Origin of the sequence: Lutibacter flavus (assembly GCF_900188355.1) — a bacterium.
Taxonomy (GTDB): domain Bacteria; phylum Bacteroidota; class Bacteroidia; order Flavobacteriales; family Flavobacteriaceae; genus Lutibacter; species Lutibacter flavus.
Window position 1 is genome coordinate 122,843 of record NZ_FZNX01000003.1, and the last position, 57,671, is coordinate 180,513.

At 29.7% G+C, this 57,671-nt stretch carries 45 protein-coding genes, 5 tRNA genes and 1 pseudogene (2 of these 51 running past the window's edge); 11 read left to right on the forward strand and 40 right to left on the reverse strand.

The window, feature by feature from the left end:
- A protein-coding gene (locus tag CHB63_RS09475; protein ID WP_089378231.1) for a response regulator crosses the window boundary here: on the reverse strand, positions 1-628 show its 5' portion. It extends 509 nt beyond the left edge of the window; the window shows 628 of its 1,137 coding nt (coding positions 1-628); it begins with the start codon at positions 626-628; its stop codon lies off the left edge, out of view.
- 178 nt (positions 629-806) lie between these two features.
- On the opposite strand from CHB63_RS09475, the gene CHB63_RS09480 reads away from it, so the two are divergent.
- From CHB63_RS09480 to CHB63_RS09490, 3 genes are read left to right on the forward strand one after another with little or no spacing between them, the layout of a single operon-like run.
- Complete coding sequence (locus CHB63_RS09480) at positions 807-3,899, forward strand: hypothetical protein (protein WP_089378232.1); 3,093 nt, start codon at positions 807-809, stop codon at positions 3,897-3,899.
- Positions 3,899-5,137 (forward strand): hypothetical protein, encoded by a 1,239-nt coding sequence (locus CHB63_RS09485; RefSeq protein WP_089378233.1) that lies wholly within the window; start codon positions 3,899-3,901, stop codon positions 5,135-5,137. The genes CHB63_RS09480 and CHB63_RS09485 overlap by 1 nt, the downstream gene beginning before the upstream one ends.
- Entirely contained in the window at positions 5,118-6,671 is a 1,554-nt protein-coding gene (locus CHB63_RS09490) for a glycoside hydrolase family 2 TIM barrel-domain containing protein (protein WP_089378548.1), read from the forward strand. The genes CHB63_RS09485 and CHB63_RS09490 overlap by 20 nt, the downstream gene beginning before the upstream one ends.
- Here CHB63_RS09490 and CHB63_RS09495 read toward each other — a convergent pair.
- The 3 genes from CHB63_RS09495 to CHB63_RS09505 form a co-directional block, all read right to left on the reverse strand.
- The gene (locus CHB63_RS09495) at positions 6,654-7,859 is read right to left on the reverse strand and encodes a glycosyltransferase (protein WP_089378234.1); all 1,206 of its coding nucleotides are present in this window, start codon (positions 7,857-7,859) and stop codon (positions 6,654-6,656) included. The two genes, CHB63_RS09490 and CHB63_RS09495, sit on opposite strands and share 18 nt — an antisense overlap.
- Positions 7,860-8,241: 382 nt before the next feature.
- Complete coding sequence (locus tag CHB63_RS09500; protein WP_089378235.1) at positions 8,242-9,504, reverse strand: MATE family efflux transporter; 1,263 nt, start codon at positions 9,502-9,504, stop codon at positions 8,242-8,244.
- Between the two features lie 25 nt (positions 9,505-9,529).
- Positions 9,530-9,814 carry an STAS domain-containing protein gene (locus CHB63_RS09505; RefSeq protein WP_089378236.1) on the reverse strand — a complete coding sequence of 95 codons (285 nt, stop codon included), beginning with the start codon at positions 9,812-9,814 and terminating at the stop codon, positions 9,530-9,532.
- Positions 9,815-9,965: 151 nt separating this feature from the next.
- Between CHB63_RS09505 and CHB63_RS09510 the strand changes: the two genes are divergently transcribed.
- Positions 9,966-12,026 (forward strand): tetratricopeptide repeat protein, encoded by a 2,061-nt coding sequence (locus tag CHB63_RS09510; RefSeq protein ID WP_245856888.1) that lies wholly within the window; start codon positions 9,966-9,968, stop codon positions 12,024-12,026.
- Between the two features lie 170 nt (positions 12,027-12,196).
- On the opposite strand, the gene CHB63_RS09515 is transcribed toward CHB63_RS09510, so the two are convergent.
- The 9 genes from CHB63_RS09515 to CHB63_RS09555 form a co-directional block, all read right to left on the reverse strand.
- Positions 12,197-12,892: a hypothetical protein gene (locus CHB63_RS09515; protein ID WP_089378237.1), complete on the reverse strand. Its 696-nt coding sequence runs from the start codon at positions 12,890-12,892 to the stop codon at positions 12,197-12,199.
- Positions 12,893-12,895: 3 nt separating this feature from the next.
- Positions 12,896-16,189, reverse strand: coding sequence for a T9SS type A sorting domain-containing protein (locus CHB63_RS09520; RefSeq protein WP_089378238.1), 3,294 nt, complete (start codon positions 16,187-16,189; stop codon positions 12,896-12,898).
- A 115-nt stretch (positions 16,190-16,304) separates the two neighbouring features.
- A complete protein-coding gene (locus CHB63_RS09525) occupies positions 16,305-17,009 on the reverse strand; it encodes a LytR/AlgR family response regulator transcription factor (RefSeq protein WP_089378239.1) in 705 nt (234 codons plus the stop codon).
- Positions 17,010-17,019: 10 nt separating this feature from the next.
- Positions 17,020-17,343: an Hpt domain-containing protein gene (locus CHB63_RS09530; RefSeq protein WP_089378240.1), complete on the reverse strand. Its 324-nt coding sequence runs from the start codon at positions 17,341-17,343 to the stop codon at positions 17,020-17,022.
- A gap of 2 nt (positions 17,344-17,345) precedes the next feature.
- Positions 17,346-18,383, reverse strand: coding sequence for a sensor histidine kinase (locus tag CHB63_RS09535; RefSeq protein ID WP_089378241.1), 1,038 nt, complete (start codon positions 18,381-18,383; stop codon positions 17,346-17,348).
- Entirely contained in the window at positions 18,383-19,516 is a 1,134-nt protein-coding gene (locus tag CHB63_RS09540) for an FIST signal transduction protein (protein ID WP_089378550.1), read from the reverse strand. The genes CHB63_RS09535 and CHB63_RS09540 overlap by 1 nt, the downstream gene beginning before the upstream one ends.
- Positions 19,517-19,520: 4 nt before the next feature.
- The gene (locus CHB63_RS09545; protein WP_089378242.1) at positions 19,521-21,884 is read right to left on the reverse strand and encodes a PAS domain-containing sensor histidine kinase; all 2,364 of its coding nucleotides are present in this window, start codon (positions 21,882-21,884) and stop codon (positions 19,521-19,523) included.
- On the reverse strand, positions 21,874-22,422 hold the full coding sequence (locus tag CHB63_RS09550) for a heme NO-binding domain-containing protein (protein WP_089378243.1): 549 nt from the start codon (positions 22,420-22,422) through the stop codon (positions 21,874-21,876). Before CHB63_RS09550 ends, CHB63_RS09545 begins: the two co-directional genes overlap by 11 nt.
- Before the next feature lie 3 nt (positions 22,423-22,425).
- A complete protein-coding gene (locus CHB63_RS09555) occupies positions 22,426-22,839 on the reverse strand; it encodes a response regulator (RefSeq protein ID WP_089378244.1) in 414 nt (137 codons plus the stop codon).
- Between the two features lie 205 nt (positions 22,840-23,044).
- On the opposite strand from CHB63_RS09555, the gene tgt reads away from it, so the two are divergent.
- The 5 genes from tgt to CHB63_RS09580 are packed head-to-tail and all read left to right on the forward strand — an operon-like array spanning position 23,045 to position 28,791.
- Positions 23,045-24,175: a tRNA guanosine(34) transglycosylase Tgt gene (tgt, locus tag CHB63_RS09560; protein ID WP_089378245.1), complete on the forward strand. Its 1,131-nt coding sequence runs from the start codon at positions 23,045-23,047 to the stop codon at positions 24,173-24,175.
- A 40-nt stretch (positions 24,176-24,215) separates the two neighbouring features.
- A complete protein-coding gene (locus CHB63_RS09565; RefSeq protein ID WP_089378246.1) occupies positions 24,216-25,304 on the forward strand; it encodes an LptF/LptG family permease in 1,089 nt (362 codons plus the stop codon).
- Positions 25,291-26,169 (forward strand): DMT family transporter, encoded by an 879-nt coding sequence (locus CHB63_RS09570; protein WP_089378247.1) that lies wholly within the window; start codon positions 25,291-25,293, stop codon positions 26,167-26,169. The genes CHB63_RS09565 and CHB63_RS09570 overlap by 14 nt, the downstream gene beginning before the upstream one ends.
- Positions 26,170-26,227: 58 nt before the next feature.
- A complete protein-coding gene (locus CHB63_RS09575; RefSeq protein WP_089378248.1) occupies positions 26,228-27,181 on the forward strand; it encodes an acetyl-CoA carboxylase carboxyltransferase subunit alpha in 954 nt (317 codons plus the stop codon).
- 53 nt (positions 27,182-27,234) lie between these two features.
- Positions 27,235-28,791, forward strand: a complete 1,557-nt coding sequence (locus CHB63_RS09580; protein ID WP_089378249.1) for an NAD(P)H-hydrate dehydratase — start codon at positions 27,235-27,237, stop codon at positions 28,789-28,791.
- A 69-nt stretch (positions 28,792-28,860) separates the two neighbouring features.
- Here CHB63_RS09580 and CHB63_RS09585 read toward each other — a convergent pair whose 3' ends face one another.
- Both CHB63_RS09585 and CHB63_RS09590 read right to left on the reverse strand, forming a co-directional pair.
- Positions 28,861-29,871: a TlpA family protein disulfide reductase gene (locus tag CHB63_RS09585; RefSeq protein ID WP_089378250.1), complete on the reverse strand. Its 1,011-nt coding sequence runs from the start codon at positions 29,869-29,871 to the stop codon at positions 28,861-28,863.
- Between the two features lie 21 nt (positions 29,872-29,892).
- Positions 29,893-31,269, reverse strand: coding sequence for a redoxin domain-containing protein (locus CHB63_RS09590; protein ID WP_089378251.1), 1,377 nt, complete (start codon positions 31,267-31,269; stop codon positions 29,893-29,895).
- Positions 31,270-31,403: 134 nt separating this feature from the next.
- Here CHB63_RS09590 and hutH point away from each other — a divergent pair, with 134 nt between their 5' ends.
- A complete protein-coding gene (gene hutH / locus CHB63_RS09595) occupies positions 31,404-32,912 on the forward strand; it encodes a histidine ammonia-lyase (protein WP_089378252.1) in 1,509 nt (502 codons plus the stop codon).
- A 71-nt stretch (positions 32,913-32,983) separates the two neighbouring features.
- Here hutH and CHB63_RS09600 read toward each other — a convergent pair whose 3' ends face one another.
- The 4 genes and pseudogenes from CHB63_RS09600 to CHB63_RS09615 all read right to left on the reverse strand — a co-directional run bounded on the left by CHB63_RS09600 (position 32,984) and on the right by CHB63_RS09615 (position 38,663).
- The gene (locus CHB63_RS09600) at positions 32,984-35,143 is read right to left on the reverse strand and encodes a S9 family peptidase (RefSeq protein WP_089378253.1); all 2,160 of its coding nucleotides are present in this window, start codon (positions 35,141-35,143) and stop codon (positions 32,984-32,986) included.
- Between the two features lie 444 nt (positions 35,144-35,587).
- Positions 35,588-35,980 (reverse strand): annotated as a pseudogene (locus CHB63_RS17160) (redoxin domain-containing protein); the annotation flags it as partial.
- Positions 35,981-36,240: 260 nt separating this feature from the next.
- The gene (locus CHB63_RS09610; protein WP_089378255.1) at positions 36,241-36,561 is read right to left on the reverse strand and encodes a DUF962 domain-containing protein; all 321 of its coding nucleotides are present in this window, start codon (positions 36,559-36,561) and stop codon (positions 36,241-36,243) included.
- 272 nt (positions 36,562-36,833) lie between these two features.
- The gene (locus CHB63_RS09615; protein ID WP_089378256.1) at positions 36,834-38,663 is read right to left on the reverse strand and encodes a TonB-dependent receptor plug domain-containing protein; all 1,830 of its coding nucleotides are present in this window, start codon (positions 38,661-38,663) and stop codon (positions 36,834-36,836) included.
- A gap of 67 nt (positions 38,664-38,730) precedes the next feature.
- On the opposite strand from CHB63_RS09615, the gene CHB63_RS09620 reads away from it, so the two are divergent.
- Positions 38,731-40,230 carry an aminotransferase-like domain-containing protein gene (locus CHB63_RS09620; RefSeq protein WP_089378257.1) on the forward strand — a complete coding sequence of 500 codons (1,500 nt, stop codon included), beginning with the start codon at positions 38,731-38,733 and terminating at the stop codon, positions 40,228-40,230.
- Positions 40,231-40,263: 33 nt separating this feature from the next.
- Here the strand turns inward: CHB63_RS09620 and CHB63_RS09625 are convergent, their stop codons facing one another.
- The 21 genes from CHB63_RS09625 to CHB63_RS09725 form a co-directional block, all read right to left on the reverse strand.
- Positions 40,264-40,578 carry a DUF3467 domain-containing protein gene (locus tag CHB63_RS09625; protein ID WP_089378258.1) on the reverse strand — a complete coding sequence of 105 codons (315 nt, stop codon included), beginning with the start codon at positions 40,576-40,578 and terminating at the stop codon, positions 40,264-40,266.
- Between the two features lie 2 nt (positions 40,579-40,580).
- Entirely contained in the window at positions 40,581-44,855 is a 4,275-nt protein-coding gene (gene rpoC, locus CHB63_RS09630; protein ID WP_089378259.1) for a DNA-directed RNA polymerase subunit beta', read from the reverse strand.
- A gap of 84 nt (positions 44,856-44,939) precedes the next feature.
- Entirely contained in the window at positions 44,940-48,755 is a 3,816-nt protein-coding gene (rpoB, locus tag CHB63_RS09635; RefSeq protein WP_089378260.1) for a DNA-directed RNA polymerase subunit beta, read from the reverse strand.
- Positions 48,756-48,874: 119 nt separating this feature from the next.
- On the reverse strand, positions 48,875-49,249 hold the full coding sequence (rplL, locus tag CHB63_RS09640; RefSeq protein ID WP_089378261.1) for a 50S ribosomal protein L7/L12: 375 nt from the start codon (positions 49,247-49,249) through the stop codon (positions 48,875-48,877).
- A gap of 46 nt (positions 49,250-49,295) precedes the next feature.
- The gene (gene rplJ, locus CHB63_RS09645; protein ID WP_089378262.1) at positions 49,296-49,811 is read right to left on the reverse strand and encodes a 50S ribosomal protein L10; all 516 of its coding nucleotides are present in this window, start codon (positions 49,809-49,811) and stop codon (positions 49,296-49,298) included.
- A gap of 19 nt (positions 49,812-49,830) precedes the next feature.
- Positions 49,831-50,520, reverse strand: a complete 690-nt coding sequence (gene rplA, locus CHB63_RS09650) for a 50S ribosomal protein L1 (protein WP_089378263.1) — start codon at positions 50,518-50,520, stop codon at positions 49,831-49,833.
- Between the two features lie 14 nt (positions 50,521-50,534).
- A complete protein-coding gene (gene rplK / locus CHB63_RS09655) occupies positions 50,535-50,978 on the reverse strand; it encodes a 50S ribosomal protein L11 (RefSeq protein WP_089378264.1) in 444 nt (147 codons plus the stop codon).
- Between the two features lie 70 nt (positions 50,979-51,048).
- Complete coding sequence (gene nusG / locus CHB63_RS09660; protein ID WP_089378265.1) at positions 51,049-51,600, reverse strand: transcription termination/antitermination protein NusG; 552 nt, start codon at positions 51,598-51,600, stop codon at positions 51,049-51,051.
- Positions 51,601-51,615: 15 nt separating this feature from the next.
- On the reverse strand, positions 51,616-51,804 hold the full coding sequence (secE, locus tag CHB63_RS09665) for a preprotein translocase subunit SecE (protein WP_089378266.1): 189 nt from the start codon (positions 51,802-51,804) through the stop codon (positions 51,616-51,618).
- A 14-nt stretch (positions 51,805-51,818) separates the two neighbouring features.
- A tRNA-Trp gene (locus CHB63_RS09670) sits at positions 51,819-51,891 on the reverse strand.
- 59 nt (positions 51,892-51,950) lie between these two features.
- Positions 51,951-53,138 (reverse strand): elongation factor Tu, encoded by a 1,188-nt coding sequence (gene tuf, locus CHB63_RS09675; RefSeq protein WP_089378267.1) that lies wholly within the window; start codon positions 53,136-53,138, stop codon positions 51,951-51,953.
- A gap of 57 nt (positions 53,139-53,195) precedes the next feature.
- A tRNA-Thr gene (locus CHB63_RS09680) sits at positions 53,196-53,267 on the reverse strand.
- An 11-nt stretch (positions 53,268-53,278) separates the two neighbouring features.
- Positions 53,279-53,351 (reverse strand) — tRNA-Gly (locus tag CHB63_RS09685).
- Between the two features lie 58 nt (positions 53,352-53,409).
- Positions 53,410-53,490 (reverse strand) — tRNA-Tyr (locus CHB63_RS09690).
- A 100-nt stretch (positions 53,491-53,590) separates the two neighbouring features.
- Positions 53,591-53,664: transfer RNA gene (locus tag CHB63_RS09695), tRNA-Thr, on the reverse strand.
- Positions 53,665-53,761: 97 nt separating this feature from the next.
- The gene (locus tag CHB63_RS09700) at positions 53,762-54,061 is read right to left on the reverse strand and encodes an HPF/RaiA family ribosome-associated protein (RefSeq protein ID WP_089378268.1); all 300 of its coding nucleotides are present in this window, start codon (positions 54,059-54,061) and stop codon (positions 53,762-53,764) included.
- Entirely contained in the window at positions 54,058-54,954 is an 897-nt protein-coding gene (locus tag CHB63_RS09705) for a tyrosine-type recombinase/integrase (RefSeq protein ID WP_089378269.1), read from the reverse strand. The genes CHB63_RS09700 and CHB63_RS09705 overlap by 4 nt, the downstream gene beginning before the upstream one ends.
- Positions 54,955-55,030: 76 nt before the next feature.
- A complete protein-coding gene (gene rpsU / locus CHB63_RS09710) occupies positions 55,031-55,228 on the reverse strand; it encodes a 30S ribosomal protein S21 (protein WP_089378270.1) in 198 nt (65 codons plus the stop codon).
- A 134-nt stretch (positions 55,229-55,362) separates the two neighbouring features.
- Positions 55,363-56,529, reverse strand: coding sequence for an acyl-CoA dehydrogenase family protein (locus CHB63_RS09715; protein ID WP_089378271.1), 1,167 nt, complete (start codon positions 56,527-56,529; stop codon positions 55,363-55,365).
- Positions 56,530-56,560: 31 nt separating this feature from the next.
- A complete protein-coding gene (locus tag CHB63_RS09720; protein WP_089378272.1) occupies positions 56,561-57,433 on the reverse strand; it encodes a ComEA family DNA-binding protein in 873 nt (290 codons plus the stop codon).
- Positions 57,434-57,468: 35 nt separating this feature from the next.
- A protein-coding gene (locus CHB63_RS09725) for an alanine/glycine:cation symporter family protein (RefSeq protein ID WP_089378551.1) crosses the window boundary here: on the reverse strand, positions 57,469-57,671 show its 3' end. It continues 1,423 nt past the right edge of the window; only the last 203 of its 1,626 coding nucleotides appear in the window; the start codon falls outside the window, past its right edge; it ends in the stop codon at positions 57,469-57,471.

Genomic DNA, 57,671 nt, shown 5'->3' on the forward strand with positions numbered 1-57,671 from the left:
CAGCTTCTGCTTTACCACCATTCTTTTCACAATCATAGACAGAAATAAAACTTTCTCTTCCTTTTCTTAAATTATTTAAAACTTCTAAAGTTTTATCTTTACTTCCATCATTTACAAAACATAGGTGATAGCCCGAATGTTTATCCACAAAATCTAAAAACTCTGAGCTTAACAACCTTTCCTCTTCATTGTAACAGGGTATTACTACTCCAACACATCTTTGTTCTATAATAATATTATCATTATTTTCAACCAAGTTATTTGTTTCTGGTGCACCAATAAGCCTTTTTACTCTTGCACTAATTTCATTTAAACTTAAAGGTTTTTTCATGTAATCATTAATACCCAAGTCAAATCCTTCAGTTATAACAGCATCATCTGTATTTCCTGAAAGTACCATAATTGGAGTTGTTGATTTTTCTTCAACTCTAATGAATTTAACAACATCAATTCCAGACACTTCTGGCATATTAATATCAACAATAACTAAATCTGGTTGAAATGATTTATAGGTTTCAATTCCAGTTTCTGCATTAACTTCGATTTTTACTTCATAACCTAATGCTGTTAATCTTTTTTCAAGTGGCAACAAAACTAATTGTTGATCGTCAATGGCTAATATTTTCATAATTACTTGTTTTTTAAATGATTTATACCCCAAAAGTAATTTTGTAAGTCGTATGTTTTTTAAAAATTAGATGAATCAAACTCTAATTTAGTTGAATGGTAGTTTTATGTAGATAAATAAAATTGAACAAGTAATCAAATTCTTTATATTTACATAATAGAAGAAATTTTTATTCTTAATGCAGGAAAAGACAAATAAATATTTAATTGTTGCTTTATTAATTGGTGTAATCTTTCACGGCACTTCTATATTTTTCACTTTAGAAAACACTTACGACGCATTAATTCATTTATTTTTTGCAGAACATTATTCAACCAGTTGGTTTGAACCTTGGAATTACAAATGGTATACTGGTTTTACAGTAATGGGGTATCCGCCTTTAGTGCACCAAACTATTGGCTTATTATCATTAATTGGAGGTTTAAAATTTGGAATGTTCACAGTAGCAATTATTGCTGTAATACTTTTTATTACTGGATCTTATCGATTTTCATTATTAATAACAGCAGATAGAAAAGCCGCTGGTTATGCCGCTATATTGGCGACAATATCTTCTTCATTTGTAGAAACGCTGCATATTTTTGGACAATTACCGAGTATTATAGGTATTTCAATTTTAATGCATTCCCTCCCTGAAATATATCTATGGATTAAAACTGGTAAGTACCGCTATTTAATAACATCCATTTCTTTAATAGCAGTTACCGTAACATCTCATCACGTTACGCCTATTTTTGGAATGATCTTCTTTATTTTTCCGTTGATTGGAATGGTAATAATGGACCATTCAAGAGACAACGTAAACTCTATAAAAGAGGTAACATTTAAAGTGTTTTTACAATCATTTTTTAGGTTATTTAAAAGAATTGTAGGTTTTGGTGGCCTCTCTCTTCTAACAATTGTGTTTTGTATTTTACCGTATTGGATAAACTCTAAAGCAAATCCAATTACACAAGTTCCAATTCCACACGGAAGTAGAGATAATTTTTTAGAAATAACCTCTTCGGGATTGGTCTTTTTTCTAATTCCTTGGGGAATTTTATTGTTTATTTTACCTTATATTTATTATAGATATTACTCAAAACGTTATTTATTTTTTGGCCTTTCATTTACAATACTTTCAATTTTAGGCACCGGTGGAACCACTCCAATACCTTTAAAACTATTAGGGGAAACGGCTTTCAATATTTTAACCTTAGACAGGTTTACATTATGGGCTTCAATTATGGCAATACCAATGTTTGGAGAATTTGCTTATCGCTTTGTTGAAGGTGACTTAAAAGAAAAAATTCAACAAAAATTTGGTGCTGTTTACCATAGAATTTTAGGAGGTGCTTTTATGGGCCTATTCTTATTTTTTACAGCTTTTACAATTACTTTAGGTTATTTTAGACCAACGCAACCACAACAAATTAAAATGCTGCCAATTTTAAATTTCCTAAATCAAGATCAACACGATCATTGGAGATTTTTACCATTAGGTTTTGGTGATCAAATTGCCTGGCTTTCGGCTCAAACAAACGCAATGACTGTTGATGGAAATTACCACTCAGCCAGAAGGTTGCCAGAGCTTACAACAAGAGCGGTTGAGAGACTGGAAAATTCAAAATTTAGAGGTGTTGAAGGAATTGGAAGTTTACAACAGTTTCTTACAGTTCCCGAAAAGTATAATTTAAAATACGTGTTTTCTAATGATAAGTTCTATGATCCGATTTTGTATTTCTGTGGTTGGCAAAGATTAAGGCAATTAGAAAATGGCATTATGGTTTGGGAAAAATTAAACGTTCCTCCACTTTCTAAAATACTTCCTAAAGATGAAGTTCCTACATTTTTAAAATTAATGTGGGGAATCATTCCTTTGTTAACGGTTCTAATTGCATTTATTTTAAACATTCAAATGGTTTGGTATCAAACCCTGAAAATAAAGATTAAAGAATCTCCTTCATTTTTAAAATTTAAAAATAATTACACCAACTTTCCTAGTAAATTAATCCTAATCAGTCATATTTGGGCTGTTATTTTAACTGGTATTTTCGTTTTTGGTATCTATTTATTTTATGTTAAAAATACGGCACAAATAAGCCCTAAAAATGTAGTTAAAGCTTATTACGACGCTCTTGATTTCAAAGAATTTGAAAGAGCACATTCTTATATAAATCCGGATAGCGATATTGATATATCACAATATATGTTAGAAGTTTCGGTAACCGATGGTATTTTAAGTTCGTATGCAAAATTAGATGCTATTGATGTAGAAATTGTATCAAAAACCAAATCAAACGCAAAAATAATTGCTAATACTAAATGGATTACACCTCTAGAAATCATTAGTAAAACTTATAATCACGAATTGATTAAAAAGAATAATAAATGGTATGTTATCCCAAATTCGTACGATTTAGATATTCCACCTGACCAGTTATTTTCAGATAATATCCCCGAATATTATAACCATGGTAGAAGGAGAATTACAACTCAACAAACAAACCATGAAGATGTTCTTAAACAACCAGTATTAGAAATTTTATCCGCTTCATTGGTGAAATATAAAAATCAATATGCTATTGTTGGTGAACTTCAAAATATAGATAATGTACCTGCAGATGTGGTTTTAAAAGGAACTTTATATTCTGACAACAATAAAGAATTAGCTAGTTACAATGCGAAATATGTAATTAAGCATAAATTATTACCTAAAGAAATTACAAGCTTCAGAATAGATTTTGAAGGAATTGCCTGGTTAAATCCAAATGAAAAAATTCCAGCAACTTTTAATCCCGATGAATTTACTCCAATAGAATTAGAGGAGCAACCAACTAAATTCAATTTACAAGCCGCAGGAAATGTTGCAACAACAGATTTATATAAAAATGTTGCAATTACAAATTTGGAAATTGATAATAAACATATTGACGGAACCTTATTTAACTATGGAATACAAGAAGTTACTATTCCACAAATTTTGGTTTCCTATTACAACAATAAAAAAGAAATAATTTGGGTTGAACATCAATTTTTAAGAGAAGGTGTTAGAGTACAACGAAAACAATATTTCAATTATCCACTTCAACAAAATGACAGTATTGAAGTTTTAAATAACAGTATAGAAAATTGTTTTGTCAATGGTTTACCAAATAAATCAATTGCGCAAAAAGTAGTTCCAAGCAGAAACGAAAAACATTTAAAAGAACAATTACAACCTATTAATAACGTATCCGATTTTAAATTTATTAAAATTGAAATTAATAATTATATAGGGAATCCAAAATAATGAGAAAAAGTAGCTACATATCGTTTTTTATAGTAATTGCTATGCTAATTTCTGCATTCTCCATTAAAACGGTGAATCCTAAAACTATATTTTTTAAACTTGAAACAATTGAAAAAACGTTTTTAGCTGGTACAGAAGTAGCCTTAACTTTTTCTACTGAAGATGGTAAATCACCGCTTCTTTTTATTAATAATTCATACGGTAGTACATTAATAAGTCCTAAAAAGAAAGAAACAAAACTAATTTTTATAATACCATCTGTTTTTTCTAAAAAGGCTGGAATATTAAATTGGTCTTTAATTTATGAGGGAAAAACTCAACTAAAAAATAGCATTGAAATCCTTCCAAATATTGCTACTAAAACAATTATTGAAAGCTATTTGGGGCCAAGAAGCATTCAGGCTGGAAAAAGAGATTATTCAATGTTTGTTATAATCCCTACCGATATTTATGACAATCCACTTCCAGCAAATACTTCAGTAAAAATAAATGAACAATTTTTAGACAATATTACCTCAACAGAAGAAAAAACTAAAAATTTAATTGCTTGGAATACTATTATGGCAAAAGAAAAAACTGGATCTATTTTAGTTTCGTCATCTTGTAAAACAACAAATTCAAATGAAGTAACAACAGTTATTTATCCTTCAAACCCAACAAATTTTTTTATAAGCTTCAACAGAAATCACAATTTTGCTGATGGCAACCAAATTACTGAAATTACAACTTCTAAAATATTAGATGAGTTTGGCAATACAATTAGCGATGGAACTATTGTTGAATTTAATATTGAAAATACTGAAAATAATATTTTAAAAACCAGAGCAACAACTATAAATGGATTTGCAAAAGCTAAAATTTTACATCCTGATTCTAAAGATAATTGGAAAGTAAAAGGTTATGTTAATGGCTTAGCCGAAAGCAATACAATAACCATAAATTATGAACCAATAACAACTAATTTTAATGTTCATTTTTCTGAAAATAACAGAGAAATAAAAGTGGGTCCAATTCAAAGTTTTATGAACCAACTAATCCCAGACGGTGCATTGGTTAAACTTAAAATTTTTAACAACAGTAATTTAATAGAAACAAAAACAGAAACATCTTTTAAAGGTTTTGTAACATTTGAAATTTCTGCTGAATTTTACACAGAAAAAAGTTATTCATTTATTGTAGATGTTTTAGGTAATTCAAAAATGATTGAAACAAAAAATTATGCAACAAAAACTGAATAAAAATATTTATAGAGGAATTTTAATTCTGTCATTTATTGCTATAAATATTCTTATTATTTATGGTGTAAGTTCTGTTTTAGCTTATTTAAAAACTGGAGCTGACAGAGCAAATATGTTGCATATTGATGTTAAAAGTGAAACCGTTTATTCCCCTGAAATAAATTGGATAAGCCTAGATAATCCTGGAAGAGAAATATCAAAACAAGAACTAAAAAGTATTGAAGATCATTATTTAAAATCTTGGTATATAAAAAATATTGCCTTTAAAAATAATAGTCCCTATGGCATTGAAGATTTTTATACGGATAGTGCACGTGTACATATATTTAATACACTTAAGTTAAATAAAAAACAAAAAATTTCTATTGAAGCTACAACTATTAGTCATTCCCCTAAATTAGAATTTTACAGTGAAGATGGAAAACTAGCTGTTTTAACCGATAAAAATGTGGTTGAATTTCAAAAAGTATTTCAAAATAACAAGTTGGTTTTAAGTACAACCGACACAAGTTCTTATAAAGTTATTCTGCTATTAGAAGATGGTTTTTGGAGAATTAGACACAAGGTTAAAATTGAAAATGAACCAGAAAAAGATACTCTTAAAACAACACAAATTAATCAAATTAGAGATTCAGAAATTTTAGTTGAAGGAAAACCATTTACAATAAAAGGAATTAACTATTATCCCAAGGAAACGCCCTGGGATATGTTTGGAGAAAATTTTGATTTAGAAATAATTGAAAAAGACTTTAAGCTTATTAAAAACTCCGGACTAAATAGTATTCGGATTTTTATTCAATATGAAGATTTTGGGAAGGAAAAAGTACCACCAGCAAAATTAGAAAAATTAAAAGAAGTTTTAAATACTGCCGAAAATACAGGTTTAAAAGTTGTTGTTACTTTATTTGATTTTTACGGAGATTATTCGGTATTAAACTGGACACTTACGCATAGACATGCTTCTCAAATTGTTTCAACCTTTAAAAACCACAAAGCTATTTTAGCTTGGGATCTTAAAAATGAACCTGATTTAGATTTTGAAAGCAGAGATAAAAAAACAGTTTTGGCTTGGTTATCTCAAATGATTAAAGAAATTAAAAAGTTTGATCCAAATCATTTAGTTACTATTGGTTGGTCTTCTCCAGAAGCTGCTATTCATTTATTAGATGAAGTAGATTTTGTTTCATACCACTATTATAAAAGTATAGATAATTTTGAAAACGATTTTAAAATCTTAAAAGAGCAATCTTTAAACAAGCCAATTGTTTTACAAGAATTTGGACTTTCATCTTACACGGGTATTTGGAATTTATATAGTAGTAGCGAAACTAAACAAGCAGAATATCATAAAGAAATGCAAGCAATCTTTAAAAAAGAATCACTTGCATTTATGTCCTGGGGTCTTTATGATTTTAAAGAGGTACCAACTTCTGTAGCTGGACGCCTACCCTGGCGAAATACTAAACAAAAATATTTTGGTTTTATGAATGAAAACGGAGATAAAAAACCTTCCTTTTTATATATTACCAACTAACTCCATACCCGCATTTCTAGCTGCAATCGTATTGAAGTGCTCAATATACATATCAGTAATAGTTTCCATTGGTAATGAACACGCTGCTTTATAGTTATTTTTTCCTAATGCCATTCTATAATCTTCTTTAGTAATAATTTCTTGAATAGCATCTGCTAAAGAAGCTGTACTTGTAGGGTTAAAAAATTCACCTCTGTAGCCTTCATCTTTAACTAATAAACTTAAATCTCCTAAATCTGGTAATACTACTGCTTTTCCGTAACTACCTGCTTGGTGCAAAACTCCTGAGCTTCCAGTTGTTGAAGTGTATGGAAATACCACTACTGCACTTTCATCAAATATTACGGGTACATCACTTTCTTCTACATAACCAGTAAATGTTATATTTGGAACGTGCGCATATTGCTTTTTAACATTTTCTAAATAACCTGGGGTATTTGGGCTATCAGTTCCTGCAATAACAATTTCAATATCTTCACTTGTTCTTTTTCTTATTTCCTGAACAGCTTCTATCATTATTTCAACTTTTTTATAAGTTCCAAATTTTCCAAAAGTCATTACTTTTTTTGGTCCTTTTGGTAATTCAAAGCTTGGCTCTGGTGGAGTTTCAAAAGCTCCGTGAGGAATTAAAACAACATTATCAGCTTTATATTTTTCGTTAAGAATTTCAACATATTTACCAATTGTTACAGCAACTAAATCTGCTTTCAATAAAAATCTAGTTAATGTAGTTCCAATAAAGTTATAGGCTTTTTGCAACAATTTATTACTTGCAAAACCAGCACTATTTAAATCTACTTGCTCTAAAATATTATGTAATAAAACAATAGAAGGAATTCTTTTTAATTTAAAAATCATTGGTAATAATAACCCTAAAGCTGCAGGTATTTTTTTATCACCAAACTTCATAAATTGAAGGTTGAATAACACCGCATCTGGCTTTTCTTCATTTATAGCTTTGTAAATATTTACAACATTTTTATAGCTGTTAAATTTCCAAGAATCTTTAACTGTAATTTTACAATTATTAGTTTTAAAATCAATTTGTTTTTCTTCTTCTGTATGATCTGTAATTAAAACTATTTCACTTATTTCATCTTTTTGAGCGAAGTGTTTTACTAAATGGTAACCGTACTCTGTTAAGGTTACTTTACTAGGTGGGAACGCTGTTACTATTGCTATTTTCATAATTAAATATTTTAAGTTTTTGTTTAATTTCTATTCAAAAGTAGCGGAACAAAACAGCTTAAAAATTAATCTTCGATAGCTCGAAAGTAAGTGTCGACGAATGGAAAAAAGGTGTTGATAAAAGAATTTCAACTATACTAAAAATTAGTTCTCTTTGAAGATTATTAGGTTAAAAAACAATGCCCATTTCATTTTAAAATGCACTGTTTATTATATCAAAATTGAGGTCTAATAAAATTGAAGAAGTAAAAAAAATATCTAAAAATAACAGCTACTATTCTATCTATTGAATACAATCTAAAAAGATCAAGAAACTACAAATTTTGTAGCCGCTTAATCTCAATTAAAAATCAAAAAAAACAATTATGAAAATTCTCCTGTGCTACTCTTTTATTTCTCTACTATTATGATAGAAGAAATAACCCAACTGAAAAATTAATAATATTATCATTGTTAAAACCTGCATTAAAACAACTTGTTCTAATGAATTGTGGTATAACATTATTAATCCTATTTGAGTTAGACCTAAAAATGCAGAAACTATTACTGGGATGTATTTGCCAATTGATAAAAAATAGTAGGCAAATATATTGGCAATTGCAAAAATTGAAGTTGCTAAAGCGTATTTCCAAAGTAAAGGAGAAATTGAAATATATTGTTCTCCAAACATTAATCTCACAACAAATTCTGGAAATAACCAAGTAAAAGATACAATTAAAGTAGATAAAATAATTATATAACCCACGTATTTTAATAAAATTGGCAAGGTGTTTTCACCGTCTTTTTTTAGTTGAATAACCTTTGGTAATAATAACATTACAAACATCCATGATACAAAATAAACAACTCTACCAATTAAAGCTAAAGAAGCATATAACCCTGCTTGTTCATTATCAAAATAATGTTTTACTAAAATAATATCGCTGTTATTAATAATAATTTGAGTTAACTCATAAAAAGCGGTTAATCCAAAAAAGATGATAATACTTTTTGTTTCAACTAATTTTTCGGTTACAACCCTGCTAGATTTAACAATTCTTTTTTGAAAAGGAAACAATCCAAAAATAAATGAAATTACAATTCCTATTGCAATTGCAATTGAAGATGGAATAGCTGGAATTAATAATACAATTCCAATTGTTAAAACCAATCTACTAATCATTTCAGATTGATAGGTAACAGATAATTTATTTAATAAATCTTTTCCCTGATACAAACCTCTGTTAACACTCATTAAAAAATAAAGAGGAAGACCTAAAGCAAAAATCCAAAACATAGACGATGTTTGGGTATGAAAAATTTGTTGTAATTCTTTGTGAAAGAAAAATATTAGAGCTCCAAATAGGAGCCCAAAAAAAGTTGCATATTTTGTAATTAACTTTAAAAAAGTAGTTAGTTTTTCTTTTTTAAATAAAACTGCATATTTAGCTGTTACAATTTGAAATGTCATCCCTACAAAAGATAACACCAATAAAAATGTAATTAAAATGGCTGCATCAGCAAATTCTGAAGGACCTAAAATTCTACCTAAAAGTAAATTATAAATATAATTACCCCCGTTCACTAACAAAATAGACAACATGAAAATTTGCTCTGTACTAATTTGCTTTGGAAATATTGAATTTTTAAATGCTAATGTTTTCATAATTGAGGTTATAAATTGGTGTTTATTAATAAGTTGTTATTTCTTCTTTTTTAAATAACTGAACAACCTCTTTATTATTTAAGCCAACAATAAAAAACACTTTGTTTTTTGCAACTGCTTTTCTATATAAAGAAGCAATAAATTGAACTCCGTTTATATCTAAATCAATAATTTTATTTAAAGACATTTTAATATATGTTGATTGCTCAATTAATAATTCAAAATAATTTTTAATAGAACTCATGTTTTGAGGGTCCAACGCTCCATTTATTTCATAAATACCCGATTTTTTTGTAATTGCAAGTGCCATAATTAATTGTTTTTATTGTTTATTTCTGATACAAATATCATCAACATCTACTTGAAAGGGTTTTGTTATTCGATGAAATGCGCCTTTTTATCGATGAATTATTAGTTCTTTATACTTAAATTGCAATACTTAATAACTTAAAAAAATGAGAATGAAATTTCTTGAAAAAATATGCTTTTCAATAGCTCTAATTATTACGGCTGCGTGTTTTAGTCAAAACATGCAAGAAGGTTTTCAATACTTAGAAACAGGAAAATTTGATAAAGCTGAAGTCTTTTTTCAAAAAATACTAGTTGATTATCCCGAAAACAAAACCGCAAATCTATGTTATGGAAGAGCAGTTGGTTTAAATGGTAATGCTCAGAAAGCTGTTGGAATATTTACCGAATTATTAAAAGAATACCCTAAAGATCTTGAAATTGAATTAAACTATGCCGAATCTCTTTTATGGGGAAGCCAGTTTGAAAAAGCAAAAGGTTACTACACAACACTTGTTGAAGAAAACCCAACTAACTTCGCTGCTTTACTTGGATTTGCAAATACCTTTTCAAATTTAAAAGAATACGAAAACGCACTTATTTATGTAAATAAAGCGCTAGAAGTTTCAGTTAAAAACCCAAACGCTATGGTTTCTAAAAAATACATTCGTTTAGGTTATGCAAATGAGTTTGTTCAAAAACAAAATTATAACAAAGCTCTTTCTCTTTTAAATGAAAATTTAATAGATTTTCCAAATGATAAAGAAACCTTATTAAATAAGGTAAATATTTATTTAATGACAAAAGAAACAGCTAATGCTACTAAAATTTATGAACAAATAGCAACCAACGCTAAAGACAGTTTACTTGCCCTAAACGGATTGGCTTTAGTTGCACATATTGATGAAAATGATAAAAATGCTTTGGAAATCTCTAAAACTGCTTTATTAAAATCGGAAATTGTAAAAGACACTACTTTAACAAAACAAACTTTTGAACGGTACACACAAGCACTTATTTGGAATAGAAAATTTAAAGAGGCAGAAACCAACATCCATAATTTATTAACTGATTATGGAACTGAGAATTGGATATTAGCTCTGCGTGCAACTTTAGGAATGTATAGAAGCGATTTTAAAGAAACCATTGCTGATTATAAACAAATATTAAAAAAAGATTCTCTCTCTTTTGATGGAAATTTAGGAAGTACTAACGCGTATTTTGCAAATGGAGAAATAAATAAAGCATACAAGGGAGTATTTAAAACACTGGGTATTTTTAAAAACCAAAAAGATGCTCAGGGATTTTTAGAAAAAATAAACAAAAATTACACTCCTTTTATTGAAGAAAAACTGAGTTATACTTTTGATAACGGAGATAACGTTGCCTATTCAACTTTCACAAAAATTACGTTTCCAATTAATACAAGCTTAAGTTTTTCTGCCAATTACGAATATAGAAAAACCGAGAATACTGTTTCAAAAAATGAAGCAAAATCAAATAATTTTAATTTAGAATTACAATATCAATTTCATCCAAAAATTATATTTAATGCTAAAGCAGGTATTTCTCGAGCAAATTCTTACAGTAACGAATATAATCAACTTTTAGCTGAAGTGTTTTTTAAAATGAAACCTCTTAAGCTTCAAGATTTAGAAATTGGATATAAAAGAGAAGTACAAAATTTTAATGCCGACTTAGTTGACAAAGAAATTGCATCCAATAACCTTATTCTAAATTATAATCTAAGTACAAATTTTAAATTTGGCTGGTATACTCAGTATTTATATACAACACAAACAGATGATAATGAAAGAAATCTTTTATTTACTTCCTTGTATTATAATTTTTTATCAAAACCAGCATTTAAGGGAGGTTTAAATTTTCAACATATAACATTTAAAAACCAGGTGCCAACTGTTTATTTTAGTCCTGAAAAATTTAATGCTGTAGAAGTATTTATTGAAATTTCTAAAAATGATAAAAAACTATTTTATAGTTTAAATGCTGCCACAGGTTATCAATATATTGAAGATCAACCAAAGCAATCTACTTATAGAATACAAGCTAAATTAGGCTATAATGTATCCGACAGATTAATAACAAATGTTTATGGAACTCGAAGTAATATTGCTTCTGCAACAGCAGCTGGTTTTACTTTTACAGAAGTTGGTTTTGTTTTAAAATGGTATTTAACCAGACAACCTAATTTCTTAAAGAAGTTTATAAAATAAAAAAAACCGAAGAAAACTTCGGTTTGAATTGGGGTTGATTGGGGTATTAAATAATTTATTTATCTCATTATTAATTTAACCTAATTAATAAGCGCACTTCAAAATATGTTTTATAATAACTAATTTTATAAATTTCGATTAAGCAATCCATTTTTTCAGACCAATATATTTTAATCCGTTTTAAAATTCCAAACCTGTCCAATTGATTGTGCTCCTTTCGAATCTTTAACAACTACTTTCCAATAATACACTTTTGAAGATGCTACTTCAACATTTAAGATTGTTTCAGATTGATTAGCACTTAACTTTTGTAAAGGTGGATTATCTGTCCCGAAAAATATATCATACACTAAAGTATCATTATCAACATCATTAGCTGTCCACTCCAAAGTTGCAGTAGTTGTTTGAACTACAAAGCTTAATTCTGGGGAAACTAAATCAGGTGAAAATGGCTGGTGATTTTCAGAAGCAATACCTTCAGTATAAAATTGAAAGGTAGATGAAAAACTACTTGAGTCATTTTTACTATCTGTTGCTTTTACTCTCCAGTAATATGCCTTTCCTATATCTAATGCAAAAACTGTTGTTGTTTTTTGAATGCTAGCATTGTGAACCATTTGTAAAAACTGAATATCTTTTGCAATTTGAATTGTATAATTAATAGTATCTCCATCCAAATCTAATGAAGATTCCCAATTAAAAGTAACTGTATTATCAATACACAGTAAATTATCAACTGGAGCCATTAAAACCGGTACAGAAGGCGTTCTATTTTCAACAACAGAAATTGATTCTGGATCATCTCCTGATTCCCCGCAAGCTATTAAAGAATTTACTACTAAAATTAAATATAAATATTTTTTCATTTTTTATTGTTTTACAATTTTAAGAACAACTGGCTTATCTAAATTCAACTTAGCCAAATAAACTCCTTTTGGTTTATCATCTAAATTTAATTGAATGGTTCCATAAACATTTGAATAATTCTGTTTAGAAATTAACTGTCCATTCATATTATACATTTCAATAGTTACTTCTTTTTGTAAAGAAGGCATTGAAATTTGAAACATCCCATTAGTCGGATTAGGATATGTAGTAAATAAATCTGTTGTTTCTATTATTTTTGAAAAAACACCTTCACAAATCACATCCGATTTAACTATAACCTCATCACCAGAATTAACATCTAAAGCAAATGAAGTTGATAGTGTTTTTAAAATACTAATCCCATTTACAAACACATTATATGGTGCTGTTCCTTCCTCAATATCAATAGAAACTTTACCAGAATTCATACTCGCTTTACCTGCTAAAACATTTCCATTTAATATTTCAATAGAGAAGCAATTACTAACCTTTTCATTTGGATCAAAATCACCTAAAACATTAATACAAAAATTATATACACCTGGAGATAAATCGGAAATCGTAATATCTTCAGTTGAAAAATTATATTTCACTCCGTTAATGGTAGTTTCGTAATTATAATTTTTATTAGCTGAAATTATTAATTGTCCATTTTTTATATTTGGACAAGTTTCTCCAAATGCAGTAATATTAAAATTATCTGAAGGTAAATTAAAACAACCTGAGGTATTAATATCTGCACCATATGGAGTATTCATACAATTATCAAATTCATCTAAAATACCATCTTGATCTGAATCTTGAAGAAAAGAAAGCTTACCTATTTCTAAATTAAAGGCCTTAAATTGGTTAAAATCACCTATTACCGAAAATACAACACCAACTATTTTAGTGATTTTTTCAGGTTTACCATTTCCATTTTTAAAATTCTTAAATGCTATCTTATATTCTTTTTCGGATTCATTTGGTTCTATTTGAAATCTTAATCTATTATTCCAATCTGTTAAATCCTCAGTAACTATAACCACCTCAATAGGCAAATTATTTATAGTACTAAACTCCAAAACCCCAAATTCCGCTGCTTCAAAAGCCAAATTACCAGCAATAATATTTCTAAATAAATTTACTACACCTTTAACATTACCTTTTACAGAAGATTTTCTTTCAATTTCATATTTAGTAGCATTTACTTCAACAGCTCTTTGCTGAACGTCAAATTTAATAGTATTGGCTTGATCTGCTAAATAATCAATTCCCCAAGGCCCATCCGCCAAATAAATAGCATCGGTTTGCATAGAGTTTTCACCTTTTATAGAAAATCCAATATCAAATAAGTTTCCTGTTTCTAGAATTATTAATTCCTCACTATTACCGGATAATTTTATGTTTTGCGATAAATACTCAGAATTAGACTTTTCTGTACTTCTTTTATTACCTTCAAAGTAAAAAGAACCATCATTTGATTTATTTTTTATATTTAAATATAACTTTCCATTTTTATATGATCCTTTTTTTACAAAAACAGAAGGAACTCTATTTTCATCCATTATAGTATCGCTAGTTAAATTTACAATTGTAGAAGACTCTATATTTGTAATAATTTTATCGGCAATAAAATGTACCTGATCTTTGGTGCTTCCCCAAATTTGGAAATTCATATAATCGCCTGCTGGATATTGTTCAATACTCCAGTAACTACGTAATTTATTTTCATCAATTAAAAGTTCTATCGAAAAATTTAAAGCATATTCTATCAATCCATTATCACGCTCTATTTGAAGCATAATTACTTGATGTTCTTTAACCATAGAAACTGTGGCATCAATTAAAGATGAACTATTTAATCTATCACAAATAACTTTTGAATGATCATAAACTTTGCTTGTTGTTTCAGTTGCCAAAACAGCGGCAACTCTGTTTTCTGTATTACCTAGATAATAATCAACTCCAAAAATTTGTATTGCATTTGTAACATTTAATAAATCTTCAGCTGTAGATATATGCGCAGTTTCTGTAGTATTGAATCCAGTTTCAGGGAATAAAGCAGCCAAGTTAATACCACTTTCACTTGATTTACTTTGAATTCCTTTTTTCGAAAATTTAGATTGTTTTTGCTTTTTATTTAGTTGATTGTTAGTTCTTATTCTATTAAAATTTCTTCTAGCAATAAGGTTTGCCAAGTCTCCATTACTCTCTAATCCTCCATCATTTGCAGAAGTAACTGTAGTAGTTGGTGGAGCTAAAATGACTACTTCTAAAGTTGTAGCATCTGATTTAGATTGACCATTGGATAACCTACTGGTTGTTGCTACAACCTCATAACTTCCTTCAATAAATTCTGGAGCTAAAATTGATAAACTCCAAGATGTGTTATCTATAAGTAAGCCATTTTCTAAACCATATGTATATCCGTTAACGGTAACCGTTAAACTATCATCGCCTAACATCTCTCCACCCCAAGTACCTGTAAGAGTTGGTGTGGCATCTTCTGTTGTTAATTGATTTATTGTTGGTCTTAAAATTTCACCAGATGTAATATTATTTAAAGTCCCGTTAATAATAATCCCTAATTCTGCCCACGTTTTATCTAAAACACCAGGTTCCTTATCATTAATACCGCCAATATCACCATTTGATGTTTGACTTGTTGATGTAAATCCATATAAAGCGATTGCAGAATCGCCATTTATAGCAATTCCAAAAGTATTTAAAACATATGCTTTAATACTTTCTTCAGTAAAACCAAATTCTAACCAGGAATCTGCACCTGCTCCATCAATATCCGTTCCTGCAGCATAGTTAAATATTCCTGCATTTCTATTTGTTAATTGTAGTTCAGCATTTTTTGTCCCATTTAACCAAGCCGTTTGAGATGGTGAAAGTCCTGTTTTTGAATAATCTCTTTGGTGAAAAGACACATAGGGAGTTTGGCTTTTCCAATTGGCTTCAACAAAAACATCGGCAATCATATCTCCAGAAACATCAATTCCTAAATAAAAGGATGTTAATGGATTCATTTCTGCCATTCTTACTCTGAAAAAATAAACATCATCTGTAATTCCATCACTAAAAGTAATCGTCTCTTTTTTGGTCTCTAGCAATGCATAATTCTCATTACCTACAAAGTCCTGATCTGCATTTGATTGTTGATCATCATTTGGATCAAAATTATCACCTTGCATAATTGATATCCATGCTCCACTTGTTTGTTCAACAATACTAGTAGTTTGTGAAAAACCAACTTGCATAACCAGTATTAAAGCAATAAAATAAATGAAAAAGTATTTTTTAATCATATCTATATAAATTTCTATGTAAAAATATGTATAGAAACTTATTATAAAACGAATTTTCGCTGATTACAAAAATACTATCGGTAAAGAGATGATATGTAAAGATGAATGAATTAAACTACAGTAAATTAAGACGCTTCATTAATTCTGGTCTATTGGATCGGCTAACCGGAATAACATTATTTCCTATAAGAACACTATTATCTTCAATATCAATAATTTTTGTAGTATTGATAATAAACGATCTGTGTACTTTTAAAAATAAATCATCAGGTAATTTTTCTTCAATCTTTTTCATTGTAGAATGTACCGTATAATTTTTAGAATCTGTTTTTATTAAAATATAATCACCTTTTGCTTCAATTAAATTAATTGTCGCAAAATTTATTTTAACCAATCTTCTATCAATATTTACATACAGTTCATTAATAACTTCGGTATCCTTTGGTTTTGACTCAACTTTATTGGTTTGAGAAAATAAAGTTGCTTTTTGAACTGCCTTATCAAAACGTTCTTGTGTAACAGGCTTCACTAAATAATCTACAATACAGTCGTATTCAAAAGCTTCAATTGCAAAGTTTTTATCGGAAGTGGTTAGAATTACTTTAGGTGGATTTTTTAATGTTTGCAACAAATCGAACCCTGTAAATGTTGGCATATGAATATCTAAAAAGATAAGATCTACACTATTTTGATTTAAATATTTAATGGCCTCAATTGCATTAGAAAAAGATTCAATTAAATTAAGATTTTTATTATTAGAACTTAATTTATCGATAATAGCTCTTGCCATTTCTTCATCATCAATAATAATACTTTTCATACCAAAAAATTTAAACCATTTTTATAAAACAAATCATAGAATTTAAGATCTCTTCAAATTCTAATTTAAGATTTAAGTTATCTTGTTTTAACTCTTCTTCATAATCTATTGCAACCTGATAACTCTTTTCGAGACCTAAAATACTAATTTTATGTTTAATTTTATGCACAAGTTCTGCAGCTTGTTTAAAATTATTTTCGTTTAGAAATTTTTTATAGCTATTTATTTCTTCTGGAAGTTCTTTTTTAACAATTATAAGCAGCTTTTCTTCAAATTCTAAATCGCCTCCAGAAATTTCTTTTAAATAATTTAAATTAGGTTTTTCGTATATCATAATTATTTTGGAATTGTAAAATAAAATGTGGTTCCTTTTGAAACTTGACTTTCAAGCCAAATTTTCCCTCCATAAAAATCAATAATTCTTTTTACAATGGCTAAACCAATACCTGTTGCATTCTGATTATCATCAATTTTCTCAAAAATTTTAAATATTTTATTGAAATATTGTTCTGAAATTCCTTCTCCGTTATCTTTTACATAAAATTCCCAATAATTCTCTTTTTCAACAGCACCAACCTCAACAAAACCTTTTTCTTTTTCAATACTTTTTATTGCGTTTTGTATTAAATTTTGAAATAATTGTTGGAGCCTAAATTTATCTCCTATTATTACAGGTAAATTATTTTTAATAGTTAAGGTTACGTTTTTTGGCACAAATAAAATCTCACTTAATTCTGTTACTAAGTAATGAATATCAACATCATATCTATCCAATTCAGCCTTATCAATGGTAGAATAATTAAGAATCCCACTAATTAGGGCATCCATTTTTTCAACATTTTTCAATATTAAATCTAGATGGCTTTTACTTTCATCATTAACAACATTTTTATCGTCTTCTAAAACCCAGTTAATTAATGAATCTATGCTTCGCAAAGGAGATTTTAAATCGTGTGAAACAATGTGTGCATAATTATTTAATTCCCCATTTTTATTTTCTAGATGTTTTAATAAATCTTCTCGCTGTTTATTTACTCTTAAGATTTCTTTAGATTGTTCTTCTATGAAGCTCGTTAAATCAACAGCTCGCATAATTTCATCATTATTATCGAAAGGCTTTAACTTTAAAACTCTTACAACGTAATTAAGGCTTTTAATTATTTTCTTTTGATTTTCAGCATCCTCTCGAAGCTTCGAATTTGCTTCAAAAAGTTCATCAGAGCTAATTCTCATTGCTCTTTGCGACATATTTAGCTGATCTTCATAATTATTATAGGAATTATTAATAGCCTCAAAAAAGTTTTTAAGATTTTCGTCCTGTGCTAATTCAGCTGGTAGATGTTTTTTTAATTGTCTAATTAATAACGAATTCACTATTCACTAATTAAGGTTAAAGTCATTGTTTGATTGTGCAATTCACAATTTTGCGCTCCATAAAAAGGGGCCATTTCACCATAAGAGTAAAAACCTGCTATACTTGTTTTATCTCCTATACTATTAATTACCTCTTCTATTTCTTCTTCAACTCTTTGATCTAAAACCAATTTACGTCCAATACAACTTACCAACAATGCCAATTGTGGATCATTTTTTCGATGTTCCATAGCTAATTTTGCGGCGTCATAGGCACCACCAACAATTGCATCAACAGATGCCATCATTAGTTGAACTTTTGAACCTTCTGGAACATCTCCTGCTAAAGTCATTGAATTAATTTCCTTATCTATTGATAAAATAGTTCTTACCACGGGTTTAGATTTTCCTTTTGGAGTTACATTTAAAGGAAAAAGTAAAGATGCCTGTGGAAGTTCTGAAGCTTTATCACCCAAATATTTTGAATACAAATCTAACGCTGGTAAATTGTCAATTTCAAATAAAACATTTCCTTCAGATTTTGTTATTATTCGTTCAGGACCAAAAGGACTCCAACCTCCAACACTGGAAAACGAAATTTCTAACCATGCTCCATAAAACCCAATAATTATAACTTCTCCTTCTTTAGGATCTTCTTTAAAAGACGCAACTGTTTTTTCAAACCTTGCATCATCACCACACATTCCGCCAGTTAAGGAAATATTATTTTTAAAAGAAGTTTCAATGCCTTCAATTAAAGCGCTTCCATTTACAAAACTTCCTTCGGATAAAACAAAAACGTGTTTTAAGTTTTTTGATGGCAGTTCACTTATTAATTTTTCACCTAACTGTTTTGCGTTCTTATCAAAATCTAAAATATTCGCTCTTTTAATTTCAAAAGTACTTTTCTCAAACTCAATTGCAGTTACAACAATTGAATTATCATGTACATTTCCCTCTATGATTTCTCCTGAAGTTGATCCAAAAACAAGGTTTTCATAAGGAAATTGATTTCTAATATCATTTATTACTTCTTTTTGTTCTAATAAAAATCTATTCCCAAAAATTAATACTAATGGGTTATTTAATGGGATGTTTTCTGATAAAAATTCCCATTCTAAATTATTTATTTTTTGTGCTTGTACTACCTTCATTCTTTTATTTCTTAATGCTAAAAAAGAAGGTTGTTCCAACGCCTACTTTACTTTCTAACCAAATCTCCCCTTTATATAATTCTACAACTTTTTTAACAATACTTAGACCAATTCCTGTTGATTTTTCATAATCACCAAGTGTATTAAATATTTTAAATATTTTTTCATGGTATTCTTTTGGAATTCCAACTCCATTGTCTTTTATGGAAAAAATATAAAAATCTTTAGCATCTTCAAAATCGACCTCTACCAACCCTTTTTCTTTATCAATATAATTAATAGCATTACTAATCAAATTTTGAAAAAGTTGTTGCAATCTGGTTGAATCAGCCTTTATTATAGGTAACTTATTTTTAATAACTACTTTAATATGATTTGGAATAAATATGGTATCAATAATTCTTTCAACAACCTCATTAACATTCACATCATTATTATTCATACCTTGATCTTCAATGCTAGAATAATTTAAGATATCTCCAATTAATTTATCCATTTTTTCAACCTTATCTTCCATCATGTTTAAATTGATAAGACTATCCTCTCCAATTTTTTCGGCAAAATCTTCTTTAGTCCAACTTAATAGCGCAGAAATACTTCTTAAAGGCGATTTTAAATCGTGAGATACAATATGCGCATATTCATTTAATTGCTCATTTTGTTTTTCTAAACTATTTAATAATTCTTCTTTCTGTTTTTCCAAATTTTTTTGTTCAGTGATATCTAAATGAATTCCTATAGAACCTATTAACTTTCCATTTACATTGTAATTTGGAGCGCCACTTATAAGCCAATTCCGTGTTTCTCCACTTTTAGATGTTGCTTTTACTTCATAGGAATCGGAAATACCTCTTTCTCGCCTATTCATTTTTGAATCAAATACTACTTTACTATCATCAGTTAAAATTAAATCAGCTGCTTTTTTACCAACCAATTCGTTCAATGAATATCCGCTTATATCACAAAAACTTTGGTTTGCTAATAAAATCACATCATTATTATCAACTTCAAGTAATCCTAAATTCATATTAGCAATTATACTGCTGTATTTTTCTTTTTGAGCTTCTAAACTCTCCTCATATCTTTTGCCAATAGTAATATCATAATAACTCCATAAATATCCTTTATAAACTCCATCCTGAACAATTGGAATACCGTTTCTTTCAATAACTCTGCCGTCTAAAAGTTCTAATTCTTGCTTATAAACCTCATCATTTTTTTGCATTACAAGGCTATTTATATCTAAAAATTGTTCAGGATATTTGAATAAATGTTTCACTTTCTCATGAAAATAAGAAACTTTTGACCCTTGGAATGAATTGTCATTTTCACATTGGCCAAATAACGAATTGAACTTTTTATTTACTACTTGAATGTTTTTGTGGTTATCTTCTAATAGAATTCCTGATTGAAGATGAACAATTAAAGTTGACAATCTATTTTCAGAGTCTTTTAACTTTTCTAAAGCTCGCTTTTCTTTGGTAATATCTTCAATGGTTGTAACATGAAATTTCACTTTATTATTAGTATCCTTAACACCTGTTACAGAAGTTTTTGCCCAAACAATTTCTCCACTTTTTTTTATATACCTCTTATTTAAAGAATAAGATTCAATCTCATCATTATACAACTCACTACGTTTAATTTCTGAAATTTCTTTATCGTCATCAAAAGTTAAATCTTGAAGTTTTATTTTTTTAAATTCTTCCTGAGAAAAACCAAACATTTTGGTCAACGAATTATTTGCCATGAGTAAACCAATGTCATCTTTTCTAGATAAAGAAATTCCAATTGGTGAATGATCCACAATTATATCTAACTGTTTCTTTTGTTGCTCTATAAGTTCTTTGTAAATATTTTCCTGAGTAATGTCTCTTAAAATACCTTGGGCGGCAATAGGTTTTCCTTCTTTATTATAAATAATACTTGAATTTACCTGAACTAGTTTCTCTTCGTTGTTTTTGGTTTTAATTATTGCTTGGTAATTTTTATAAAAACCTTTTTCATATAAGTCTTTAAACGCTTTTTCTGTATACTCTAAATACTCTTCCTTAACAATTGCAGTTAAGTTAAATGATTCTTTGCTTGCATCATACCCTAGCATTTCAACAGCAGCATCATTCATACTTAAAACATTACCCATAATATCCATAACTATATAGGCATCAATAATATTTAAGAAAACACCTTCTAATTCAGACGTTTTTTGACTTAAAGATTCTTCTAGCTTTTCATTTGAAACTTTTAATTCTTCAGAAACCATATAAAGTTCCCGAGATTTCTCTTCAAGAATTTTTTCAGCTGCCTTTCTTGCTGCCTTTTGCCTTTCTAGTGCTCTTTCTAATATCTCAATTTTACTATTTTCCATTTGGTTCAGAAATTAAAAATCGAACCTCGGTTCCGTCTTCTTTCAATAATTCAAGAGTAAGATTAAAGTTTTTACCATAATGTTCAAAAGTTTTCTCAATTAACGCTTTTGCAAACATATAAAGCCCCCTATCCGAATAATAAATCATTTCTAATGATTCATTATCTTTCCTTTTAATTTTAAAAGTTGGTAGTTCTGCTCCCGGATATAATTTTCTAACTTCAACATGAATATGATTCTCAATAGATTCTAATAAATCCATCGGTGTTTTGTAATATTTAATAATATCTGGGTGATTACTATGTAATACTTTAAAAAAGTATAAACCATATGCATAAATTAAATCTTGCACGGGGACATTAACTTTTTCACTCAAATTTGAAATTAAACTTAACATTTCACCAAAATCATATGTTCCAATTGATGTATAAACCCCTTTTGATTTTAATTCTGATTTATAAATAATATAATCAACTGTTTCTAGTCCAAAAGTTTCTTCAACCATTTCTAAAAACTCCGTAAATACAATTCCTTTCATTTTTTAACCTTTTATTAATTCGTTACAACTCCAATAATCTAAAACTCTTTTGATCAATTCAACATAGTCACCAAATTTTAAAGGCTTTATTACATATCCTGCAACCCCAATTTTATAACACTCTAAAACATCCTTACGATTATTTGATGTGGTTAAAATAATAGTTGGTATATACCTTAATTCGCTATCATTTTTAAGAATGCTCAAAAATTCTATCCCATTTAATTTTGGCATGTTTAAATCTAATAAAATAATATCAGGTAATCGATCTTTTTTAAATAGAATACTCAACGCTTCTTCGCCGTTTTTAGCCTCAATAATTTTATGTGGATATTCAAGTTTCGAAATTGTTCTGTTCAATTTCATAACTTCTATCATATCATCTTCTATAAGAAGAATTGTTAAGTTTTTTTTCATTTTAAATGGTGAATTCTAATTAATACATGTAAAAATGCTGAAATAATTGGTATTTAAACCATAAATATCGTTAAAAACTTAATTAACTATCGATGAATGGTAGATAAGTATCGTTAAATGGTAAACAATAAATTAAATTTAAACTAATTACTGAAGTTAATTATATTTTTTCTTAAACAAAACCGATTCTGTATCTTTGCCGACTATGCAATTTGAACTAAAAACTAAAGATCCTAACAGCAAGGCTAGAGCAGGAGTTATAACAACCGATCACGGTACAATTGAAACTCCAATATTTATGCCTGTTGGTACTGTTGGAACAGTAAAAGGGGTACATCAATCCGAATTAAAAGACGAAATAAATCCTGATATAATTTTAGGAAATACCTACCATTTATATTTACGTCCACAAACTAAAATTTTAGAACAAGCCGGTGGTTTGCATAAATTTATGAATTGGAACAGTAATATTTTAACTGATAGCGGTGGTTATCAGGTTTATTCACTTTCTGAAAGAAGAAAAATTAAAGAAGAAGGGGTGAAATTTAAAAGCCATATTGATGGTTCTTATCATACATTTACTCCAGAAAATGTGATGGAAATTCAACGATCGATTGGAGCAGATATTATTATGGCTTTTGATGAATGCACTCCATATCCTTGTGATTATAGTTATGCAAAACGATCGATGCATATGACACACAGGTGGTTAGAACGTTGTATAACACATTTAGATAAAACACCTTTAAAATATGACTACAATCAAACATTTTTTCCAATTGTACAAGGAAGTACTTATAAAGATTTAAGAAAACAATCTGCAGAATATATTGCATCTGTTGGTGCTGAAGGAAATGCAATTGGTGGACTCTCAGTAGGTGAGCCTGCCGAGGAAATGTATGAAATGACTGAGGTTGTAACAGCTATTTTACCTGAAGATAAACCTCGTTATTTAATGGGAGTTGGTACGCCAATAAACATTTTAGAAAATATTGCGTTGGGTATAGATATGTTTGATTGTGTAATGCCAACACGTAATGCCCGAAATGGAATGTTATTTACTGCTAATGGAACAATAAATATTAAAAATAAAAAATGGGAAAATGATTTTTCTGCTATTGATGAAATGGATATAACATTTGTAGATACCATGTATTCTAAAGCATATTTAAGGCATTTATTTATTTCAAAAGAACTGTTAGGAAAACAAATAGCCTCAATCCATAATTTAGGATTTTATTTATGGTTGGTTCGCGAAGCAAGAAAGCATATATTAGCAGGAGATTTCACAGATTGGAAAAACAGAATGGTAAAACAAATGGATAAGAGATTATAACCCTCTTTTTTATTTATTAAATAATATCAAATTACTATAATTGAGAATTTTAGATAAGTATATATTAAAAAAGTTTTTATCCTCTTTTGCTTTGGTACTGATTTTATTATTACCTATCGCAATTGCAATAGATGTTTCTGAAAAAGTTGATAAATTTTTACGCCATTCGGATCTCTCTGTTGGTGAAATTATCAATGATTATTATGTGAATTTTATAATAATCTTTGGAAATACATTTATGCCATTGGCATTATTTATTGCAGTTATATTTTTCACTTCAAAAATAGCTGGTAACACTGAAATAATTGCCATTCATTCTGCTAAAATTTCATTTACACGATTTTTAAAGCCATATTTTATTGGTGCCACTCTAGTTACATTATTGGCTTTAATAATGAATCACTTTTTTGTTCCAAATAGCAATAAAATATTTAATGAATTTAGTAAAAAATATTTAAAAAAGAAGAACTATAGCCAAGATGTTTTAACAAATATAAACTTACAGTTGGGTCCAAACGATTATATTTATTTAAAAAGTTATAATTCAAAATCAAATAATGGACATAAATTTTCATTAGAAAAATTTGAAGGCACCAAATTGAAGTATAAATTAATGGCTGAAAATATACGTTGGATTGAAAAAGACACGGTTTTTAGATTAAATACTTATAAAAAAAGATACATTTTAAATAATCGTGATTCGATAGAATCCGGAATCAAATTAGATACATTATTATCTTTCTCACCAAAAGACTTAGTAAATGTAGACGGTTTAGCAAAAGAAATGACTTCATTTAAATTAATCGAATTTATAAATCAAGCTGAAGATCGAGGAATTAGTAATTTAAACACTTATTTAGTTGAGCTTTACAAAAGAACTAGCTTACCTATTTCAACATACATACTAACATTTATTGCGGTTTGTTTAGCCGCAAAAAAGCGTAGAGGTGGTATGGGAGTTAATTTAGCAATTGGGATATCACTAATGTTTATATACGTGTTTTTCTTAAAAATAGCTGAAGTTTTAGGTGCTGGCGCCGAGACAAATTCACTAGTTATGGTTTGGCTTCCAAACATGTTTTTTGGAGCATTGGCAATTTACTTATATATAAAAAATGCCAAAAACTAGATTAAAAAATTATCTCCATCTCCATTTACTTGTTTTTATTTGGGGATTTACAGCTATTTTAGGTGCGCTAATAACCATAGACGCCATACCATTAGTTTGGTATAGAATGCTACTCGCCACCTTATTTGTTTTTATATATTTATTATTTACCAAATTACCTTTAAAAATATCACCAAAAAATATGGTGAAGTTTATAATTGGTGGAATTTTAATTGCATCACACTGGATCTTCTTTTTCTCTGCAATTAAAGTTTCAAATGTTTCAGTTGCTTTGGTTTCAATGAGCACAGGAGCTCTGTTTACATCACTTATAGAACCTTTCTTTTTTAAAAGAAAATTAATTCCAATGGAGCTCATTTTTGGACTCATCGTAGTTTCTGGATTGTACCTTATTTTTAATGTGGAAAGTGAATATACACTTGGTATAATTTATGCCCTAATAGCGGCTTTTTTATCGGCACTTTTCACCGTTTTAAATGGATTATATATAAGAGATAACGATGCTTCTGTATTGTCATTCTATCAACTTTTGTTTGGTGTTGTATTTATTACGATCTATATTTTAGCAACTACCGGATTCACTTTTGAAATTTTTAACTTAACAAAGTCTGATATAATTTACTTATTAATTTTAAGCAGTATTTGTACGGCCTATGCCTTTGTTATTTCTGTAAAAATAATGAAGCATTTAACACCCTATACTGTTATGTTAACTATTAACCTAGAACCTATTTATGGAATTGTTTTAGCAGTAATAATATTTGGTGAAAAAGAAAAAATGAGCCCACAATTTTATATTGGAGCATTGATTATATTTATAACCGTAATTATAAATGGAATATTAAAAAATAAAAAAAGGCTGTAATTTAACAATCAAAATTGCAGAAGTTGTTATATTTGTAGTTACATCCAAAATAAAAAATATGGAATATTTAGATTTTGAATTACCAATTAAAGAGTTAGAAGAACAACTTGATAAATGCGAATTAATTGGTAAAGAAAGTGATGTTGATATGACTGAAAGTTGTAAAAACATTGAAAAAAAACTGCTAAAAACTAAAAAAGATATTTATAAAAACTTAACTGCCTGGCAAAGAGTTCAGTTGTCCAGACACCCAAACAGACCATATACTTTAGATCATATTAACTATCTAACAAATGGTTCTTTTATGGAATTGCACGGTGATAGAACCGTAAAAGACGATAAAGCAATGATTGGGGGATTAGGTAAAATTGGAGATCAATCATTTATGTTTATTGGTCAGCAAAAGGGTTATAACACAAAAACTCGTCAATACCGAAACTTTGGAATGTCTAATCCAGAAGGCTATAGAAAAGCGCTACGTTTAATGAAAATGGCTGAAAAGTTTAGTATTCCAGTAATAACTTTACTTGATACTCCTGGGGCGTACCCTGGCCTTGAAGCTGAAGAACGTGGACAAGGTGAAGCTATTGCACGAAATATTTTTGAAATGACACGATTAAAAACACCTATTATTACCATAGTAATTGGTGAAGGCGCATCTGGTGGAGCATTAGGAATTGGTGTTGGAGACAGAGTATTTATGATGGAAAACACTTGGTATTCTGTTATTTCACCAGAATCTTGTTCATCTATTTTATGGAGAAGTTGGGAGCATAAAGAAGAAGCTGCTGAAGCCTTAAAACTTACAGCTGAAGATATGAAAAAACAAAAGTTAATAGACGGAATAATAAAAGAGCCTCTTGGTGGTGCTCATTTTGACCGTGAAGGAGCTTTTAAAGAAGTTGAAAAAACGATCCTGAGTACATTTAAGGAGTTAAAAGATTTAACACCTAAAGATCTCGTAAAAAAGAGAATGGATAAATATGCTGAAATGGGCGTTTTTAAAGGATAAAAAAATAGTTAAAACCTCTCAAATTTGAGAGGTTTTTTTATTAATTTTATTCTATGTTTATTCTAAATTCAAAACAAATTTCTGAAGCTGATAAGGCAACCATTTCCATCAATAATATTTCCTCTATTGATTTAATGGAACACGCTGCAACACAATGTTTTAATTGGCTTCATAGTAGATTACAAGGACAAGGAATTAAAATTCATGTATTTTGTGGTATTGGCAATAATGGTGGAGATGGCTTGGTAATTGCCAGACATCTTTATCAACATGGCTATAATGTTAGTTGTTATATTGTAAATTTTAGCGATAAAAGAACTGACGAATTTTTAATAAATTACAATCGTTTAAAAGAATTAGGAGAATGGCCGCCTATAATTAAATCTGAAAAAGATTTTCCCAAAGTAGCTTTTGAAGATATCGTTATCGATGCTATTTTTGGAAATGGATTAACAAGAGAACCTGAAGGTTTTACAAAAAAATTAATTCAGTATATTAATCATACCAGGGTATTTACCTTGGCTATCGATTTCCCTTCTGGGTTGTTTAGTGACGAATCCGTTATAGATACTGGGGCTGTGATAAAAGCTGGTCATACCCTAACATTTCAAACTCCAAAATTAGCTTTTCTTTTACCTGAAAATAAAGATTTTGTAAATACCTGGGAAGTTATTGATATAGGTTTGGATGAAAATTTTATTAAAAATTTAAATCCTAAATCACACTATATTACAAAAAACGAAATAATACCAATATATAAATCCAGAAACAAATGGTCTCACAAAGGCACTTATGGTCATTCACTTATAATTGGTGGTAGTTTTGGTAAAATAGGAGCTGTTACTTTAGCAACAAGGGCTGCACTAAAAATTGGCAGCGGATTGGTTTCTGCTTATCTTCCTAAATGTGGTTATAATATTTTACAAATTTCAGTGCCGGAAGCAATGGTTGAAGTTGACAATGATGCTGCTTTAGAATATTATAACTTTAAAACAAAAGCAACTATAATTGGAATTGGACCTGGAATGGGAACTGTTGAGAAAACGGCTCTGGGCTTTGAACTTTTTATTAAAGAAAATAAACTTCCACTTGTTATTGATGCAGATGCAATTAATTTGCTTTCAATTAATAAGTCTTTACTAAAATATTTACCAAAAAACACTGTTCTTACACCACATCCAAAAGAATTAGAACGCCTTATTGGGTCTTGGAAAAATGATTTTGAGAAACTTGAAAAAATTACTGATTTTTCCAAAGACCATAATGTAATTGTTGTTTTAAAAGGTGCACATACTATTATAATTAATGAAGATAACAAATATATAAACTCCACAGGCAACCCAGCTCTAGCAACAGCAGGAAGTGGGGATGTTCTAACTGGACTTATAACTGGATTAATAGCTCAAGGATACGAGCCTATTAATGCTGCCATTTTAGGTGTTTATTTACATGGTAAAACTGCAGATTTAGCACTTCAAGAAACTAGCTATGAAACTTTTACTGCATCATCTATTTTAGACTATTTATCTGATGCAATTTTGGATATTTTTAAACAAGATATGGACCAAGAAAAAATTGAAGATGATGAAGAAGTTGAGGATGGCAATTAAATTAATGATTTTTAAAGACATAAAAAAAAGTGCTATTAAATAGCACTTTTTTTTATGTCTTTATTTATTCTAAATTCCTAGCTCTAAAAGTAATTCCCTAAGCTCTGGATTAGAAGGTCTATTTGCATTTGCATCAACAATATTTCCTTCTGGATCTAATAAAATAAATCGTGGAATAGAATTTATTCCATAAGCAGTTATAAAATCTGATTCAAAATTATTATCTGCAAATAATTGTACTCCTTTAAGATCTAAATCTTTAACCATTTTTTTCCAGGTTTCATAAGCATTTAATTTGTCTACAGAAATACTTACAAATTCAATGTTTTTACCATGAAAATCGTTTTCTAAAATTTTTAATGAAGGAATCTCATCTTTACAAGGTTTACACCAAGTTGCCCAAACATCTATATAAACATATTTACCTTTTAAGTCAGATAATGAAGTTGTTCCGCCATTAAAATTCTCATAATTTACAAATTCAGGAGAAGAGGTTCCCTTAGCAAAACGTAACAAATTTTCGTGCACTTTTTCATAATTAGATTCAACATATCTAAAAAACATTTGATCATTTCTTGCATCCATTACACCAATAATCGAATCTAAATTTGGAGCATCATCTTTATAACTTTTTAATAAAGATTTGGCTGCTGTTAATTTGGCCTCATACTCCTCTTTATCTAATTTAAAATAAGTTTTAGGATTTGCGTCCTCACTAACATAGAACATTCGTTTATTTTCAATAAAACTATTTGTTTCTGCTCCATTCCCATTAAATAATGCTCCATCAGAAAGTTTTTCTCCTTTAAAATTCACATTTAAATTATATCCATTCTTTAAAAATAAAGTCAGTCTATCATTCCCATTTGAAATGGCATAAACCCCATCCAAAACTTTAAGAGTATCAGAAAAACTACCATCTTTAGATACTAAAATTTCTTTAGAGTAGTCTTTTCCTTGAACCAATAATTTTTCAACACCTGAAGTTTTCAATTTCCCATTAAGCGTAACAAAATCGTTCTGTTCAGATTTACAAGAAACTATTAAAACTGCTACAAACAGCCATATTATTTTTTTCATCTATTATTACCTTATTAAATTTTAAATATTATTTTCGTTAAACATTTTAATCAATTTTGGGCTAGATGGTCTTGGTGCATTTGCACTAACAATATTTCCATTAGGATCAATTAAAATAAAGCGAGGAATACCTTTAATTAAATAACCATTAACAAAGTCCGAATCCCAACTTTTATCTGCAAATAATTGAATTCCTTTTAACTCATCATCTTCAATCATTTTTTTCCATTTATCATGATCTTTCAAAGCATCAACAGAGACACTTACAAATTCAATGTTTTTCCCATGATATTTTGCTTCAACTTCTTTTAAAGCAGGTATTTCAGCTTTACAAGGCCCACACCAAGTTGCCCAAACATCCACATAAACAAACTTCCCTTTCAAATCATCTAAAGACGTTGTTCCTCCGGCAAAGTTTTCATATTCTTCAAATTTAGGAGATGGTTGACCCTTAGCAACTGTTTTTAATTTATTATAACTATCTGTAATTTCTTTTATGTGCTCCTCATTTGTAGAGTTTTCCATAAACATTTTATAGTAATCCTCTAAATTTTCAGTATATGTTATTCCATATTTTGCATCGTCATAAATTAAGTGGTTTTTTATTGTTTGATTTTCTGAATTAATTGCTGCAGATAAAAAGGCTAAATCTTCAGAAATAGAATCCACCTCCATTAATTTTTTTGCTTCTTTTCTAAAATGACTATTTACAATACTTTTATAACCTTGAGAAAATAAAAAGTCCTCTTCTTTATTAAAATCCGAAACCTGTTCAACATCTTTTAAAAAATCATCCGAAACTTTAAACCCTTTTTTCTTAGCATAGTGTTCATGATAACGTTCATACCGATTTAAATCTGAAATATAATCATATTCAATATTTCTCAATTCTTTTGCTATAAAATCGGCAGGAAGGTCTTGAGCATTCTGTAATAACTGGGATACTGTATTTTTTAATTCTAATCTATTTACTTTATAGTCATTTTCTTCCTTTTTGTAAATTTCAGTTCCTTCACCAGTTAATTCGGTATATTTTTGAGATTTCAGCCAAATGTAATTTGAAATTTCAGATCCTTTTCCAGAAATTAAAAGTGTATTTTCAAAATCATTTATATCATAATTAATCCCTAAATTATCTCCATAATTAATATATAATTCGGCCATATTTTTACCGTCATAAAGAATATAAGTTCCTTCCTCAGTTGTTAAGGTATCAATAAAACTACCATCTTCTAAAACTTTAACTTCTTTTTTAATACTTCTATCAGTGCTATTTAAAGTAAAACTATCAATACTACTATTAGTAATTTTACCTGATAAAATTGCATAATCAATTTTAGCTTCTTCTTTGCAAGAAATAAAGGTTAAAATAGTAATTATCAGGGCGATTTTCCTCATGATTTTATGTTGTTTTTGAATTAATCTCTCAAAGATAAAACTATTTATTTAATTTAGTATTCTACAAATTACTTTAACAAATAATTTGCATATCTTGTTTGGATTCTTCAATTTTGAATAAGCAAAAATCATATATGAACAACGTACATTATATAGATCAAAAAATATTAAATTTTGAAATATTACAAGACCTAATTTATACAAAAAAGAAATTAGAACTTTCAAATAAAGCTATTGAAAATATTGAAAAATGCCGGAATTATCTAGACCAAAAAATTAAAGAGAATAGCGCTCCCATTTACGGAATTAATACAGGGTTTGGATCTTTATGTAATGTTAAAATTGACGCTAACAATTTACGTCAATTACAAGAAAATCTGGTAATGAGCCATGCATGTGGTACTGGTAAAAGAGTTCCTAAAGAAATTGTTAAGCTAATGTTATTGCTTAAAATTCAATCTTTAGGTTATGGTTATTCAGGTGTACAATTAGAAACAGTAAAAAGACTTATAGACTTTTATAATAATGATATTATTCCTGTCGTTTTTACTCAGGGCTCTTTAGGAGCATCTGGAGATTTGGCTCCTTTAGCGCATTTATCTTTACCTCTAATTGGTAAAGGAGAAGTTTATTTTAAAAATAAACGTGTTTCTAGTTCCAAAGTTTTAAAGAAATTTAAATGGAATAAAATAGAATTAAAATCTAAAGAAGGTTTAGCACTGTTAAACGGTACACAATTTATGAGTGCATATGGTGTTCAGTTAATTTTAAAATCTTTTAAACTTTCTTATTTAGCCGATTTAATTGGGACACTTTCACTAGAAGCATTTGATGGTAGAGTTTCACCTTTTAACAAACAAATTCATGCTATAAGACCTCATAACGGCCAAATAAAAACCGCCAAACGTATAAATGAATTTTTAGAAGATAGTGAATTAATAAATCAATATAAAGAACATGTACAGGATCCTTATTCATTTAGATGTATGCCACAAGTTCATGGCGCAAGTAAAGATGCTCTAGAATATTGTAAAAATATTTTTCTAACCGAAATTAATTCTGTAACAGACAATCCAAATATTTTTATTGAAACTGATGAAATTATATCAGGTGGAAATTTTCACGGACAACCATTAGCATTGGCTTTTGACTTTTTAAGTATTGCAATGGCAGAACTTGGCAGTATTTCAGAAAGAAGAACATTTCAATTAGTTTCAGGACAACGAAATTTACCTCCATTTTTAGTTAAAAACCCTGGATTAAATAGTGGTTTTATGATTCCACAATATACAGCCGCAAGTATTGTAAGTCAAAATAAACAATTAGCAACACCTGCATCTGTAGATTCAATAGTTTCCAGCAACGGACAGGAAGATCACGTAAGTATGGGTGCTAATGGAGCAACCAAAGCAAAACAAATTGTAGACAATATAGAAACCATATTAGCAATAGAATTGTTAAACGCTTCACAAGCTTTATATTATAGAATACCAACAAAAACATCTCCTTTTTTAGAGTCGTTTTTAAAAGTTTATAGAAGTGAAATTCCTTTTGTAGAAAATGACATTGTTTTAAGTACAGAAATTAAAAAAACAGTTTCTTTTATCAACAGTTTAGATATAGATAACGAAGAATTATTTTAAATAAAAAAAGGGTTTTAAACCCTTTTTTTATTGATTAAACTTTTTAAAAATTATACTATTATTTCTTAATATTATTCTGTAATATTTTCCAAATCAAACATAAATGCATATGTCAAAGCCGTTCGTTTATACCTTTCAAAACGTCCAGAAGCTCCTCCGTGTCCAGTTTCCATATTACAATCCATAATTAATAAATTATCATCTGTTTTTAATTCCCGAAGTTTTGCAGTCCATTTTGCAGGTTCCCAATATTGCACCTGACTATCCCAGTAACCAGTTGTTACTAAAATATTAGGGTACTCTTTAGCTTCAACATTATCATAAGGAGAATATGATTTCATATAATCATAATATTCTTTAATCTTAGGGTTCCCCCATTCGTCAAATTCAAAAGTAGTTAACGGAATTGTTTCATCTAACATTGTTGAAACAACATCAACAAATGGTACGGCAGCCACAACACCATTCCATAATTCTGGTTTCATATTTAATATGGCACCCATCAATAATCCACCAGCACTTCCACCATAAGCATACATATGTTCGCTACTTGTATAACCTTGGCTTACCAAAAATTCACCAACACTAATAAAGTCTGTAAATGTATTTTTCTTTTTTAATAATTTACCCTCTTCATACCAATACCTTCCCATTTCTTGTCCTCCTCTAATATGAGCAATCGCATAAATAAATCCTCTATCTAATAAACTTAATCTGGTAGAACTAAAAGTGGGTTCAGAACTATTGCCATAAGAGCCATAAGAATATAGTAATAATGGAGTATTCTCATTTTTATTAATTCCTTTTTTATATACCAATGATACCGGTATTTTTGTTCCATCGTTTGCTGTGGCAAATAAACGTTCTGATGTATAATTATCTATTGAAAAATTAGGATCAATTACCTCTTGTTGCTTAAGCAATACTTGATCTTTTGTATCCATATTTATTTCAAAAGTACTTCTTGGAGTTGTTAATGATGAATAATTATAACGTAAAATTGGAGTATTAAAATCCAAATTTGAAGTTGGATTTGCTAAATAAGCAGGATCACTAAAATCCAAATAATATTCATCTCCTGCCCATTTTTTAATTCGAATAGCGGTTAAGCCTTTAATTCTTTCGGTAAGTACTAAATAATTTTTAAAAATATCAAACCCTTCAAATAAAACTGATTCTCTGTGCGGAATAACATCTACCCAATTTTCTTTTGAAGTTTTAGAAATTGGTGTTTTTACTAATTTAAAATTCTTAGCATTTAAATTTGTTCGGATGTAAAAATTATCTTCAAAGTGATCTACATAATATAATAAATCTTTTTCTCTTGGTTGAATTAGTGTCCAACTTCCATTAGGATTGTCAGCATCTATATAGCTGTATTCAGTTGAAAGAGTATGATAACTTACTGTCATTATATACTTTTTAGATTTCGATTTAAAAACACCACAGCCAAAAGTTTCATCTTTTTCTTCAAAAACTAATACATCTTCAGATTGGTCTGTACCCAAAACATGTTTATAAACTTTGTCAGTTCTTAAAGTAACTGGGTCTTTTTTAGTGTAAAAAACTGTTTTATTATCGTTTGCCCAGATCGCTCCCCCACTTGTATTGGTAAGAACATCAGGTAATAATTCTCCTGTATTTAAATTTTTGAAATAAATTGAATACCTACGTCTTGAAACGGTATCTATTCCATAGGCCAATAAAGTATTGTCTGGGCTTACTGAACGCGTACCAATCCCATAATACGAAAAACCTTTTGCCATTTCAGGGCCGTTAAGTAAAATTTCTTCCTCGTCATCATTAATTTTTTTTCTACAATATAATGCATAATCTCCACCCTCCTCAAATCTCGAATAATATGAATATCCGTTATCATTTACAGGAACGGATTGATCATCTTTTTTTATTCTTCCAACAATTTCATTATATAATTTTTCCTGAAACAAGTCAGTATGTTTCATGGCCTCGTTTAAATAAGCATTCTCAGCATTTAAATAATTTAAAACGTCATTTGTTTGATTATCATGAGTTTCAGATTTTTTTTGTTCATCACTCAAACGCATCCAAAAATAATTATCTATTCTTGTATCACCGTGATTTGTTAATTGTTCTGGTATAATTTTAGCTGTTGGTGCATGTGGTATGCTAATTACTGATTTTTCCTCATTTGTTTTACACGAAGATAAAAACACTAAAATTGTAAAAAGAAAATATAATGTATTTTTCATAATTTATTTAAGTTAAAATTTCAATTTAACTAAAGTAGTGAAAAAAAATGAGGGAATAATTTTAAACTATATTTTACCCTTAATAATAACTAAAAAAGCGATAGGTATGCCTATCGCTTTTAATTCAAACAATTTGTAATGATATTTGTGTCTACTCTTATATACCGAATCTTCTTTTACTATTCCATGTTATACTTTTAGCATTCTTAAAATCGACTGCTGTCATTCTTTTTTTCTTGTCCTGAATTTTTACTTTTTTGATAATTTTCATATCGTGTTTTTTTTAGTAGTTATTTATTGTACAAAATTACGATATATTTAATATGTGGCAAAATAATTATTACATATTTTGTAATTTTTTAACATAATAAGACATCATAATTAAATTATCCACAAAGTATGAAATATTAGCTTAGAATATGTTTAACAAATACAATTGTCACTCTATTTAACGCTATTTAAAATTTCGACAAAATTTGCTCTATTACTGTAGTCTGGATCATAATGAGCATAACTTATTTTTTTATTATTATTTATTATATAGGTAGCAGGCACGGGTAGTATATTATTATTGATTTCGTTGTACTCTGTTATCTTTTTTTTAGTAAATGATAAATATTTTGGAATATTCTCTTTATTAACTTCAATAGCAACCTTATAAGCATTCATAATTTTATTGTCAACATCATGAATAATTGAAAATGTAGCATTGAAATTTTTAGTAGTATTTAAAATCTTATCAACTTTTTCAGGAGTTACTACAATAACATAAAGTCCTTTTTTAGTTAATCCCTCAAGGTTTTCCTTTAAACTTAATAAATGTTTTTTGCAATGCGGACACCAATTCCCTCAATAAAAAAGTAATAAAACTTTGTTATTTTTTAATATTTCATCAGAATCAATATTAGAGTTAAATTAATCCATGCCAGTAATTCTAGGTGTATTTTCACCAACTTTTAAATAATCATTATTTATTTGTGAAAAACTTTTGCCAAATGAAAACAAAAGGAAAAGCATTATTAAAATAATATCTCATTTTATTGTTTTTAAGATGTATGTACACAGTCGTAAATAACATAAAACAATTACAATAAAATTTAGTCTTTAGAAGAATCAATAGAAATTTTTCCCGAAAGAATATCAAAATACATTTTAAAGTCTGATTTTAAACTCCAAAGTGGATATTTGAAAGTAGCAGGCTTATTTTTTTCAAAAAAGAAATGACCAACCCAAGCGAACCCATATCCGGCAATTGGTACTAAAATCCACAGTTTAGGGTTATTATGATATAGTGCTGTAATTGCCAATGCAAAAACAAAAGTAGTTCCTATAACATGTAATAATCTACATGTTTTATTGCTATGCTGTTTTAAATAAAATTTATAAAACTCATTATAAGATTTAATTCTTTCCTTCATAATTTATTTTTTTTAACAATTACAATTTACAACTAATTACCAAATTGAAAATAAAAAAAGACGCACCTTTAAATTCGACTTTTATATTCGGTTACTAAATGCGTTCATAAATCTTATAAATAACACCCAACATTACATTCCCTTTAAGAATTGTAAATAAACTAGTTATGATATAATTTGAATTAACTTTACTGAAATTTCTCGCCTCTCATTTCTGATTAGGATCATCAAGATCTGTCTTAGTCCAATCAATTAAATCTTCAGCATCTCTATTAAAAAACCTTATAATTTAAACCAAGCATAAAATTACTTTTTGGCATTGGCAAAAAACCAGATTCTATATAATCTGCATCAAAAATATTATTGGCAGTAGCTATAAAACTGAATTTATTAACGTCAACAATTATAGAAGCATCCCAAACATTATAACTAGTTCCTATTGTTCGTTCAGCGTGTTTGTAAATAATGTTTTGTCTTACATTTTTAAATATTTTACTTGTAAAGCGTGTAATAAATTGATGTTTTAATGTATTTAAAGAATAACGTGATAAATCTTTATTTTGATCTAAAATATCATCATCTAATAAATTATATGAAAAAGATAAAGTTTGATTGAAATTATTTATCTTAAAACGATAATCTGTATTTAACTCAAAGCCTTTAGTATTTACTTTTGCAAAATTAGTGGCTACATATTTAGTTGCTGTAACATCTGGCTTCACAAAATCAATTAAATTAGTTGCATTTCTATTAAAGATTGCCACAGAAGAAGTAAACCTTTCTGAATTATATTTCAGCCCTAATTCTTGTGCAAAAGCTTCTTCTGGTTTTAAATTAGGGTTCCCATTTGTACTGCTATCATTGTAATACAAATCTGTATATGTTGGTATTCTGTAAGTTATCCCTAAATTCCCATATAATTTTAATTTATCCGAAAATTGGTAACCAATATCTAACCCTGGAAATGCATGAAATTTAAAGTCCGAAAAGTAAGTTACAGCAACTCCTGGAGTTATATCTAATTTATCATGAGCCAATTTAAAACGATGTTCTAAAAACAAATTTGCCATTGTTCTATTTCTGTTCCCTAAATTATTACTACTAATAAAAACTCGAGAAACATCAATACCAAAACCTGTTATTCCAAAATCTGATGTGTAAGCCGCATTTGTTTCTAAACCTACTTTATTAGTAATGTGTAAATTTCTATAAAAACTTGGATCGTCTCTTTTCAATAAAAATATGTCTTGACCTCTTTTCCAATAAAATCTAGGTGTAATTTTAAAATTTTCTTTTTTAAAGGTTGATGAAACACCTAATAAACTGCTCTGAGTTTCTTCATACTCCTTAAAACCCCATGAAATTGGTGTGTAAAAATTTTGTGCACCATATTTCTTGTCGAAAAAAGTAGCCAATACTTCTATAGGTTGCTTTTTCTTGTTGAAAACCCCTTTTAAGAAGTAGTTATAATTGTTATAATCAGAATTATCTCTATAACCATCTGAAGTTAACGCACCAACATGTACAATGATTGATGAATTTTCAAACTCCTTTCCTACAGTTAGAGAACCGTTTAATTGTCCAAAAGAACCTGTTTCCATATTTGCAGAAACTGTGTCTTCTAATTTCTTTTTAGTAACAATATTTATTGCTCCAGTAAATGCATTCTGACCAAAAATTCTTGCTGCAGGACCTTTAATAATTTCTATGCGTTCAATAACCTCAATTGGTAAAGCAGCATTCATTGTGTGATGTCCTGTTTGAGAATCATCCATTTTAATACCATCAATTAAAAGTAACGTTTGATCAAAACCACCGCCTCTAATATATAAATCAGCTTGACTTCCTGCTGTTCCTCTTCTTCTTATATCTACACCTGCAACTTGTTGTAATAAATCAGCAACATTGTTAGCTGCACTATTATTTATGTCTTTTGATGTGATAATATTTATTGTTCTAGAGTTTTCTTTAAAAGGTAAATCTATTCTTGTAGAAATAATAATAACTTCTTTTAAGGTGTCTCTTTTTATAGGCTTATCTTGTGCATTTGCCTGTAAACCATAAAATAATATGGTAATTATTAATGTAATTTTAATTTTCATAAATAGTGATTTAAAAACGATGCAAAAGTAGTAACTTTCCGGACGATTAACATAGTCCAGTTTTAAAATGATAGATAGTCCGGTTAATACTCTTTTTAAACAGCTAATTAGTTTAGATAAATCTTTATCACAACCTCTATATTTACAGGTCTCGGTACAAATTATAAATGCTATACAGCGCCGCTATTTAACTAAAGGTACAATGCTGCCAGGAACCCGTGTATTAAGTCAATTATTAAAAGTCCATAGAAATACTGCAGTTGCAATTTACGAAGAGTTATCTTCACAAGGTTGGGTTGAAATTATACCAAATAAAGGCACATTTGTTTTAGAACCAGAGAAAAATACAGCAAAAATAAAAGCAACTTCTCAAAAAATAAATGAGGCATATACATATGCTAAAACAACAGGATTTCATTTTCAAAATTCTTTTCATTTAGCATCAACTGTTCAGTATACAAATGCTAAGTATACAATTAATGATGGTAAACCAGATTTACGCTTGCATCCTGTACATCAATTTACAAGATGGTATAGTGCTGCCATGAAACGAAAAACGTTAATAAATAAATGGAACAGATCACACGAAGTTTTCAACTCTTTATTCCAAACGCAGTTATGTAATTACCTAAATGCAACTAGAGGCTTTCATATAAGTCCAAATAACCTAATAAATACGCGTAGTACAGAAATGAGCTTGTACATTGTATCTCAACTCTTAATAAAACAAAACGATATAGTGTTAGTAGGACACTTAAGTAATTATGCATCTAATATGATTTTTCAACAAACTGGTGCAACCATAAAAACAATTCCTGTAGATAATGATGGTTTAGATATTGAGTACATAAAAAAACATTTTATAAAACATAGCATTAGATGTGTATATATATGCGCCCATAGAGATTATCCGACAGTAGTAAAATTAAGTGCAGAACGTCGTTTAGAGCTACTACAACTTGCTAAAGAGTATGGATTTGCCATTATTGAAGATGATTTTGATTACGATTTTCAGTTTGATGGTTCAGCAATGTTACCTATGGCAAGTGCAGATGCAAACGGTATGGTTATTTATTTAGGAAAAATTGGGCAGTCCTTATTTCCTAGTTTTCAAACAGGATTTGTAATAGCCCCAGAAAATCTGATCGCAGAAGCTAAGAATTATTTAGAATTACTAGATAAACAAGGCGACCTAATACAAGAACAAATACTATCAGAATTAATTAATGAAGGTGAAATATACCGCCTAATGAAAAAGAATATTGTGATCTATAAAAAAAGGCGAGATTTTTCATGTAATCTTTTAACTAAATATTTTTCAGGAACTGCACAATGGGAAATTCCTATCGGTGGATTAGCCATTTGGTTACAATTTCATCCTAAAATATCGTTACTTAAACTAGCTGAAGAATCCGAAAAAAACGATTTACTTCTACCAAAAACAATTCTTTATCAGAATAAAAACACTTGTGCCATTCGTTTTGGTTTTGGACATTTAAATGAAGAAGAAATAGAACTGGTTATTAAAAAATTAAAAAGAGCTTATGATAAGGTGATTTTAAAATAAAAAAAGCCGAACATTAAGTTCGGCTTTTTTATTTTATGCTTGCCCTGTTGGACCAAAATTCATTGGTATTGGAGGTTGTTCATAATCTTTAATTTCTCCATGACTTTTCTCAAACCTTTGTACATTATCCGCTAAGGCTTTAACCAATCGCTTCGCATGTTGAGGAGTTAAAATTATTCTTGATTTTACTTTAGCCTTTGGTTGCCCAGGCATTACGCTTATAAAATCAACGATAAATTCTGAAACAGAATGATTGATTATAGCCAAATTAGAATAAGTTCCTTCAGCTATTTTATCATCCAATTCAATATTAATTTGCCCTTCTTTATTAGGTTTTTGATCACTCATAATTAAAAACTTGAATCCATTTCTTCTTTAGACCCCACAATAATATTATCGTAAATTCTCATACCAGTTCCGGCAGGAATACGTTTACCAACAATTACATTCTCTTTTAGACCTTCTAAATCATCAACTTTACCACTTACTGCAGCTTCATTTAAAACTTTTGTTGTTTCTTGGAATGATGCCGCTGAAATAAATGACTTCGTTTGTAAAGAAGCTCTTGTAATTCCTTGTAAAATTTGCTCACCCGTTGCTGGATTTGCATCTCTGGCTTCAACTAAAGCCTTATCCTCTCTCCTTAACACTGAGTTTTCATCACGTAATTGACGAGGTGTAATAATTTGTCCTTCTTTTAAAACAGTTGAATCACCAGCGATCTCAACCACTTTCATTCCATAGATCTCATCATTCTGCTCTATAAAGTCATTTTTATGAACTAATTGATTCTCTAAGAATAATGTATCTCCTGAATCAATAATTTTCACTTTACGCATCATTTGACGAACTACTACTTCAAAATGCTTATCGTTAATTTTTACACCTTGTAAACGATAAACCTCTTGAATTTCATTTACCAAATACTCCTGGACTTTTGCAGGTCCTTGGATATTTAATATATCATTTGGTGTAACTGAACCTTCCGAAAGAGGCATACCAGCTTTAATGAAATCATTTTCCTGAACTAAGATTTGATTAGAAAGTTTAACTAAATACTTTTTAACATCGCCTAATTTAGATTCAACTATTATTTCACGATTACCACGTTTAATTTTTCCAAATGAAACTACACCATCAATTTGTGAAACAACTGCTGGATTAGAAGGGTTACGCGCCTCAAATAACTCAGTTACACGAGGTAAACCTCCCGTAATATCTCCAGATCTACCTGATTTACGAGGTATTTTAACAATTATCATACCTGATGCTATTTCATCGCCATCTTCAACAATTAAATGAGCACCTACCGGTAAGTTATATGATCTAATAACGTTATCATTTTTATCTTTTAACAATAAAGTTGGTATCGTTTTCTTATTTTTAGATTCTATAATTACTTTTTCTTGGAAACCTGTTTGTTCATCAATTTCAACAAGATAGTTAATTCCTCTTTCAATATTTTCAAATTGAATTGTTCCTGCAAATTCAGAAACAATAACACCATTAAATGGATCCCATTTACAAATTAATTCACCTCTTTTTAGCTTTTGACCATCAGCAACATAAATATATGAACCATAAGGAATGTTATTTGTACTTAATATCAAACCAGTTTTTTCATCAATTATTTTAATTTCTGAAGTTCGTGAAATAACTATATCAACATCATTTCCATCATTATCTTTTCCTTTTACAGTATTTAAATCTTCAATTAATGCTTTCCCTGCAAATTTAGTATCTACTGTATTGTTTTCAGAAATATTACCAGCTACCCCACCAACGTGGAATGTTCTTAAGGTTAACTGTGTACCAGGCTCACCAATTGATTGTGCCGCAACTACTCCAACTGCTTCACCAATTTGCACCATTTTTCGTGTTGATAGACTATGCCCATAACATTTAGAACAGATACCTTTTTTAGCTTCACAAGTTAATGCAGAACGAACTTCCACTGCACTAATAGCTGAGTTTTCAATGCGTTTAGCAACTTCAGTTAAAATTTCTTCACCTGATTTTACATAAACTTCTTCAGTTATTGGATCTATAATATCATGTAATGAAACACGACCGTCAATTCTTTCACTTAATGTTTCTACAATTTCATCATTCTTTTTAAGTGGCTCAACATTAAGTCCTCTTAAAGTTCCACAATCAAATTCATTAACAATAACATCTTGAGAAACATCAACCAAACGACGAGTTAAGTAACCAGCATCTGCTGTTTTTAATGCTGTATCTGCTAATCCTTTACGAGCACCGTGAGTTGATATAAAGTATTCTAAAATTGATAAACCTTCTTTAAAGTTTGATAAAATCGGGTTTTCAATAATTTCACCACCACCAGCTGTAGATTTTTTAGGTTTTGCCATTAATCCACGCATACCTGTTAACTGGCGAATTTGTTCTTTAGAACCCCTTGCACCAGAATCTAACATCATAAACACAGAGTTAAATCCTTGTTGGTCTTCACGTAAACGTTTCATTGAAAGTTCTGTTAAACGATTGTTAGTCGAACCCCAAATATCAATTACCTGATTGTAACGCTCTTTATTAGTTAACATACCCATATTATAGTTTGCCATAATATTGTCAACTTGTGCGTTTGCTTCAGCAATCATTGTATGCTTTTCTGGCGGAATAATAATATCACCTAAACTAAATGATAAACCACCTCGGAATGCGAATGTATATCCCATTCCTTTCATATCATCCAAGAATTTTCCAGTAGTTGGAACATCCGTCAGTTTTAAAACATGACCAATAATATCCCTTAACGATTTTTTATTTAAAACTTCGTTTACATAACCAGCAGCTTCAGGTACTACTTCATTAAATAGCACTCTACCAACTGTAGTTGAAATTATTTGATTAACAAGTTTTCCTTCTTCATTAAAATCTTTAGTTCTAACCTTTATACTAGCATTTAAGTCTACTGCCTTTTCATTAAATGCAATAGTTACTTCTTCAGGAGAATAAAAAGTTAAACCTTCACCTTTAATTGGATATTCTGGAGTCGATTTTCTTTCTTTAGTCATATAATATAAACCTAATACCATATCCTGTGAAGGTACAGTAATTGGAGCCCCATTTGCAGGGTTTAATATATTATGTGAACCCAATAATAGTAATTGACACTCTAAAATAGCTTCAGGTCCCAATGGTAAATGAACTGCCATTTGATCCCCATCAAAATCGGCATTAAATGCCGTACATGCCAATGGATGTAATTGAATTGCTTTCCCTTCAATTAATTTTGGTTGAAAAGCTTGAATTCCTAGACGGTGTAACGTAGGAGCACGGTTTAACATTACAGGATGTCCTTTTAAAACATTCTCTAATATATCCCATACAACTGGTTCTCTTTTATCAATAATTTTCTTTGCAGATTTTACTGTTTTTACAATTCCTCTTTCAATTAATTTTCTAATTACAAAAGGTTTGTATAATTCAGCTGCCATATCTTTTGGCAATCCACATTCGTGTAATTTTAATTCCGGTCCAACAACAATTACAGAACGTGCAGAATAATCAACACGTTTTCCTAAAAGGTTTTGACGGAAACGTCCTTGTTTACCTTTTAATGAATCTGATAATGATTTTAATGGACGGTTAGATTCCGTTTTTACAGCAGAAGATTTACGTGTGTTATCAAATAATGAATCAACAGATTCTTGTAACATACGCTTTTCATTACGTAAAATAACTTCAGGAGCTTTTATTTCAACCAATCTTTTTAAACGATTGTTTCTAATAATTACTCTTCTATATAAATCATTTAAATCTGAAGTTGCAAAACGACCACCATCTAATGGTACTAATGGACGTAATTCTGGTGGTGTCACCGGAATTACTTTCATTATCATCCATTCCGGACGGTTTTCTCTATTTTTGTTAGCATCTCTAAAAGACTCAACTACGTTTAATCTTTTTAATGCTTCAGTTTTACGTTGTTTAGATGTTTCTGTATTTGCTTTGTGACGAAGTTCATACGACAACTCATCTAAATCAATTCTATTAAATAAATCAATTAAACAAGACGCACCCATTTTAGCAATAAACTTATCTGGGTCATTATCATCTAAATATTGATTTTCAACTGGGAACGATTCAAGAATATCCAAATATTCTTCTTCCGTTAAGAAATCCATTTTTTGCAATGGTTCTCCTTCCGCATTTTTTGCACCAGCAGGTTGAATTACTACATAACGTTCATAGTAAATTATCATATCTAACTTTTTAGATGGTAAACCTAAAAGGTATCCCATTTTGTTAGGTAATGATTTAAAATACCAAATGTGAGCAACAGGAACAACTAAATTAATGTGTCCTACTCTATCTCTACGAACTTTTTTCTCTGTTACTTCAACACCACATCGATCACAAACTATCCCTTTATAACGAATTCTCTTGTATTTACCACAAGCACATTCATAATCTTTTATAGGGCCAAAAATACGTTCACAAAACAACCCATCTCTTTCAGGTTTGTGCGTACGGTAATTTATAGTTTCTGGTTTTAATACCTCTCCTTTTGATTTCTCTAGAATTGCTTCTGGAGATGATAAACCAATTGAAATTTTATTAAACTTTTTTACAGTGTATTTATCGGTTTTTCTTGCCATAATAATATTGATGGATTCGAATTTTAAAAATGTAAAAATATATTAATAGTTAGGAGTGTTTAGCTCCTAACTATTTTTTAGTTGTTATTCCTCTAATCTAACGTCTAATCCAAGACCTCTCAGTTCATGCATTAATACGTTAAATGATTCTGGCAATCCAGGTTCTGGCATAGGGTCTCCTTTTACAATAGCCTCATATGTTTTAGCTCTTCCTAAAACATCATCAGATTTTACTGTTAAGATTTCACGTAATGTACTTGATGCACCATATGCTTCAAGTGCCCAAACCTCCATTTCACCAAAACGCTGACCTCCAAATTGTGCTTTACCACCAAGTGGTTGTTGCGTAATTAAAGAGTATGGCCCAATTGAACGAGCGTGCATCTTGTCATCAATCATATGACCTAATTTAATCATATAAATAACTCCAACCGTCGCTTTTTGATCAAAACGTTGTCCCGTTCCACCATCATACAAATATGTATGACCATATTGCGGTACACCAGCATCATCCGTTATTTGATTAATTTGATCAATTGTAGCACCATCAAAAATTGGTGTAGCATATTTTTTATCTAATTTTTGACCAGCCCATCCAAGAACTGTTTCATAAATTTGACCAATATTCATACGAGATGGTACACCTAATGGATTTAATACAATATCAACTGGAGTTCCGTCTTCCAAGAAAGGCATATCTTCCTGACGAACGATACGTGCAACAATACCTTTGTTACCATGTCGTCCTGCCATTTTATCCCCAACTTTCAACTTACGTTTCTTAGCAATGTAAATTTTTGCAAGTTTTAAAATCCCTGCTGGTAATTCATCACCAACTGAAACTGTAAATTTCTCACGCCTTAAAGAACCTTGTAAATCATTTACTTTAATCTTATAGTTGTGAATCAATTCAGTAACCAAAGAATTTAAATGAGTATCTGTAGTCCAAACTCCTTTTGTTAAGTAATTGAAATCAGGAACTGCATTTAACATTTTTAAAGTAAACTTCTTTCCTTTTTGAAGAACTTCTTCACTTAAATCATTCTGAACACCTTGAGAAGTTTTTCCACTAATTAAAGTGAATAATTTTTCAATTAGAACAGTTCTCAAATCTTCTAGTTTTGCTGTATACTTACTCTCTAAATTAGCAATACTAACTTTATCCTGAGCTCGTTTAGATTTATCTTTAACGGCACGTTCAAATAATTTCTTATCAATAACAACACCTCTTAAAGATGGTGAAGCTTTTAATGATGCATCTTTTACATCACCTGCTTTATCACCAAAAATTGCTCTTAGTAATTTTTCTTCAGGTGTTGGATCAGATTCTCCTTTTGGTGTAATCTTACCAATTAAGATATCTCCAGGTTTCACTTCTGCACCAATACGAATCATTCCATTTTCATCTAAATCTTTCGTAGCTTCTTCTGAAACGTTAGGAATATCATTAGTTAATTCCTCAGCACCCAATTTAGTATCTCTAACATCCATTGAATATTCATCAATATGAATAGAGGTGAAAATATCTTCTTTAACAACTTTTTCAGAAATAACAATTGCATCCTCAAAATTATAACCTTTCCAAGGCATAAACGCAACTTTCATATTTCTACCAAGAGCTAATTCACCTTTTTGTGTTGCATAACCTTCACAAAGAACTTGTCCTTCAACAACTCTATCACCTTTTTGAACAATTGGTTTTAGGTTTATAGAAGTTCCTTGGTTTGTTTTTCTAAATTTAATTAAATTGTAAGATTTGTTGTCGCCATCAAAACTTACCATACGATCTTCATCAGACTTATCGTATTTAATTTCAATCGTATCCGCATCAACATATTCTACAACTCCAGCTCCTTCAGCATTCATTAAAATACGAGAATCTTTTGCTACCCTTCTTTCTAAACCTGTACCAACAATTGGAGATTCAGGTTTTAATAAAGGAACTGCCTGACGCATCATATTTGATCCCATCAATGCACGGTTTGCATCATCATGTTCTAAAAATGGAATTAAAGATGCCGATATAGAAGCAATTTGATTAGGAGCTACATCCATAAAGTTAACCTTTGTTGGCTCAACCACAGGATAATCCGCTTCTTCTCGAACGATTACTTTATCTGCCACAAATCTCCCTTCTTCAGTTAAAGGTAAATTTGACTGTGCAAATTTCATTCCTTCTTCTTCCTCAGCACTTAAATATCTAGGCTCTTCAGTAATATTAACATTACCATCAATCACCTCTCTATAAGGAGTTTCAATAAATCCTAAATTATTTACTTTGGCAAATACCGCTAATGATGATATTAACCCAATATTTGGACCCTCAGGTGTTTCAATTGGACATAAACGACCATAGTGAGTGTAATGAACATCACGCACCTCAAAACCTGCTCTTTCTCTAGATAAACCTCCAGGTCCTAGTGCAGATAATCTACGTTTATGAGTAATTTCAGCTAATGGATTCGTTTGATCCATAAATTGAGATAGCTGATTTGTTCCAAAAAATGAATTTATTACTGATGATAACGTTTTAGCATTAATTAAATCAATAGGTGTAAATACTTCATTATCTCTTACATTCATTCTTTCTCTAATGGTACGAGCCATACGAGATAAACCAACACCAAATTGACTAGCTAATTGCTCTCCAACAGTACGAACACGACGATTTGACAAATGGTCAATATCATCAACTTCTGCTTTTGAGTTTACTAATTTTATTAAGTTTTTAATAATAGTAATAATATCAACTTTAGTTAAAACTTTTTGATCAACATCTTCATTCAAGTTTAACTTTTTATTCATTCTGTATCGTCCAACTTCACCTAAATTGTAACGTTGCTCTGAAAAGAATAATTTATCAATAATACCTTTAGCCGTTTCAAAATCTGGCTGTTCAGCATTACGTAATTGTCTATAGATATGCTCAACAGCTTCCTTTTCAGAATTTGTTGGATCTTTTTGCAATGTATTATGAATAATGGCATAATCAGCCATTTCATTATCTTCTTTATGAAGTAAAATGGTTTTTGTACCTGATTCAATTATTTCTTCAATTTGCTCTTTTTCTAAAATTGTATCTCTATCTAATACAATTTCATTTCTTTCAATAGAAACAACTTCTCCAGTATCTTCATCCACAAAGTCCTCAAACCAAGTTTTTAAAACACGTGCAGCTAATTTTCTACCTAAATATTTTTTAAGACCACTTTTTGAAACTTTTACCTCTTCAGCAAGGTCAAAAATTTCAAGAATATCTTTATCTCTTTCATAACCAATTGCTCTAAATAATGTGGTTACCGGTAATTTTTTCTTTCTATCAATATAAGCATACATTACTTGATTGATATCTGTTGCAAACTCAATCCAAGAACCTTTGAAAGGAATTACTCTTGCTGAATATAATTTTGTACCGTTTGCATGGAATGACTGTCCAAAGAATACCCCTGGAGAACGGTGTAATTGAGAAACTACAACTCTTTCTGCACCATTTATTACAAAAGTACCACTGTTAGTCATATAAGGAATTGTCCCTAAATATACATCTTGAACAATTGTCTCAAAATCTTCATGTTCTGGGTCAGTACAATAAAGTTTTAAACGCGCTTTTAAAGGAACGCAATAAGTCAATCCTCTTTCAATACATTCTTGAATCGAATATCTTGGAGGGTCAACAAAGTAGTCTATAAACTCTAACACAAATTGGTTTCGAGTATCTGTAATTGGGAAGTTATCAAGGAAGGTCTTGTATAATCCTTCCGTACTTCGTTCGTCAGCTTTAGTTTTTAATTGGAAAAAATCTTGAAACGATTTTACTTGAATATCTAAAAAATCAGGATATTCAGTTACCAATTTAGCTGATGCAAAGTTTATTCTTTCGGTGAAATTTTTTGATGCCAATGGACAAAAACTTTAAGTTAAAAAACTATTAAAATATAAGAACGAATATATACGCAAAATGGTTTAGGTCTTAGGATTACCCCAGACCTAAACCTTAAATTGTTTTAGCTGTTGAAAGCTTATTTAAGCTCAACCTCTGCTCCAGCTTCTTCTAATGATGCTTTCAATGCTTCCGCTTCATCTTTAGAAACACCTTCTTTTACAGGTGCGGGTGCGCTATCTACAACACCTTTAGCTTCTTTTAATCCTAAACCAGTTAATTCCTTAACTAATTTTACAACTGCTAATTTAGATCCACCTGCCGCTTTTAATATTACATCAAATTCAGTTTGTTCAGCTTCTGCTGAATCTCCTGCTGCTGCTGGTCCAGCTACTGCTACTGCAGCTGCTGCTGGTTCAATACCATATTCATCTTTCAAAATATTAGCTAACTCGTTTACTTCTTTAACTGTTAAGTTAACAAGTTGTTCTGCGAAATCTTTCAAATCTGCCATTTCTCTTTGTTTAATTTTTATTATTTAGTTTATTAGTGCGCTTGTTTTATTTCTCTGATAATGTTTTAATAATACCAGATAGTTTATTACCACCAGACTGTAATGCTGAAACAACATTTTTAGCTGGAGATTGTAATAATGTAATAATATCTCCGATAAGTTCTTCTTTAGATTTAATGTTAACTAAAGCATCTAATTGGTCATCCCCAACATAAATTGCCTCTTCAACATAAGCACCTTTTAATAAAGGCTTATCAGATTTTTTACGAAATTCTTTTATTAATTTTGCTGGAGCATTTCCAGTATCTGATACCATTAATGAAGTATTTCCTTTTAAAACTGAAGGTAATTCTCCAAAATCTTTATCAGACTTTTCCATTGCTTTTTCTAACAATGTGTTTTTAACAACTGCAAGTTTAATATTTGCTTTAAAGCAAGCTCTACGTAAGTTAGAGGTTTGTAAAGCATTTAATCCTGAAATATCTGCTAAATAGATAATATTTCCTTCAGTTAACTTTGTTGTTAAAGCTTCTATTACTTGTGATTTTTCTTCTCTCGTCATAATTTCTGAGTTTTAACAATTAAACTGATTTGATATCAATATTTAAACCTGGACTCATAGTACTTGATAAATAAATACTTTTAATATAAATTCCTTTTGAAGCCGTTGGCTTCAACTTTATTAAAGTATTTATTAATTCACTAGCATTTTCAGCAATTTTATCTGCATCAAAAGACGCTTTTGCTATACCTGCATGTACAATACCTGATTTTTCAACTTTAAAGTCAATTTTACCAGCTTTTACTTCTGCAACAGCTTTTGCAACATCCATAGTTACAGTACCTGTTTTAGGGTTAGGCATTAAACCTCTTGGTCCTAAAACACGGCCTAAAGGACCTAATTTACCCATAACACTCGGCATTGTAATTATTACATCAACATCTGTCCATCCATCTTTAATTTTTTGAAGGTATTCATCTAACCCAACATAATCAGCGCCAGCTTCCTTAGCTTCGTCTTCTTTATCTGGAGTTACTAATGCTAAAACTTTAACATCTTTACCGGTTCCGTGAGGTAATGTTACAACCCCTCTTACCATTTGATTTGCTTTACGAGGATCAACTCCCAATCTAACAGCTAAATCAATAGATGCATCAAAATTTACATTAGTAATTTCTTTTACTAAAGCAGAAGCATCTTTTAAAGAATAAGCCTGATTTGCATCAATCTTTGCTTGCGCTTCTTTTCGCTTTTTAGTTAATTTTGCCATTTTTAATAACTGTTTTATTTTTTAACTGGAGCTACTCCTTTTACTCTAATACCCATTGATCGTGCAGTTCCTGCCATCATTAACATAGCTGATTCTACAGTAAATGCATTTAAATCTACCATTTTATCTTCAGCAATTGTTTTCAATTGATCCCAAGTAACTGTAGCTACCTTATTTCTATTAGGTTCTGGAGAACCTTTTTTCACTTTAGCTGCTTCTAAAATTTGAACAGCCGCCGGTGGAGTTTTAATAACAAATTCGAAAGATTTATCTTTATAAACTGTAATTGCTACAGGTAAAACTTTCCCTTGTTTATCTTGAGTTCTTGCATTAAATTGCTTACAGAACTCCATTATATTAACTCCGGCAGCACCTAAAGCTGGTCCAACTGGTGGTGACGGGTTTGCCGCACCTCCACGAACTTGTAATTTTACTACTTTACTAACTTCTTTTGCCATTTTTAATTCTTAAATTAGATACTACACTTTTTTGGAAGCAAAATGCAATACCACATTATTTATGTAACTATTATGAAATTTTATCTACTTGCATATAACTTAATTCTAATGGTGTTTTTCTACCGAAAATTTTAACCATTACTTCAAGTTTACGCTTTTCTTCATTTATTTTTTCAATAGTACCATCAAAACCATTAAATGGTCCATCTATTACTTTTACCGTTTCACCAACTACATAAGGTATTGAAAAATTATCATTTTGAACTGATAACTCATCAACTTTACCTAGCATACGGTTTATTTCGTTAGGTCTCATAGGAACAGGGTCACCACCTTTCACTTCACCTAAAAACCCAATAACACCGGTAATTGATTTAATTATATGCGGAAGTTCACCACTTAAGTTAGCTTCTATCATTACATAACCCGGAAAATAAACACGTTCTTTGTGAATTTTTTTTCCATTACGTACTTGAATAACCTTTTCTGTCGGTACCATAACTCTATCAACATAATCTGTCATACCTAAACGAGCAATTTCATTTTCAATATAAGTTTTAACCTTATTTTCTTGCCCACCGATAGCTCTTACTACGTACCATTTTTTTACAGAATCAGACATACTAAACTTTAATGATTAAAATAATTTAAAATACTCACTTAAACCTGTTTGGAAAAACTTATCTACCGCAAATACCGCTAATGCAAACAATACTGTAAATATAGCAACAACTACTGTAGATTTTTGAGCTTCAGCCCAAGGTATCCATGAGACTTTATTACGTAACTCTTCAAATGAGTCTTTTATATATTTAACTAAATTCATTTCATTAATTTTTGCACGGGTGGAGAGACTCGAACTCCCGACACCTGGTTTTGGAGACCAGTGCTCTACCAACTGAGCTACACCCGTAAATATAAGGTGCCCCCAATAAAGAAGCACCTTAATTTTATTATTACTAGGTATATTTTTTAGTCTAACATCTCAGTTACCTGACCTGCTCCTACTGTTCTACCTCCCTCACGAATTGCAAAACGTAGACCTACGTTTAATGCAATTGGTTGGTGTAATTCTACATGAATAGTTAAGTTATCACCTGGCATTACCATTTCAACTCCTTCAGGTAACATAATAGTACCTGTTACGTCAGTTGTACGTACGTAAAACTGTGGACGGTAATTGTTGTGGAATGGCGTGTGACGACCACCTTCTTCTTTTTTAAGAACATAAACCTCAGCCTTAAATTTAGCATGAGGAGTTACAGAACCTGGCTTACAGATTACCATACCTCTTTTTATATCTTCTTTTGCAATACCTCTTAATAAGATACCAACGTTATCTCCAGCCTCACCTCTATCTAATATTTTACGGAACATTTCAACTCCTGTTACAGTAGAAGTTAATTTCTCTGCCCCCATACCAATAATATCAACTGCATCACCAGTATTGGCAACACCTGTTTCAATACGACCAGTTGCAACAGTTCCACGACCAGTAATTGAAAATACATCTTCAATTGGCATTAAGAAATCTTTATCAACATCACGTTTTGGTAATTCAATCCAAGTATCAACGGCATCCATTAATTCCATGATTTTATCCATCCACTTTGGTTCTTTATTCAATCCACCTAAAGCAGAACCTTGAATAACAGGAGTATTATCACCATCATAATCGTAGAAAGATAATAAATCTCTGATTTCCATCTCTACCAATTCTAATAGTTCTTCATCATCAACCATATCCACTTTATTCATGAATACAACTAATCTAGGAATACCTACCTGACGACCTAATAAGATATGCTCTCTAGTTTGAGGCATTGGTCCATCCGTTGCAGCTACAACGATGATTGCACCATCCATTTGAGCCGCACCAGTAACCATATTCTTTACGTAATCCGCGTGACCTGGACAGTCAACGTGAGCGTAATGACGATTAGCAGTTTGATACTCTACGTGTGCAGTATTAATTGTAATACCTCTTTCTTTTTCTTCCGGTGCATTATCGATTTGATCGAAATTCATTATTTTAGAAAGTCCCTTCTCTGCTAATACAACAGTAATAGCAGCTGTTAAGGTTGTTTTACCGTGATCAACGTGTCCAATAGTACCAATGTTTAAATGTGGTTTCGAACGATCAAAGGTTTCTTTAGCCATAATTGTTAATTTTTAAATCTTAAGTTATATATAATGTTTAATTCAATTCTTTACTTGAGCCAATGACGGGATTTGAACCCGTGACCTCTTCCTTACCAAGGAAACGCTCTACCCCTGAGCTACACCGGCCAAAAAAATTGAGCGAGAGACCGGGCTCGAACCGGCGACAGTCAGCTTGGAAGGCTGAAGCTCTACCAACTGAGCTACTCTCGCAATAATTTTTTTTCAAATCATCACTGGTAATAAATACTTTATTCCAATTTTTTACTTGTGGTGAGAGAAGGATTCGAACCTTCGAAGCTTGCGCAGCAGATTTACAGTCTGCCCTCGTTGGCCACTTGAGTATCTCACCAATAATTTCAAAGATCTGAGTATAATCGAAGCCTAAGCCTCAATAAAACTACTCTTTCAATTTTTCAATAGATAAAATTAATTATTTTTATCTATTTTTGAGCCGATAGAGGGACTCGAACCCACGACCTGCTGATTACAAATCAGCTGCTCTAGCCAGCTGAGCTACATCGGCATTTTACTCCATAAAAGAAGCCCGCTATTTCTAACGGACTGCAAATGTATTAAAGTTTTAATTTTAAACAAAACTTTTTCTAACTATTTTTTATAAATTATTTTGTTCTTACTTTTTCTTTAATCTGCTTTAGTTTTCTTTTTAGCGAATCCACTGCTAACATTGCCCCTTCCTCAAATGTTTTACACTGTTTTTTCACTACAAAATCATTCCCGGAAATGTTCAATTTTACATCTACAGTTTTATTTTCTTTCTCGCTTGTTTGTTGAACCTTTAAAAATACTTCTGCATCCACAATTTTATCATAAAATTTTTCTAAACTTCCTACCTTTTTTTCAATGAATTCAATAAGTGATTTGTCCGCATTGAAATTAACAGATTGTACATGTACTTTCATAAATCTAAATTTTTTTGGCTCCTTGGATGAGCTTGGTTATATATTTCTTTTAATTTACCCAAACTACTATGGGTATAAACTTGTGTTGACGCTAAACTTGAATGCCCAAGTAATTCTTTTACTGAATTTAAATCAGCCCCTTCATTAAGCAAGTGTGTTGCAAAAGAATGTCTAATAACATGAGGGCTTTTTTTAACTTTTGACGACACACTACTAAAATAATTATTTATTATACGATACACAAGTGTATCGTAAACTTTTTTCCCTTTTTTGGTTATAAACAAATAAGGTTCTTTATTTTCTATTCGCTCTCTAAACTCTAAATATTTTTTTAACGATTGCAGTACTCGTTTTATTAACGGAATAATGCGTTCCTTATTTCGCTTACCAACAACTTTAACAGTTTCATTATTAAAATCTATACTACTTATTTCAATGTGAATCAATTCACTTCTACGAATGCCTGTCGAATAAAATAATTCTACAATTAATTTATTACGAATCGATTCAAAATTAATTTCTTCATCATGTAAATTTAACACATCAATTATTTCTTTTTCCGAAAAAGGAACCTGAATTTGTTGTGAAACTTTTAGCGCTTTGTGCTTTGACAAAGGACTTATTTCAATTTGTTTTGTTTTTTGAAGAAATTTATAAAACGATTTTAACGAAGATATTTTTCTATTAATAGTTCTATTAGATATTTCTAAATTAACTAAACTAACTATATAACTTCTAATTTGAGAATAATTTACCGAAGTTATACTCTGATCTTCACATTCACTAATACAAAATAATTGAAAATCATTCAAATCCTTTTCATAAGCAATTATGGTATGCTTAGAATATTTTTTTTCAATTAATAAATAGTCAAGAAAGGAATTTATAAGCATAAAAAAACCGTTAGAAAACAAACATACAAATTGTAAATTGTTTTAACTAACGGTTTTAAAGTTTTGGCTAAAATTTTTAGCCTTGCTCTTCTATTGTTCTTAAATTCTGAACATATTGAGCTTTTATGTTTTGTGCGCGTTTTATAACTGAAGGCTTGTTGAATTGTTTACGATTTCGTAAATTTTTCATTGTCTTCGTACGATCAAATTTTCTTTTATAACGCTTTAACGCTCTATCGATATTCTCTCCGTCTTTAACTGGTATGATTAACATATTTTAGCACCTCCTTTCAAGTCGTTCTCTTTTAATTTTTGGACTGCAAAGATACTATTATTTTTAATAAACCAAAATAATATTACTTTTTTTAACCATAATAAAAATTCAATCTTAAAATACCTGTAAACTGCTTATGTAACTGGCTTATATTCTTTTTTATCAATTACAATTTTTGAAATTATTTCTTTCAATATTTCTGATGTTCCACCTCCTATTGGACCTAATCTGCTATCTCTAAATAATCTTGCCATTGGATAATCTTCCATATATCCATATCCTCCTAACAATTGCAAACATTGATATATAACTTCATCAGCGATTTTAGTAGCCTTTAATTTAGCCATAGTTGCCTCTTTAACAACATATTGCCCTTTATTTAACCTATACACTATAGAATAATTAAATTCTTTACACATTTCAATTTCACTTGCCATATCGGCAACCTTGTGACGTAATGCTTGAAACTGGTTAATTGTTTTACCAAAAGATTTTCTTTCAGACATATATTGAATTGCATAGTCCAAAGCATATTCTGCTCTTGCATGCGCATTTACAGCCATAACAACTCGCTCCAACGCAAAATGCTGCATAATATATGGAAATCCTTTTCCTTCTTCACCTAATAAATTTTCAGATGGAATAATCACATTGTCAAATGCTATTTCAGCTGTATCCGAAGCTTTCCAACCTAGTTTTTCTAAAGTAGTTGCTGAAAGTCCGGCAGACTCTCTATCTACTACAAAAATACTCAACCCTTTATTTCCTAACTCAGGATTTGTTTTTGCAGCAACTACTAAATAATCTGAATAAACTCCATTTGTAATAAACGTTTTGGAACCATTTAATATATAGGTATCACCTTTTTTAGTGGCCGTAGTTCTCATTCCAGCAACATCAGATCCTCCAAATGGTTCTGAAATACAAAGGCAACCAACTTTTTTTCCACTAATACTTGGTGCTAAATAATTTTCTTTTATTTTTTGACATCCTTCTTTTTCAAGATGTGTCATGGCTAAATAAGTATGAGCCCACATTGCAGCAGCGAATCCTCCAGAATTCACTTTTTGCAGTTCTTCTAAAAAAATAACAGTGTAAAAAAGATCTAAGTTTAATCCCCCAAATTCTTCAGGATAATTCAGTCCGAAATATCCCATTTCTCCAAACTTGGTCCATATACCTTTATCAATAAACCCTGCTTTTTCCCATTTATCAATATTAGGAACAACTTCTTTTTGTAAAAAATCTCGAAAACTTTGTCGAAATGCCTTGTGCTCTTCAGTAAAATACATACTATTCATTTACAGGCTAACTATTATAATTATTGTGAATTTATTCTGCGACCAAATATAAGCTTATTCTCTCGAATTTTTCAATTGGAAAACCATCTATTTTCTTAAATTCATTTAACGATTGAATTTCAGCAACTTCATCTCTGTAGCTAAATATTTTCTTAGTTAGCTCATAATCAATATAAGCAATTGCTAAAACCTCTTTAAAAGTCGCTGTATTTATGTTTATTTTTTGAATTTTAGGTAATTCAATAACCTTAAAAAAATTTAAAACTTCGTCAGCTACATTTTTATCTAAATACCAAACTTCATAAAGCTGATCATTAAAAGAAAACCCTTGCAATTTAGTTCTATAATCTAGTATTCTTTTAGCTAATTTAACTCCAACGCCTTTTATTTTAATCAAATCTTCCGAATCAACTAAATTAATATCTTTCTCTTTAATTATTACAAGACTTTTTTGAATATACTTTGTGGAAGGGCTTTCTTTTTTTGAATTAACCCATTCAGGAAATTTAAAATTGGGACTTATAGTATTTAACAAACTATCACTAACTTTAGTTAAAGCTTGAAACTCTTTAGCAGAGTTTACATATTTGCCAGATGCCCTAAAATTTAAAAGCCTATCAATTTCATCAACAGACATTCCTAATTGATAACCTTTAAAATCTGATATATAATTTGGGTTAAACGGGTATATTTTTGGCTTTCTTTTTTCTAATTCAGCAATTTTTAAAGAATCCATTTCTTTTTTAAAATGAACAAACTCACTTTGTGAAACATCAATAGGTTCATTTGATGAAAAATCAACAATAAAGAAACCAATTTGAAGAACGATAATAATTAATAATAAAAAGAAAATCCCATTTCGTTGGCGTTTGTTATACCTGAAATGGGATTTAAAAAAATTCATTTTATGATAGAATAGTTTAATCTTAAATTATCAATTTATTTTTTAACTGTCACAGTTTTAATAGCTTCTATATAGGTTTCCATTTCTTCTCTAACTCTAGGGAATAACAAAAGTAACCCAATCATATTTGGAAACACTAAAGCTAAAATCATAGCATCCGAGAATTTAATTACAGCATCAAGGGTTGCTGAAGCACCTATTACAACAAAAATTAAAAATAAAAATTTATAAACTAAAT

Coding starts and splice junctions, on each gene's coding strand:
- CHB63_RS09570 (WP_089378247.1), top strand. CDS start 25,291: ATGCCAAAAACTAGATTAAAAAATTATCTCCATCTCCATTTACTTGTT.
- nusG (WP_089378265.1), bottom strand. CDS start 51,600: ATGTCTGATTCTGTAAAAAAATGGTACGTAGTAAGAGCTATCGGTGGG.
- rpsU (WP_089378270.1), bottom strand. CDS start 55,228: ATGTTAATCATACCAGTTAAAGACGGAGAGAATATCGATAGAGCGTTA.
- CHB63_RS09590 (WP_089378251.1), bottom strand. CDS start 31,269: ATGAGGAAAATCGCCCTGATAATTACTATTTTAACCTTTATTTCTTGC.
- CHB63_RS09720 (WP_089378272.1), bottom strand. CDS start 57,433: ATGAATTTTTTTAAATCCCATTTCAGGTATAACAAACGCCAACGAAAT.
- hutH (WP_089378252.1), top strand. CDS start 31,404: ATGAACAACGTACATTATATAGATCAAAAAATATTAAATTTTGAAATA.
- CHB63_RS09610 (WP_089378255.1), bottom strand. CDS start 36,561: ATGAAGGAAAGAATTAAATCTTATAATGAGTTTTATAAATTTTATTTA.
- CHB63_RS09715 (WP_089378271.1), bottom strand. CDS start 56,529: ATGAATAGTATGTATTTTACTGAAGAGCACAAGGCATTTCGACAAAGT.
- CHB63_RS09540 (WP_089378550.1), bottom strand. CDS start 19,516: ATGAAGGTAGTACAAGCACAAAAAATAAATAATTTAGAATGGGAATTT.
- CHB63_RS09495 (WP_089378234.1), bottom strand. CDS start 7,859: ATGAAAATAGCAATAGTAACAGCGTTCCCACCTAGTAAAGTAACCTTA.
- CHB63_RS09490 (WP_089378548.1), top strand. CDS start 5,118: ATGCAACAAAAACTGAATAAAAATATTTATAGAGGAATTTTAATTCTG.
- CHB63_RS09515 (WP_089378237.1), bottom strand. CDS start 12,892: ATGAAAAAATATTTATATTTAATTTTAGTAGTAAATTCTTTAATAGCT.
- CHB63_RS09615 (WP_089378256.1), bottom strand. CDS start 38,663: ATGAAAATTAAAATTACATTAATAATTACCATATTATTTTATGGTTTA.
- CHB63_RS09530 (WP_089378240.1), bottom strand. CDS start 17,343: ATGATATACGAAAAACCTAATTTAAATTATTTAAAAGAAATTTCTGGA.
- CHB63_RS09580 (WP_089378249.1), top strand. CDS start 27,235: ATGTTTATTCTAAATTCAAAACAAATTTCTGAAGCTGATAAGGCAACC.
- CHB63_RS09575 (WP_089378248.1), top strand. CDS start 26,228: ATGGAATATTTAGATTTTGAATTACCAATTAAAGAGTTAGAAGAACAA.
- CHB63_RS09555 (WP_089378244.1), bottom strand. CDS start 22,839: ATGAAAAAAAACTTAACAATTCTTCTTATAGAAGATGATATGATAGAA.
- CHB63_RS09550 (WP_089378243.1), bottom strand. CDS start 22,422: ATGAAAGGAATTGTATTTACGGAGTTTTTAGAAATGGTTGAAGAAACT.
- CHB63_RS09505 (WP_089378236.1), bottom strand. CDS start 9,814: ATGGCACTTGCAATTACAAAAAAATCGGGTATTTATGAAATAAATGGA.
- secE (WP_089378266.1), bottom strand. CDS start 51,804: ATGAATTTAGTTAAATATATAAAAGACTCATTTGAAGAGTTACGTAAT.
- rplA (WP_089378263.1), bottom strand. CDS start 50,520: ATGGCAAAATTAACTAAAAAGCGAAAAGAAGCGCAAGCAAAGATTGAT.
- CHB63_RS09500 (WP_089378235.1), bottom strand. CDS start 9,504: ATGAAAACATTAGCATTTAAAAATTCAATATTTCCAAAGCAAATTAGT.
- CHB63_RS09600 (WP_089378253.1), bottom strand. CDS start 35,143: ATGAAAAATACATTATATTTTCTTTTTACAATTTTAGTGTTTTTATCT.
- CHB63_RS09520 (WP_089378238.1), bottom strand. CDS start 16,189: ATGATTAAAAAATACTTTTTCATTTATTTTATTGCTTTAATACTGGTT.
- CHB63_RS09585 (WP_089378250.1), bottom strand. CDS start 29,871: ATGAAAAAAATAATATGGCTGTTTGTAGCAGTTTTAATAGTTTCTTGT.
- CHB63_RS09480 (WP_089378232.1), top strand. CDS start 807: ATGCAGGAAAAGACAAATAAATATTTAATTGTTGCTTTATTAATTGGT.
- rplK (WP_089378264.1), bottom strand. CDS start 50,978: ATGGCAAAAGAAGTTAGTAAAGTAGTAAAATTACAAGTTCGTGGAGGT.
- CHB63_RS09545 (WP_089378242.1), bottom strand. CDS start 21,884: ATGGAAAATAGTAAAATTGAGATATTAGAAAGAGCACTAGAAAGGCAA.
- CHB63_RS09700 (WP_089378268.1), bottom strand. CDS start 54,061: ATGAAAGTACATGTACAATCTGTTAATTTCAATGCGGACAAATCACTT.
- rplL (WP_089378261.1), bottom strand. CDS start 49,249: ATGGCAGATTTGAAAGATTTCGCAGAACAACTTGTTAACTTAACAGTT.
- CHB63_RS09485 (WP_089378233.1), top strand. CDS start 3,899: ATGAGAAAAAGTAGCTACATATCGTTTTTTATAGTAATTGCTATGCTA.
- tuf (WP_089378267.1), bottom strand. CDS start 53,138: ATGGCTAAAGAAACCTTTGATCGTTCGAAACCACATTTAAACATTGGT.
- tgt (WP_089378245.1), top strand. CDS start 23,045: ATGCAATTTGAACTAAAAACTAAAGATCCTAACAGCAAGGCTAGAGCA.
- CHB63_RS09525 (WP_089378239.1), bottom strand. CDS start 17,009: ATGAAAAGTATTATTATTGATGATGAAGAAATGGCAAGAGCTATTATC.
- CHB63_RS09510 (WP_245856888.1), top strand. CDS start 9,966: ATGAAATTTCTTGAAAAAATATGCTTTTCAATAGCTCTAATTATTACG.
- CHB63_RS09620 (WP_089378257.1), top strand. CDS start 38,731: ATGATAGATAGTCCGGTTAATACTCTTTTTAAACAGCTAATTAGTTTA.
- rplJ (WP_089378262.1), bottom strand. CDS start 49,811: ATGACGAGAGAAGAAAAATCACAAGTAATAGAAGCTTTAACAACAAAG.
- CHB63_RS09705 (WP_089378269.1), bottom strand. CDS start 54,954: ATGCTTATAAATTCCTTTCTTGACTATTTATTAATTGAAAAAAAATAT.
- CHB63_RS09625 (WP_089378258.1), bottom strand. CDS start 40,578: ATGAGTGATCAAAAACCTAATAAAGAAGGGCAAATTAATATTGAATTG.
- rpoC (WP_089378259.1), bottom strand. CDS start 44,855: ATGGCAAGAAAAACCGATAAATACACTGTAAAAAAGTTTAATAAAATT.